The organism is Mesorhizobium sp. (assembly GCF_004963255.1).
Classification (GTDB): domain Bacteria; phylum Pseudomonadota; class Alphaproteobacteria; order Rhizobiales; family Rhizobiaceae; genus Mesorhizobium.
Genome location: NZ_SUGA01000038.1, coordinates 1 through 57,073 on the forward strand (window position 1 = coordinate 1; position 57,073 = coordinate 57,073).

General features: G+C 58.8%; 38 protein-coding genes and 13 pseudogenes. 27 read left to right on the forward strand and 24 right to left on the reverse strand.

Going from position 1 to position 57,073, the window contains the following annotated elements:
* Positions 1–287 precede the first annotated feature (287 nt).
* Positions 288–1,091 (forward strand): hypothetical protein, encoded by an 804-nt coding sequence (locus E5X34_RS27275; protein ID WP_024505378.1) that lies wholly within the window; start codon positions 288–290, stop codon positions 1,089–1,091.
* Positions 1,092–1,616: 525 nt separating this feature from the next.
* Here the strand turns inward: E5X34_RS27275 and E5X34_RS27280 are convergent.
* A complete protein-coding gene (locus tag E5X34_RS27280) occupies positions 1,617–3,722 on the reverse strand; it encodes a hypothetical protein (protein ID WP_292571379.1) in 2,106 nt (701 codons plus the stop codon).
* Between the two features lie 1,348 nt (positions 3,723–5,070).
* On the opposite strand from E5X34_RS27280, the gene E5X34_RS27285 reads away from it, so the two are divergent.
* The 6 genes from E5X34_RS27285 (at position 5,071) to E5X34_RS27310 (ending at position 10,979) form a co-directional block, all read left to right on the forward strand.
* A complete protein-coding gene (locus E5X34_RS27285) occupies positions 5,071–5,400 on the forward strand; it encodes a hypothetical protein (protein WP_081714433.1) in 330 nt (109 codons plus the stop codon).
* Positions 5,401–5,471: 71 nt separating this feature from the next.
* Entirely contained in the window at positions 5,472–5,714 is a 243-nt protein-coding gene (locus tag E5X34_RS27290) for a nodulation protein NopA (protein WP_224570034.1), read from the forward strand.
* A gap of 117 nt (positions 5,715–5,831) precedes the next feature.
* Entirely contained in the window at positions 5,832–6,722 is an 891-nt protein-coding gene (locus tag E5X34_RS27295) for a hypothetical protein (protein ID WP_024505382.1), read from the forward strand.
* A gap of 232 nt (positions 6,723–6,954) precedes the next feature.
* Positions 6,955–9,018, forward strand: coding sequence for a type III secretion system export apparatus subunit SctV (gene sctV / locus E5X34_RS27300; RefSeq protein WP_063169272.1), 2,064 nt, complete (start codon positions 6,955–6,957; stop codon positions 9,016–9,018).
* A gap of 53 nt (positions 9,019–9,071) precedes the next feature.
* Positions 9,072–9,614 (forward strand): tetratricopeptide repeat protein, encoded by a 543-nt coding sequence (locus E5X34_RS27305; protein WP_082826568.1) that lies wholly within the window; start codon positions 9,072–9,074, stop codon positions 9,612–9,614.
* An 894-nt stretch (positions 9,615–10,508) separates the two neighbouring features.
* Positions 10,509–10,979: a MucR family transcriptional regulator gene (locus E5X34_RS27310; RefSeq protein ID WP_024505385.1), complete on the forward strand. Its 471-nt coding sequence runs from the start codon at positions 10,509–10,511 to the stop codon at positions 10,977–10,979.
* Between the two features lie 228 nt (positions 10,980–11,207).
* Here the strand turns inward: E5X34_RS27310 and E5X34_RS27315 are convergent, their stop codons facing one another.
* Positions 11,208–11,420 (reverse strand): cold-shock protein, encoded by a 213-nt coding sequence (locus E5X34_RS27315; protein ID WP_008874821.1) that lies wholly within the window; start codon positions 11,418–11,420, stop codon positions 11,208–11,210.
* A 1,543-nt stretch (positions 11,421–12,963) separates the two neighbouring features.
* Complete coding sequence (locus E5X34_RS27320) at positions 12,964–13,710, reverse strand: DUF418 domain-containing protein (RefSeq protein ID WP_292176030.1); 747 nt, start codon at positions 13,708–13,710, stop codon at positions 12,964–12,966.
* A gap of 1,125 nt (positions 13,711–14,835) precedes the next feature.
* Here E5X34_RS27320 and E5X34_RS27325 point away from each other — a divergent pair.
* The 7 genes and pseudogenes from E5X34_RS27325 to E5X34_RS27355 all read left to right on the forward strand — a co-directional run bounded on the left by E5X34_RS27325 (position 14,836) and on the right by E5X34_RS27355 (position 24,996).
* Positions 14,836–15,294 (forward strand): response regulator transcription factor, encoded by a 459-nt coding sequence (locus E5X34_RS27325; RefSeq protein ID WP_224570033.1) that lies wholly within the window; start codon positions 14,836–14,838, stop codon positions 15,292–15,294.
* 244 nt (positions 15,295–15,538) lie between these two features.
* Positions 15,539–15,971 (forward strand): annotated as a pseudogene (locus tag E5X34_RS27330) (helix-turn-helix domain-containing protein); the annotation flags it as partial.
* Between the two features lie 619 nt (positions 15,972–16,590).
* Positions 16,591–17,250 (forward strand): response regulator transcription factor, encoded by a 660-nt coding sequence (locus E5X34_RS27335; protein WP_024505389.1) that lies wholly within the window; start codon positions 16,591–16,593, stop codon positions 17,248–17,250.
* Positions 17,251–17,264: 14 nt separating this feature from the next.
* Entirely contained in the window at positions 17,265–18,575 is a 1,311-nt protein-coding gene (locus tag E5X34_RS27340) for a HAMP domain-containing sensor histidine kinase (RefSeq protein WP_292571383.1), read from the forward strand.
* Between the two features lie 1,950 nt (positions 18,576–20,525).
* Positions 20,526–21,830, forward strand: a pseudogene (locus E5X34_RS27345) (pitrilysin family protein); the annotation flags it as partial.
* Between the two features lie 549 nt (positions 21,831–22,379).
* A pseudogene (locus E5X34_RS32925) lies at positions 22,380–23,105 on the forward strand (pitrilysin family protein); the annotation flags it as partial.
* Positions 23,106–23,520: 415 nt separating this feature from the next.
* On the forward strand, positions 23,521–24,996 hold the full coding sequence (locus E5X34_RS27355) for an NAD-dependent succinate-semialdehyde dehydrogenase (RefSeq protein ID WP_128292703.1): 1,476 nt from the start codon (positions 23,521–23,523) through the stop codon (positions 24,994–24,996).
* A gap of 784 nt (positions 24,997–25,780) precedes the next feature.
* Here E5X34_RS27355 and E5X34_RS27360 read toward each other — a convergent pair.
* On the reverse strand, positions 25,781–26,296 hold the full coding sequence (locus E5X34_RS27360; protein ID WP_224570032.1) for a DUF2285 domain-containing protein: 516 nt from the start codon (positions 26,294–26,296) through the stop codon (positions 25,781–25,783).
* A 115-nt stretch (positions 26,297–26,411) separates the two neighbouring features.
* A pseudogene (locus tag E5X34_RS32930) lies at positions 26,412–26,591 on the reverse strand (DUF6499 domain-containing protein); the annotation flags it as partial.
* Between the two features lie 498 nt (positions 26,592–27,089).
* On the opposite strand from E5X34_RS32930, the gene E5X34_RS27365 reads away from it, so the two are divergent.
* The 3 genes and pseudogenes from E5X34_RS27365 to E5X34_RS27370 all read left to right on the forward strand — a co-directional run bounded on the left by E5X34_RS27365 (position 27,090) and on the right by E5X34_RS27370 (position 28,554).
* Positions 27,090–27,545 (forward strand): transposase, encoded by a 456-nt coding sequence (locus tag E5X34_RS27365; protein ID WP_256748481.1) that lies wholly within the window; start codon positions 27,090–27,092, stop codon positions 27,543–27,545.
* Between the two features lie 763 nt (positions 27,546–28,308).
* Positions 28,309–28,422 (forward strand): annotated as a pseudogene (locus E5X34_RS32935) (hypothetical protein); the annotation flags it as partial.
* Positions 28,423–28,425: 3 nt separating this feature from the next.
* Positions 28,426–28,554: a hypothetical protein gene (locus E5X34_RS27370; protein ID WP_135907184.1), complete on the forward strand. Its 129-nt coding sequence runs from the start codon at positions 28,426–28,428 to the stop codon at positions 28,552–28,554.
* Here E5X34_RS27370 and E5X34_RS27375 read toward each other — a convergent pair.
* The 3 genes and pseudogenes from E5X34_RS27375 to E5X34_RS27385 all read right to left on the reverse strand — a co-directional run.
* Positions 28,520–29,149: a hypothetical protein gene (locus E5X34_RS27375; RefSeq protein ID WP_095486042.1), complete on the reverse strand. Its 630-nt coding sequence runs from the start codon at positions 29,147–29,149 to the stop codon at positions 28,520–28,522. The two genes, E5X34_RS27370 and E5X34_RS27375, sit on opposite strands and share 35 nt — an antisense overlap.
* Positions 29,150–29,341: 192 nt before the next feature.
* Positions 29,342–29,655: pseudogene (locus tag E5X34_RS27380) on the reverse strand (ATP-binding protein); the annotation flags it as partial.
* A gap of 10 nt (positions 29,656–29,665) precedes the next feature.
* Positions 29,666–30,199: pseudogene (locus E5X34_RS27385) on the reverse strand (IS21 family transposase); the annotation flags it as partial.
* Between the two features lie 516 nt (positions 30,200–30,715).
* Here E5X34_RS27385 and E5X34_RS27390 point away from each other — a divergent pair.
* Entirely contained in the window at positions 30,716–31,075 is a 360-nt protein-coding gene (locus E5X34_RS27390; protein WP_126066776.1) for a hypothetical protein, read from the forward strand.
* A 569-nt stretch (positions 31,076–31,644) separates the two neighbouring features.
* Here E5X34_RS27390 and E5X34_RS27395 read toward each other — a convergent pair.
* On the reverse strand, positions 31,645–32,961 hold the full coding sequence (locus tag E5X34_RS27395; protein ID WP_063169281.1) for a type II toxin-antitoxin system HipA family toxin: 1,317 nt from the start codon (positions 32,959–32,961) through the stop codon (positions 31,645–31,647).
* On the reverse strand, positions 32,951–33,289 hold the full coding sequence (locus E5X34_RS27400; RefSeq protein WP_063169282.1) for a helix-turn-helix transcriptional regulator: 339 nt from the start codon (positions 33,287–33,289) through the stop codon (positions 32,951–32,953). Before E5X34_RS27400 ends, E5X34_RS27395 begins: the two co-directional genes overlap by 11 nt.
* Before the next feature lie 611 nt (positions 33,290–33,900).
* Here E5X34_RS27400 and E5X34_RS27405 point away from each other — a divergent pair.
* Positions 33,901–34,397, forward strand: a pseudogene (locus tag E5X34_RS27405) (aldehyde dehydrogenase family protein); the annotation flags it as partial.
* A 512-nt stretch (positions 34,398–34,909) separates the two neighbouring features.
* On the opposite strand, the pseudogene E5X34_RS27410 reads toward E5X34_RS27405, so the two are convergent.
* A pseudogene (locus E5X34_RS27410) lies at positions 34,910–35,370 on the reverse strand (OB-fold nucleic acid binding domain-containing protein); the annotation flags it as partial.
* A 307-nt stretch (positions 35,371–35,677) separates the two neighbouring features.
* Positions 35,678–37,609, reverse strand: coding sequence for a potassium transporter Kup (locus E5X34_RS27415; protein WP_063169287.1), 1,932 nt, complete (start codon positions 37,607–37,609; stop codon positions 35,678–35,680).
* Positions 37,610–38,585: 976 nt separating this feature from the next.
* Between E5X34_RS27415 and E5X34_RS27420 the strand changes: the two genes are divergently transcribed.
* From E5X34_RS27420 to E5X34_RS27440, 5 genes and pseudogenes are all read left to right on the forward strand, one after another.
* On the forward strand, positions 38,586–38,864 hold the full coding sequence (locus tag E5X34_RS27420) for an AlpA family phage regulatory protein (protein ID WP_063169289.1): 279 nt from the start codon (positions 38,586–38,588) through the stop codon (positions 38,862–38,864).
* Positions 38,861–39,493, forward strand: a complete 633-nt coding sequence (locus E5X34_RS27425; RefSeq protein ID WP_063169290.1) for a hypothetical protein — start codon at positions 38,861–38,863, stop codon at positions 39,491–39,493. Before E5X34_RS27420 ends, E5X34_RS27425 begins: the two co-directional genes overlap by 4 nt.
* Positions 39,494–40,195: 702 nt before the next feature.
* Positions 40,196–43,729 carry an autotransporter domain-containing protein gene (locus E5X34_RS27430; protein ID WP_082826570.1) on the forward strand — a complete coding sequence of 1,178 codons (3,534 nt, stop codon included), beginning with the start codon at positions 40,196–40,198 and terminating at the stop codon, positions 43,727–43,729.
* A 243-nt stretch (positions 43,730–43,972) separates the two neighbouring features.
* A pseudogene (locus tag E5X34_RS27435) lies at positions 43,973–44,656 on the forward strand (integrase); the annotation flags it as partial.
* A 116-nt stretch (positions 44,657–44,772) separates the two neighbouring features.
* Positions 44,773–45,009 (forward strand): hypothetical protein, encoded by a 237-nt coding sequence (locus E5X34_RS27440; protein ID WP_063169293.1) that lies wholly within the window; start codon positions 44,773–44,775, stop codon positions 45,007–45,009.
* Positions 45,010–45,170: 161 nt separating this feature from the next.
* Here E5X34_RS27440 and E5X34_RS27445 read toward each other — a convergent pair.
* Positions 45,171–45,371 (reverse strand): annotated as a pseudogene (locus E5X34_RS27445) (SMC-Scp complex subunit ScpB); the annotation flags it as partial.
* Between the two features lie 93 nt (positions 45,372–45,464).
* On the reverse strand, positions 45,465–45,725 hold the full coding sequence (locus E5X34_RS27450) for a hypothetical protein (RefSeq protein ID WP_095769041.1): 261 nt from the start codon (positions 45,723–45,725) through the stop codon (positions 45,465–45,467).
* Between the two features lie 217 nt (positions 45,726–45,942).
* Here E5X34_RS27450 and E5X34_RS27455 point away from each other — a divergent pair, with 217 nt between their 5' ends.
* Together E5X34_RS27455 and E5X34_RS27460 are read left to right on the forward strand one after the other, a co-directional pair.
* The gene (locus tag E5X34_RS27455; RefSeq protein WP_292571386.1) at positions 45,943–48,105 is read left to right on the forward strand and encodes a prolyl oligopeptidase family serine peptidase; all 2,163 of its coding nucleotides are present in this window, start codon (positions 45,943–45,945) and stop codon (positions 48,103–48,105) included.
* 38 nt (positions 48,106–48,143) lie between these two features.
* Positions 48,144–48,842, forward strand: coding sequence for an OmpW family protein (locus E5X34_RS27460; RefSeq protein WP_128187358.1), 699 nt, complete (start codon positions 48,144–48,146; stop codon positions 48,840–48,842).
* A gap of 282 nt (positions 48,843–49,124) precedes the next feature.
* On the opposite strand, the gene E5X34_RS27465 is transcribed toward E5X34_RS27460, so the two are convergent.
* The 9 genes and pseudogenes from E5X34_RS27465 to E5X34_RS27505 form a co-directional block, all read right to left on the reverse strand.
* Positions 49,125–49,352 carry a hypothetical protein gene (locus tag E5X34_RS27465; RefSeq protein WP_245469373.1) on the reverse strand — a complete coding sequence of 76 codons (228 nt, stop codon included), beginning with the start codon at positions 49,350–49,352 and terminating at the stop codon, positions 49,125–49,127.
* Positions 49,353–49,762: 410 nt separating this feature from the next.
* The gene (locus tag E5X34_RS27470) at positions 49,763–50,188 is read right to left on the reverse strand and encodes a hypothetical protein (protein WP_091597902.1); all 426 of its coding nucleotides are present in this window, start codon (positions 50,186–50,188) and stop codon (positions 49,763–49,765) included.
* 89 nt (positions 50,189–50,277) lie between these two features.
* Positions 50,278–50,934 (reverse strand): annotated as a pseudogene (locus E5X34_RS27475) (IS630 family transposase); the annotation flags it as partial.
* A 68-nt stretch (positions 50,935–51,002) separates the two neighbouring features.
* Positions 51,003–51,237 (reverse strand): annotated as a pseudogene (locus tag E5X34_RS27480) (aldehyde dehydrogenase family protein); the annotation flags it as partial.
* A 110-nt stretch (positions 51,238–51,347) separates the two neighbouring features.
* On the reverse strand, positions 51,348–51,503 hold the full coding sequence (locus E5X34_RS27485) for a hypothetical protein (RefSeq protein ID WP_292571390.1): 156 nt from the start codon (positions 51,501–51,503) through the stop codon (positions 51,348–51,350).
* 41 nt (positions 51,504–51,544) lie between these two features.
* Entirely contained in the window at positions 51,545–51,982 is a 438-nt protein-coding gene (locus tag E5X34_RS27490; RefSeq protein ID WP_236387739.1) for an aminotransferase class III-fold pyridoxal phosphate-dependent enzyme, read from the reverse strand.
* A gap of 217 nt (positions 51,983–52,199) precedes the next feature.
* A complete protein-coding gene (locus E5X34_RS27495) occupies positions 52,200–54,182 on the reverse strand; it encodes an argininosuccinate synthase-related protein (RefSeq protein ID WP_128240721.1) in 1,983 nt (660 codons plus the stop codon).
* The gene (locus E5X34_RS27500) at positions 54,179–55,096 is read right to left on the reverse strand and encodes a DMT family transporter (RefSeq protein WP_246687125.1); all 918 of its coding nucleotides are present in this window, start codon (positions 55,094–55,096) and stop codon (positions 54,179–54,181) included. Before E5X34_RS27500 ends, E5X34_RS27495 begins: the two co-directional genes overlap by 4 nt.
* A gap of 681 nt (positions 55,097–55,777) precedes the next feature.
* Positions 55,778–55,996 (reverse strand): helix-turn-helix transcriptional regulator, encoded by a 219-nt coding sequence (locus tag E5X34_RS27505; RefSeq protein WP_029354714.1) that lies wholly within the window; start codon positions 55,994–55,996, stop codon positions 55,778–55,780.
* A 109-nt stretch (positions 55,997–56,105) separates the two neighbouring features.
* Here E5X34_RS27505 and E5X34_RS27510 point away from each other — a divergent pair, with 109 nt between their 5' ends.
* Positions 56,106–56,372, forward strand: coding sequence for a DUF2285 domain-containing protein (locus tag E5X34_RS27510; protein WP_029354712.1), 267 nt, complete (start codon positions 56,106–56,108; stop codon positions 56,370–56,372).
* Between the two features lie 481 nt (positions 56,373–56,853).
* Here E5X34_RS27510 and E5X34_RS27515 read toward each other — a convergent pair whose 3' ends face one another.
* Positions 56,854–57,060 (reverse strand): helix-turn-helix transcriptional regulator, encoded by a 207-nt coding sequence (locus E5X34_RS27515; RefSeq protein WP_292571392.1) that lies wholly within the window; start codon positions 57,058–57,060, stop codon positions 56,854–56,856.
* Positions 57,061–57,073 lie beyond the last annotated feature (13 nt).

Consider the following 57,073-nt stretch of genomic DNA (forward strand, 5'->3'; position numbering starts at 1 on the left):
TGGGTCTACATCAACAAGCTCGAGCTCAAGGCCGTGGCCTGAGAACACCGCTTACAATCACTCCCCTCGGATCTGCCACCCAGCAACTACGGCAAGTCCTCCGGGCATGACCTTGCAGCCTCTGCTGGCCGGTGCGTGGCGCAGTCCGAGGTTTTGAGGCCGGCAGTGCGGATTTGATTGGTGCAGCCGTTGGAATGCCCTCGTCAGCTAGTCGTCAACTAAGCGCCCTATGTGGAACAGCCGTGCTAACTTGAGCTCGGTTGCGAAACATAGGAGTACGAATCGTCATGTATGGTCGAATTGGTGGCTCATCCGATAGTTACCGCGCGCATAATGCCGGCGAGCAATCGGATGCAGGAAGCGAAGGGTTCGCGGACACATTTGCCCGAATGCACTTATCCGGATCGGAAGGTAGCGGCGCCTCATCATCGGCGGCTCCCCAAGCATACTCCCTCAATTCCCGACCTCCTGTGGTGGAGATCAACAGGACTTCCTTCAGGAGACAGGTGAGGCAATTTCATGGTGATGAAATCACGCACATCGCCGACAATCCTCAAGAGTATTCGGAGTTCGTATCGTCACGAGCCAGGCGCACCGCGGACGTTGCTCAGCAATATGGCATCCGTCGAGATACGGAGCACGCGCGATATTTCAGTTACCAATTGGGAGACCGGAGTGCCGGACTGCTGAGAATGGAAGGCGGATTCAGCATGAACGAGTTCGAATCGGAAAGTTGGCGGGAACAATTTCCTGGTCGAACTGAGGTCACTTCCATAGTGGATCTTCAAGTCGCCCATCCGCTCGTCGAAAATGCGGGCGATATTCTGCTGGAGCATCAACTTCGGATAGACGGCGACCGACCGTTGCTGAATTGGCGTGCGGCTAATCCGGAAGCACAAGCGCGCGCGCAGACGATGGGGTTTGTTGAAGTGGATCATGGCGACCTGGTGCTTGACCCTACGCAGCATCCCGACAAATGGACGAAGAACAGTGCCGGTGAGTGGCAGCGTGCAGGCAAACCTCCACTCTATCTCCACAAAACCGAGGATAGCGACAGCAGCGATAGCGGGTCCGACGACGATTTCATGTGATTTGTCGACCCGCCGCCGAGCCTTGCAACTGGTGACGGTTGCAAGGCTGTTGGCAGTGAATGCTAATTGTCCGGCGACAGCCCCGCCTTAGCGCCAGCGCCGCCGAGCAATCCAGCCCATCTCCCAGACAATAAACTGCGGATGCGCATCGTGGGTGCTTGCGAGCGGATTGTATTCGGGCCGGAACTCCGCCTCTTGGAACCGAGCTCTCCCGAATCCAATTTTCTCCACCACACCGTTGGGTCGTTGCGATGCGCCGATCCCGATCGGATCGGCTATGCCTGCTCCGCGCTCGCAGGAAGACCTTCCGCCTCGATCTTGGCGGCGCGATCTCGGCGATAAGTTGGATGGGAGGCAAGATACGCCGCCACGTCAACAGCCGGTAACGCGACATCGCAAATCGGCCCTGACGGTAGCCGATCGACTCCAATCGCCGGACCGCAACTCGCGCAGCGGCATTCGCGGTTTGGCCAGGAGAAATGCTCGCTGACTCACAGCGTGGCCGGCCGCATTCTGAGTGCCCTGTCATGCAGCCTGCGCCGACGGGAGCTCGGCACGCGAATGGCGTGGTTGGCGGCCAAGCCCTGAGGTCAACAAGGACTTACAGAAAGCGGGGGTGAGTTTGCCGCGATGAATTATGACCTTCTCGCGACCGGACCTAGCATCGGCTTCCTCTCGCTCTCGATTGTAGCCGCGCTGTTCGTTGGATTTAACGTGGCAAGCGGTGAATTCGGAATCAGCCAGCCCTTCCAAGTTTCTGGCCATGACGGGGCGACTCGTGTGGATGTGCACCCACATCGGGCTCGGCATCGCACCATTGACCAGCATCTTGGGCTGCAGCTTCATCTCAAACAGCTTTCCTGGCTCGCCACGCAGCGCGACCGGTGCCTCCGGCGGCATCAATTCGTCGGCATTGCACAAATGTTCCAGGTATTTTTGCGCCGGAAATGCGTAGGTCTTCATGCAATCAGTCGTAATGCCGGCTTTTCCTTCATTCAATGCGTTGGCCTGTCCCAGCACCATGTTCAGCAACCCTTTGAGCTGGTCTGTGCGTTCGTGCACTTTGGGTAGCTGGGTGGAGGTGAGTAGCAGGCGTACATTACGCCCCTGCAACCCGGCGAGACAGGTTTGCATCTCAATGGCCTGGGCTCGCAGGTACTGGGCCACATCGTCCACGACCTTACCGGCCTCCTCAGGCTTCATCTGGCGCACTTGGGAGACGACGCTTTGCTGACCGGCCAGATCGAACTGCAAAAGTTCGTCCAATCGTTTGAGCCGCTCCGTCAATACCTCCATTGACAACGCGGCGCCCCCGATTGTCGAGCCTGCCCCCGACGAACTCGCAGCCACCTCTTGCGCTCTCACCTGTGTACTCGCAACTTGATCCGAGCGCGCGAGAACCTTGGCTGCTGGCACTGTGCCGGCGTTCGCAGCGACTGGTGTTGATGGCTGCCCGGCGGCAGAAAGTCCCGGCGCGAGCTGCCGACTTATGCTTTGACTTCCCTTTCCTTCGCGCTGTAGTGCCTTCTGACACTGCAGCCGTACCAGCAGTGTCAGCCGGTATCGCAGCGCCTGCCCTGGCCGGCATCGCAGCGCCCGCCTGGGCCTGTGGCGCCAGGGCGGAGACTGCAGGTTCAACAAGTGCATGGCATCGTGCGCAGTGATCCATGCATCGTCCACGATCCGTTCGAACAGTTTCAATGGGAGGCCGGCATCTGGGTAGGTATGGCTTAGCTTGGTATGCACCTCGTGCAACGCCAATCCAAAATCCGAAAGCCGCTCCATGATTTTTTCTACAACCGCGCAATCATGAGCGTTGAGTGTTTTGCCATCATCCATTATGCCCTTCGCCAAAGAGAGGGCGCGAAGAGCTTCTTGAGCGGCGCTTGCCATCAGCTGCACCACTCCATTTCGACCGACGAGGAGTTCCTTCAAATCTGGCTCGAACCTGCTCGCCCGCAGTTCAATCTTGGCCCGCGCAAGACCGATCCGCTCACGGACCAGCCAGATCCTGACACTCAGTACCGAGCCGGCACGCAGCCGCAGTGCGCACCGCTCGGCTTCCCGCATCACGGGCGTTCCACTGGATAGGCTAGCGGTGGCAGCGCAGGCGGATCGCTGCCGTTCGGAGCGCCATGCCTTTTTTTCCCACCACTTAATTGCCGCCGTATGGTGGTTCTCCACATTTAAAATCAACAGCTCCTGCCGGTCCGCCTGGGAGTAGGAGTAGAGTTTATCGACCATACCTGCCGCTTTCTTGGTCTTTTTGTCCAATTTCGTGATCGTCGACAGGCCAAGTTTGTCTACTTCATTCGCGGCGTCGCACACGATCTGGCAACATCTACGCACCTTGTCGTCTGGCATAATTGTCTGCGCCTCAGCCGCAGGCAGGCTAGCGCGGTACTCCAGAATTGCTGAGGCTGCATCGACGACCCCACTGATCAGCTCCACCGCCTCCTCGGGGACGTCGGTTTTCCTGGCCGCAGCCTCGCAATCAGTCAGTTGTTGAACAAGACTGTTCATTCTGAGCTGTGTCGGACTGATATCTTCATTTGACGATGAGCTGGTGCCTTCCACCTGCGCGGTTGATAGTTGGCTACCGACCGGCGCCATGGCTTCGCCCTCAGACATGGAGGGAGAACCGCGCCGCCTTGCGGCTGCGCCACGTGGCGCTACGGTTCCGCGTGGTGGCGCAGCGGCTCCACGTGGCGGTGTGTTCAGGATTTGATCTTCGCCAATCGAGGCGCCTGGCAGACTTTCGCGGGCATCGCCTGGACCGCGCGCAACTGGAAGGGAGGAGGGCCTCCTATCGGCGTCCCCAGAGCGCATCTGCTCCACAACGGAATCGAATGACTGTCCACCTTCTCCCGCAGCAAGACTTGATTGCGAAAGGGAACTGCTCGCCCGCCCCGCGCGGCTGGCTCCAGTTTCAGCCTGCGATTTCCGTGGTCGGCCAATGCCCTTCATATTGCGTCTCCGTAGTAGGCGAGAATGTGCTGCTATTGTGCTGGCGGCTGACGAGACCAGCGGCATCTTTCGGTTAACGTCACGGTCAGCCAGACCCGCGACGGCGTAATGTTCCCGCCAAAGTGCTTCTCAGTAGCAGGCCAAGATTGGCCCGAGCTCACAGGACTTTCGCAACGTTGCCATCGATGTCCTGAGATTATCAGCGCTTCAGTCCGCCGATTTCCAGGAACAGCGAATGAAATCAGACCAACTCGGCTAGCTCCCCTTCCTAGACACGTGCCTGACGATTTTATTGATGCGTCACTCCTCTCGTTCGCCACCGACAAAGTCACACATTTGCTTCAGAGAAGCGTGTGCGTTGCGTATCACGCGGACCATTTCGATCTATAGTTACAAAAAGTGTCGAGACGGGACCTTTGGATCCGAAGGTCAGGCACGGCCGGCCTAGATAGACCGCTTGGCTGACGATTAGCTGACGATGGGAGTTCTCACGAACAGGGCAAGAAAATCCGACCGCTTCAAGCTTTCGATATGGTGAGAAGAGGATCCGCACCGGCCTCCCAAAGCCGGCAGACCATCCCATGTTCGTACGGTCGCCGACCTTCTCGAAGCCAATGAGCTCACCGCGCCGGGCCGTGATGTGCAGGCGAGAGAATGGTGATGCAAAGACCGAGTTCCTGCTCGTTGCGTGCGCCCGTGGAGCCAGCAAGAATACGGTCATTGCGGTCATGCAGCACGTGGACCGTGTCTCCTGTTCGACACCACAGCATCGAGGATGCAAACGAGCTGCTGCGGCTGCCATTCGGTCGCGGCATGCGTGGACGGCGGGATTGGCCGAACAGCCGAGATCGTGGTCGACTGTTCGATGCGAGAGCAACATCCTGCAGAGCATACGTTTTTGCGCTGGCCGGTTTTTGTCAAAAGCCGTCAGGTTCTCGAAAGCTCCCGCCCTTAGCTTGATCGAGGCTAACCTTTAACACGTCGCCGCCAATGGCAAATGCCGGAGTACCTGATGATAGCAGCAATTGGGAGTGGAGTTGGCAACCTCGGGACTTCCTTGATCCGAAAGGGCCATGGGGATTCGAAATCCGAGCATTCTGGTGATGGCAAGCCGGCTGATGGCAATGATGGCAAGCCAGCTGGTGGGAATGATGGCAAGGCAGCTGGCGGGAACGATCGGGCGGATAACCGGACCGTTTCAAATGATCAACTTCAAGACAACTCACAGTCTGCAGCACAAAGTGAAGCCTTCCAAAGTATCCTGCGATCGTTCGCGTTCCAATTCGCGAACGATGCGATGGCTGAGGCCGATGAAGCTTTGGATGACACAGAAGATGCCTGACGCGGGAAATCCGGCGTGAGGTCATACAGGCCGTTATTGACGGCACAACTCCAACAGAAAAAGGAATGATCATGGCTGCAGTTGATAATAATAAAAAATCAGGCAATACCAATACCAGTAGCGCCGGCAATACCGATAAAACTAACAGTGGCACTCCCGGCAATACAAGCGGAGCTGATGCTACTGCTTTTCAGGCGCAAGTGCAGGAACTAACCAATGTTAGCTTGGAGGCGACGAAAAGGAGTGTCCAGTTGCGCACTCTAACGACCAATCTCCAGACCATCAAGAAGGCCGCCGACGAACGCGTTTCGTAATGTCGGAAGCGGGTTTTAGACTGCCCCCTAGCGCGTCTCCTTATTGACGCGACGTAGTCCCGAAATGAGCCGCATGGCAATTGCCATGCGGCTTCTATCCTGTTTGAGAGATGCTCTGTGGATGACGCCGTTTCCCTCCGTTTCGAAGTGCGTTCGGGGCACTATTGCGGTCTGACCGGCAAGACGGATCTTCAAAAGTGTTTAATCGGCAGCGGCTTCGATGCCGATTTGGTCTTTGTCGAGCAGGGACTGGCACCGCATCACCTTCGTGTAACTCTTCTTGGCAAGTCGATCGAACTGGAGGCGCTTGCACCCGGACTCAGTATCGAGGGCAACCGGAATATCGCCGCAGGCCAGTCCGTTGTTGTGCCCCTTCCTGTCGTCCTGCTCGTAGGCGAGATGTCCATTGCTTTGTCCGTGCAGGATGCAGAGCCGCCTGGTTCGACCGGCATACCGCGCCTACCGATCGGTGTGCTCGCCATGGTCATAATCAGCTCACTCGGGATCGGCGCGCTTTCAGGCACGATCTCCTATCTTGGCAATGCAAGTGGATCGAGCCCCAATTCACTTCGGGCTGAAGTCGCGTCCAGAACGATCAGTCACCGCGCTGACAATGAACTTACGGAGGCAGCGGCCCAAGAGCTGCAGGAGGAAGTCGATCGAGCGGGTCTTCTCGACGTCAAGATTGGGTCGGCAAAGGGTGTTGTGACCGCCGAAGGCACCGTCACGTCTGAATCGGTCATCAGTTGGCAGAAGCTTCAGCAATCGTTCGATCGTCGCACCAAGGGTACTCTAACACTGGTGAACGGAGTGCTCATCAAAGAGGAGAAGGCGCCATCCGCAATCGCGGTCGAAGCTGTGTGGCATGGGGTCCAACCATATATTGTCATCGACAGCGAGAAGTATTTTGTCGGCGCCATTTTGGCTGATGGATGGGTGGTCGAACGTATTGAGGACAGCCGTGTGCTGCTGAGCAGGAATGGCCGCATTGCTGCTCTCCAATATTGAAAGCTCGCAGGCCCCATCAAGCAGCACTCTATGGCCAGCCAAACATCCTGTCGCGCTCGGTGCTGACAAGCTGGCTGCGTTGGAAACATTTGCTGCCCAGCCATTTCGCGCCTGCTTGTGGCTCTCATGCAGGGTCACGCGCTGGCCAAGGCTGAGGCGCCTTCGGAGTTCGAAAGCCACGTTTCATGGCGTAACAGCAGAGTAAGTCTCAACCGATTGCAAAGGTGTCTCGATGGCCAACGTCCTGCGTGACTTCATCAAGCGTGCGCCGGCCAGCCCGGATTTAATGGTTGCGTTGATGCTGCTTCTGGCTGTCGCGATGATGGTCATGCCTATCCCGGTCGTGGTGGTCGACGCCCTGATAGGATTCAATATGGGGTTGGCCATACTGCTGATGATGGTTGCCCTGTATGTCAGTACTCCACTTGATTTTTCCTCTTTGCCCGGCGTTATTTTGATTTCCACTGTATTCCGTCTCGCGCTCACGGTCGCAACGACGCGACTGATCCTGGCCGAGGGGGAGGCCGGCAGCATTATTCATACTTTTGGCGATTTCGTCATTTCAGGCAATATCGTGGTGGGTTTCGTCATATTTCTGGTCGTCACCATGGTGCAATTCATGGTCCTCGCGAAGGGTGCCGAACGGGTGGCAGAAGTGGCGGCGCGTTTCACGCTGGATGCTCTGCCGGGCAAGCAAATGGCGGTCGACGCAGAGCTACGCAACGGCCACATCGATGCCAACGAATCCCGCCGGCGGCGCGCCGAATTGGAGAAGGAAAGCCAACTCTATGGCGCGATGGACGGCGCGATGAAATTTGTGAAGGGCGATTCCATCGCCGGGCTGGTGGTTATCTGCATCAACATGCTGGGTGGAATTTCGATCGGCCTGCTCTCCAAGGGCATGTCCTTCGGCGAGGTACTGCATCACTACACTCTGCTGACGATAGGCGATGCATTGATATCGCAGATTCCGGCCCTTCTGCTCTCCATTACTGCGGCGACCATCGTCACCCGTGTGACTGGGACGGCGAGGATCAACCTCGGTACAGAAATGGTCAGTCAGCTCACGGCCAGCACTCGAGCCTTGCGACTGGCGGCCGGCGTCCTGGTTGTAATGGGGTTCGTTCCTGGGTTTCCCCTCCCCGTCTTTCTGATGCTGGCCGCAGTGTTCGCTGCGGTAAGCATTGTCAAGGCTGATGTGCTGGGCGCCGGCACTGCCGATGCGAAAGGTGGAACTGCAGCGGAGCCTAAGCAAGCCGCGCCTGCGAAGGAATTCCCGATCGCATTTTTTCTAGCGCCAGATCTTATGCAGGCGGTCGATCAAGCCGAATTGCAAAAACATATTGGGCGCGTTTCGCTCCTGGTCACAGCCGATCTGGGCATTATCGTTCCTCGCATCCCTGTCTTGGTTGACGAGCAGCTGCCTGAATCGCAATTCCGAATTGATGTCGAGGGCGTGCCAGTCGAACAGGACGCCTTAGATCCAAACCAGATGGCGCTCCGAGCCGATGTAGCGCACGTCGACTCGAGCGGTGTCCCCCTTAGACGTGAGCCGAAAACGGACAGACTCCCGGTTGAACATACCCCTGCAAAGGCCCTTACGGGCGCCGGCACGGAGCATAGGGCTCCCGGCGAACTCCTCGCCTTGCGCGTCCATGCAGCGTTGACCCGCTACGCACCGCGATTGGTGGGCATCCAAGAGACCCGACATTTCCTGGGCCGAATGGAGCAGGAATATTCTGAGCTTGTGAAAGAGGTGCTACGCACGACGCCGATTCCTCGGATTGCCGATGTTCTGCGCCGCCTCCTGGAGGAAGGTATCCCAATCCGCCACACCCGTCTCGTGTTGGAGGCATTGGCCGAATGGAGCGAGCGTGAGCAGAACGTTGCCCTGCTGACGGAATATGTCCGTTCTGGTTTGAAGCGACAGATCTGCCACCGCCATGCCAACACGGAGGGCATCGTGTCCGCCCTGGTCGTCGAGCGCGAGAGCGAGGATGTGATGCGTGGCGCGGTTCGAGATTCGGATGCAGGCCCCTATCTCGCACTGGAGGATCGGCAAAGCGAAGCGATGCTATCACAGATACGTCAGGTCCTTTCGAACGCAGAACCGGGTCAAACCCGCCCTATTCTGTTGACGTCGATGGATGTCCGACGTTTCGTCCGCGGCTTTCTGACGCGAAACGGGGTTGATCTCGCCGTGCTGTCTTATCAAGACCTCGCCTCCGACTTTACAATTCGCCCCGCAGGATCCGTCACACTCCCGCACGGATCGAACAGCGGATTGTTAGAGTAGTCCCACCTTTCCTAACTGAACGCCACGCGCCTCCCCGATAACTGAGAGATAACATGAATAGTAATACAGTTTCTCCATCGCCTATGTTTCTGCGCCGGAACTCACTTCTTTTTGCCGTACTCGCCATTCTGCCTTTGGGCGGTTGCGCCAGCTGGCAAAAGCCGGCTCTTTCCGTGCAGGAGACATCTTCCCCCGAGTTGCTCAGCGCCGATCAAATCGATCCGGCTATGCGCGAACGCATTTTGCGCGAAGTTGGTCAGGATGTTCAAGAGCGGGCTTTGCGGGATGAGGTGAAGCAGCACCCGGACAATGTTGATGCGGCGATACGACTTACAAATGCCTTGGTGGGCCAGAAGCGCCCGCACGAAGCGGTTGAGGTGCTCGACAGCGTCTTGGTTGCAGCCCCAGGAAACGTACGTGCATTGAATGCGAAGGGCGTGATTTTGGACATTGAGGGGCGGCATGACGCGGCACAGGCCCTGTATCGGCGAGCTCTCGAAAACGAGCCAGGCAATCAGATGGTGCAGCATAACTTCAATCTGTCGCTTGCCTTTAACGGCAAGTCCGAACAACCAAGGTTAGCACGATCGCAATAGGTGGGCACAGTGCATGCGCAGCCTGTTCCCCGGCTCGAACACGCGCTCGGCTCCCATCATAGATGGCCCCCTGAAGAGAGCCATATCTATGCAAAACAGTTGCTCCAGATCTGGCCGGCAGAGATCGGCAGGAGAGCCGGATGACATCACGCGGCCACCCGCAAGGCCACCCGCCTCGCTTCGTTGCCAGAGCGCCCTCTCCCTCGCCGGTCACCGTCTCGCAATGCGGCGACCTGGCTTAAGGCGGTCGACCGAGCGCCCGATGCAGTAGCCATGAATACGTAACGCAGCGATGGACCCGCCGGATCGTGTCGCGCTTGTGCTGGCCGTCCCTGCCATTACAGCACGGTGATTGTAGCTGGATCATATTCTAGAGGCATCGATGGTGTGGATGCCTTCGATCCAAACAATCGATTTGTTGAATTCGTCCGCCTGAGGAAATTAGCTGCGGCGATCCGACTTCCGACGCCTGCAGGCGCAAAACCAACAGCGTGAGCGCTGCGGGTCCGGAGGCAGGCTGCAAAGTGCAATCACCAGCGCTGATAAGCGGCAAGTGAAGAATGTATCGCTCGGGCAACTCCTGTGTTGTGCACGGTTGCCCCGCGAGGTGAACTGTAGCAGCTTGGCAGCTCAGCGTTCACGAAAGGAGAAAAGATTTGGGGCCAAGCAAAGACCGGCTTTTTTGATTGTCTTGCTGTATCGCTATGGTGGGGCGGGCGCGACCGCTCCCATAATTCAATACGCTGCCTTTAGCGATGGACGATGACGGGATGCGTCGCCGAGACTTCAATGGTGGAGGAGCAGCGCACCCGTCGATCCATTTGCTTTCAGCGGCAACCGCCACTATGAAGCGACACTTCGCCCAACTGTGTTTCAAGCTGCCCGGAGAAGTTTATGACAGAAGAACCCCACAAGACCGACATCCTCATCGAGCTCACTGCCGATGTTGTATCAGCCTACGTCTCCAACAACCCCGTCCCGGCGGGGGAGCTTCCTGCCCTGATCGCCCAAGTGCACGGGGCTCTAAACGGCACGGCTGGACTCATACCGGCAGAAGAGCCTGTGCCTGTAAAAAAACCTGCTGTCCCGATCAAAAAGTCGATCGAACCGGACTACATCATTAGCCTTGAAGACGGCAAGAAATTCAAATCGCTAAAGCGCCATCTGGCGACGCACTATGGTCTGACCCCAGACGAATATCGCGCCAAATGGGGTCTGCCGTCGGATTATCCCATGGTGGCGCCGAATTACGCCGCTGCGCGCTCCGCCTTGGCCAAGACCATGGGACTCGGCCGCAAACCGAAAGAGCCGGAAGCCCCAGCCACGGCGCCGGCGAAACGGACCCGCAAGAAGGTCGCAGCCTAAATCCGTATCAACAGTCGTTCGGACGCGCAGCAGCCGTTGGCCCAATCTGCGCGGAATCAAAGGGCGGGGATGAGCCCCGCCTTTCCCGTCCAAGAGCCTCATTTCCAGAGTAATTCATGATGGCTCCAGCAATCCCTGCCGCGGCATTAACTTGCATGCTCCGGCCCGGGTTTCGAGCCGTCAATGCGTTCCGGCGATGACGAACCTTGCCAAGGCTTTCCCGGACCGTTAGCCAGCCTTGCTGAGGCTGCCTGCAGAGGACTTTCCCGTGCGGCGATCCTGTTCCACCTCGTAGTTGATCTTCTGGCCCTCATTAAGGGTCGACAGGCCCGCTCGTTCAACAGCGGAAATGTGGACAAAGACATCCTGACCGCCGTTGTCAGGCTGAATAAAACCAAAACCCTTCGTGCTGTTGAACCACTTCACCGTTCCAGTCGCCATATCCATTCCTTTGTAATAAGTCGCAACTTAGGCAGGCCATTCACGCCAGCCTGATTTGTACACGAGACTTTAGGCGCATCAAAATCGGAAAATTGCAAGGCCCACTCGATCGCCTGATCTCCAGCAGCAACTGCAACATATGCGAGGCGCGTGCCAGACGAGGCGTATGCCAGACGTTTCGTCGTGCGCTGTCGCTCGAACGTTGACAGAAACAATGACACACCTTGCAAACTCGGCACATCTTGTGGACGTGCTCGGGTCGCTTCTCGACTGCGATACCCGCTCCTGACCGGGTATCGTCGGCCAAAATGAGAGTTTTTGTCATGTGCCGCCAGACCGAAAGATCAGGCGCGCAGCGACCTGCACATTCAAACCGGAACCCGCGAACCTCGATTAGCTTCTGCCTGCTCCGAAGGGCGGTAGCCTGCTCTGAGGCGGGCCACTGTCGGGTTGAAAACCAACTGTCGGGTTCGGAACCCCAGATTGTCGGCAAGGTACGCGCCGCCCACTGGTTGGCCAAAGGGGCACTGGCTCCTGATCCTGCCGCCATGCTCGCCCGATCTCAACCCGATCAAGACAGGTCTGCTCAAAACTCAAGGCGCGGCTGCGGAAGAAGGCGGCCAAAACTTTCGACGCTCTCTGCGGAACTCTCGGCGATATCTGCCAGCTGTAGGAGCCAAATCAAAAACCATTAATTGCGACAGGTGATTTTATGACATTCATTGCGAAGAGGCCAGAATGAACAGCGGAAGAGAGTAGCAGCTCTCTGGTCGCGGCGAGGTGGATCGTCGACACGATCGGCACCTGGCCCGTGCGGGGATCGCACCGCAGCCAGCACCAGAGCCAGACCTTGACCGCTTGCCTTGCTCAGGCGCCACAACAACGAGTGGCTGGAAGCAGATCCACGTGAACTCAGCGATATCGATCAGACGATGCTTACCCTCATGAAAGCCGATCCCGACGCTGTCCAGCGCCGCGAAATCCTGACCAGCATATGGCGCATCGGATGCCACCGCCTGCACACTCACCATCGACATGCCGGAACTCGGAACCAAAGGCCGCAAGCCTCGCCGGCCTCGGCAAAATGGAGCGGCCGCGCCTTCATCCGGGGCGGCCGGGCCAATGTTCGCCAGGCCCTCTACATGCCCGGCCCTTCGCCCTGCGCTTCAACCCCGACCTCAAGGCAAAATACCAGGCGCTAAAGGCGGCAGGCAAACCCGCAAAGGTCATCATCTTGTTGCGAAAGCTCCTCATCCTAGCAAACGCTCTCCTCAAGGCGCAGCGAAAATGGCCCCTAAAACCCTTGACCGAAACGGATACCTTAGCCTTTCAGGTGAGGCGGGCCGAGATAGACCAACCGCGGGTTTAACTTCGCGAGTTTAAGCTGATTATGCCGATGCAACTCTAGCGCCTGCGCGACCGTTTTAGCTTCCATCAACAAGGCGGCAGGCTGGGAGGAAGTACCCTCCCCTGCCGCGAACAAGCTTTGGACAAAGCCCCACCTTGTCCGTAATGTGATCGGGAGGCCGGGGCGCGGCGGTGCTCAGCGGATGTGACGCGCGAGATCTGCGACCCTACCCATCAGCACTTCCATCGGTCCTCGCTGGAAGATGCGCAGCCAAAGCACCGCAAAAGTGCTGATAACCACAACGAAGCCAAAGAGCGTGGACAGGCTCTCGTCTTTGAAAATGTTTATCTTCATAAGATAGGCTATTCCCGCAATGTGCAGCACATAGGCCGTCAAAGACATCGAGCCGACTGCGATTATTGGCCAGACCAGCTTTCGCAGACGCGGGAGCGCATCCACAGCGAGCATGCAAGCCGCCAAGATGATCATTGCGCAACCGGTGCTGCCCACGATCGAAAGCGTCGTTTCGCTATGAGGTGCGGCTATCCATGACGACTTGACTATAAATGACGACTTGGAAGGCTCAAAAGCGCCGTCAACGTCAGACCACCACAAGGAGGTTTCAGTCAAAGCGCGGGAACTCAGCGCGAGCAAGGATCCCCCATGGCCCAACACGGCCAGCGCGACCCCCGCCAGACCAAGGCGCCAATGCGCTGCTAGCGTATTAAGATTAAGGCGCGCGATGGCCATGCCAGCGATGAGGAAAGGAACCCAGGTCACCGCGGGATAGTAGCCGTTGACCATGAGGTTGAAGACCGGGTCGAGGAGGTTGGGGGCAACCGACAGAAGGGAGGAACGGACTTGCGGGAGAACTAATGCCGTAGCGGCAGCGATCAAGCCCAGCTGATATGCGCTGAGCCGATGGAGCGGCAATACCAACAAGAAGCAAATTCCGTAGTATTCTAGGATGACTTCGACCTGGGTACCGAGGCAGCCCAGGATTGAGCCAAGCGCGAGCAAAACAAGGGCACGAATTGCGACTCTGGCGATGGCCTGTCTACCGGCTATCCCCGACTTCGGCGCCTTGCGACCTGTAATCAGGAGGATTGAAAAACGGCCAATACGGCAAACAGGGCCGACGGCCGCCCATGGGTTAGTTCCATCAGAAACCCGACTAGTCCTCCTTCGCCGGGGTCGGGACCGAGATGGGCGGCATACATCCCGAAGACAGCCAGGCCCCGAGCGAGGTCGATGCCGACCAGCCGATCTACTACCGACCCATTCCTAGCGTCGGCAACCGGTGCCTTCATTACCATGGTAGATTCCCTTGTTGGGTGTGTGGATCGCGGGAGCCGCGATAGGAGAGCCGGTCGGCTGCTGCCGTCGCCTCGTGAAAGGGTTCAAAACATCGCGCCATCTGGCGCATCGAGCCGGCGACAGAGCTGTTCAGCCATTAGCCTGGGGTAAGAACAACAGATCGGCTCACAAAGCCTGTGTCACGGACCTGAAAAGTGGTGTCGCGGAACCGTCGTTTTTTGCATGATGGCTAAGCCGAGAGATCCACTGCACCGACGAGAGACTCAGCGACGTTAGATATCCGATCAGTACGCCGCGGCTCCGCCGGTGACGATCACCCCGGGTGTCAAGGCCAGGGCGTAAACCTGCCATAATCTGTGGTAGTGCGCCCGCGACCAATCCGTTCGACAAAGCTCGGCGCATGGTCGAGCCAATCATATTCTTCCATGTGGCTGTTGCCTGAAAAACCGAAGACGCCGTTCGCTGGTCCAGCTCCAGACCTCGGCCTGCGTCGGTCATTAGAACCGGCGCGCCTGTTTCCCAAATCAATTTGCTGATGCAGCCGCCGGGGGTCACATTGAGCAAAAGTGCCGAGTTCAGGACGGGTTTCATAGGGGCTCTTCGTTTGGCTTTGTTAACGACCCCTTTCTTGCAAGTTGTAGCTGACAGCAGCCTGAAAGCTCCCCAAATAATTCGCTGCCGCCGGTTCAGCCTATTGTCAGCTTCGACCAATAAGATGGGAGCCTTGCCCTCATACCGGAGCTCGGCAGCATGATGCGAATACTGCTCACTGAAGACGATAAGGACCTTGGAAGTGCTATGCACGATCATTTGGTGGCTGGTGGCCACGCGGTCGACTGGGCCAAGAACCTGTCCGAAGCGCGCGATTATGCAGCTGTGGTCGGCTACGACCTTATTTTGCTCGACGTTCACCTGCCGGACGGCAATGGGATCGACTATCTGCGGGAGCTGATCAAGGAACTTGAATCGGCACCGGTCATCATTCTGACAGCCTGCGATCGGATTTCGCATCGCATCGAGGGCTTCAACGCTGGAGCCGACGACTATTTGGTCAAGCCGTTCGATCTGGGGGAACTCTCAGCGCGTATCCATGCAGTGGCACGTCGCCATGGGCATTTTCCGGAGCCGCAATTTTCGGTTGGGACGCTTTCCATACAGGCAGCCGAGCGACGCCTCTTCCGCGACGGGCAGGAGGTCTACCTGACTTGACGCGGATGGGCGGTGCTCGACTACCGTCTGCCCCAGCCCTGCACGGTCGTTTCAAAAGGGAAGATCGTGGACGCGCTTTTCGGCAGACGGCGCTGATTCATACTCTAAAAGAAAATTCGGCTTCCAGTTGCCTTGGCCATGACTTTCCTTCCCGAGAGATGGGTGACAGTTCATTCCGGATAGATGGGTTACACTTTCGGCCCTTTGCAAGGAGAGCAAGGTGCCTTGGAAGGAGTGTAACGTCATGGAAGAGCGGCTGAAGTTCGTCGCCCGGCTGCTGGACGCGAGAAGATGGCGGTGCTTTGCCGGGAGTTCGATATCTCGCGCAAGACCGGCTACAAGATCCTCACGCGCTACAACGACAGCGGCCTGGAGGGCTGACGGACCGATCGCGGCGGCCCTATCGCCACGCCAATCAGCTTCCGTTTCAAATCGAGAAGCTGATTGTGCGCCTCAAGCAAGACAAGCCGACATGGGGTGCGCCGAAGATACGCGAGCGGCTGGCCCGGCTGTATCCGGATGTGCACCGGCCCGCGATCTCGGCCGTGCATGCCGTGCTCGACCGCCACGGCATGGTCGAGCGCCGCAAGCGCAGGCGCAACAGGGCGACGGGGACACCACTTTCAAACGGCTGTCGCCCTAACGATCTTTGGTGTGCCGACTACAAGGGCGAGTTCGGCAGAGAACACGGCCGGGACAGGGGATCACAAACACTTGACCGTTCCAGACCCTGGCAGTGGCGCATCGATTGACCGTTGGCTCTGTTCGTGGGCACCGAAAATAGGGCCTTCTTGGTCCTCGGCAGAGAATATGGCCCGGACGGGGGATAACAAACACTTGACCGTTCCAGACTCTGGCAGTGGCGCATCGATTGACCGTCGACTCTGTTCGCGAGCGCCGAAAATACGGACGACCCCTATGGTCAAAGTGCACTTCTGACCTGCTAGGCACTGTTCGATAACTGGAGGCACCCGCTACGGTGCCCTCGTATTTAAGACACCTGTCAGTTTCAAGCCTGGACATTGACGCGTGGCGCGGCTGCCATTCGTTGACCGCCACGTCGAATTGCCCGCCAACCAGTGTACAGCCGCCGGTGGTCACATTGAGCAAAAGTGCCGAGATCAGGAGGGGTTTCATAAGGCCTCTTCGTTTGGCTTTGTTAACGACCCCTTTCTTGCAATTGTAGCTGACAGCAGCCTGAAAGCCCCCAGATATTCGCTGGCGCCGGTTCAGCCTACTGTCAGCTTCGATCAATAAGGCAGGAGCCTTGCCCTCATACCGGAGCTCGGCAGCCTGATGCGAATACTGCTCATTGAAGACGACGACGACCTTAGAAGTGCTGTGCACGATCATTTGGTGGCTGGTGGCCACGCGGTCGACTGGGCCGAGGGCCTGTCCGGAGCGCGCGGTCATGCAGCTGTGGCCGGCTACGACGTTATTTTGCTCGACGTTCACCTGCCGGACGGCAATGGCATCGACTATCTGCGGGAGCTGATCAAGGGGCTTGATACAACGCCGGTCATCATTCTGACAGCCCGCGATCGGATTTCGCATCGCATCGAGGGGCTCAACGCTGGCGCCGACGACTATTTGGTCAAGCCGTTCGATCTGGGGGAACTCTCGGCACGCATCCGTGCAGTGGCACGTCGCCAAGGGCATTTTCCGGAGCCGCAATTTTCGGTTGGGACGCTTTCCATACAGGCAGCCGAGCGACGCCTCTTCCGCGACGGGCAGGAGGTCCACCTGTCTGGACGCGAATGGGCGGTGCTCGACTGCCTTCTACGCCGGCCCGGTTCGGTCGTTTCAAAGGGGAGGATCGAGCACGCGCTTTATTCATTCAATTCGGAGTTCGAGAGCAACACAGTGGAGGTTTATGTCAGCCGGCTCCGCAAGAAGATCGGCGGGGATAGAATAGCAACCGTGCGTGGCTCCGGATACAGGCTCGTGGTCACATGACGAACTCGAACAGCATGACGAGAAAGCTGATATCGTGGTTAGGCGGGGCAACGCTCCCGGTTTGGATCGCCGCCCCAACCATTGCTGCGTTCATTTTTTGCAATAATGTAAACGAAAGTTCGGATGACTTGCTCCAGGGGAGCGCAGAGTACAGAGAACCAGAGCTGATCAAGGTCTTGAATGGAAAACACGTTGATCAATACAATAACCACTTGCCAACTTATGAAAAGCACTGGACCTATCGTGAGCAGGTTATTAATAAGTACGGGGTAGTGCTTATTTCTGAACCGGAAGAGGGTCAGCAGCCCTTCCCTGATGCTCCCCTGAGTAACGGCTTTTGGCGAAACGCTGATTACCGCGTCTACACAGAGGAGATCCAAGACGGCGTGTATCATCAGTTGGCCGAACCGCTTGATGGCCGCCGTACCACAATCGCGAAGGGCGCACTTTTTGTCTTCCTTCCGACACTCGTGCTCCTGCCCTTTAGCTTAGCTGTTTGGTGGATCGTGATCCGGCGCTCGCTGCGGCCAATCGAGGTACTGCGACAGCAGATCGGATCGCGCGACGGCGGCAATCTGTCACCAATGGACTTGGGCGATTTCCCGGCAGAGTTGGCTCCAATCGCGGCATCCGTCAATCGGCTTCTCGATCGTCTGCGGGCGGCTCTCGAGGCCGAACGCGAGTTCGCCGCAAACAGTGCGCATGAACTGCGCACGCCGATCGCAGGTTCAATCGCTCAGATGCAGAGATTAGTGGCCGAGCTTCCCAATGGGTCGGCCAAAATGCGTGCGCGCGGCATCGAGCAAGCGCTGTCGAGCCTTGGCCGCCTTGTCGAAAAAGTGCTTCAGCTCGCTCAAGCCGAATCGGGGGTTGGCATGGCGGATCACGCGATCGATCTTGTCCGATCGGTTCGGCTGGAAATCGATGACCTGAGGAAAAAGCCGCAATATGCCGGACGCCTGCATCTTAACGTCGACGGCTGCCCCACTTTGATGCGCAAAGTGGATGTCGATGCGTTTGGGATCCTCCTTCGTAACCTGATCGAGAATGCGCTGATACATGGACTGCCCACTGTTCCGACAACAGTTTCCGTCCAAACTGATGGAACCATCGCTATTGCAAACGCCGGACCGGTGGTGCCCCTCCCCGACCTCGAAGGGCTTACAAAGCGATTTAGTCGTGGTGCTACTCCTGCTGCGGGCTCAGGCCTTGGTCTACATATCGCTAACATGGTTATCCAGCGGATCGGTGGCAGTCTAGAGCTTGCGTCGCCCGCCCGCGGTCGCAATGATGGTTTCGAGGCGATCATACGAATTCCTCAATGACACCGGTGAATTCGACGACAGTTGGACACAGGGCGGATTGCTGGCAAGGCTGCTGACAGGGCGAACTGTACGGCAGTATGTATACGGCGTAGAAATCGTACTTCACACAACGCATTTCGGCCGCGGCAATCAATGCCGCTATCATCGTCTGAGCAGTTCGATCGAAGCGACACGACATGATCGGCAAAATCGAAGGCTCCGCCTCACCGCTCGCTCGATTTCGCCCGGGGAGAAAAAAGGCCATCCGAGAAAGTGCAAGCCGCCGCGCAAAGGCGACGTGTCCAATTGTCTGGGTGCCCCTGTGCGCCGGCCCGATCGGGTTGGCGCAGGTCCAGTAAGGACCCGGACCAACCATTCCATTTAGACGACCGGCAGGTTTTAATCGGCGTCCGGATCGCCGTCCCAAAATGCCCCAAGTATACGGCTAGAAAGGCTGCCAACGATCGAGCTTTGGTCGGAGGCGTGCTTGTCAGCGTCTTGGGTGCTTGACCGGCCTTTGCAATGGCCATCGCCATCGCAAGTATCGTGCGTGGCCAGTGAGACCGCAATTTCATCAGCCTGGAGCCGACCGTATCGGTGCTTTTTTATGATTTAGGGATTTTTCGTTTTCCTCTTGGATCATCACGGGTTTGGAGAGGATCTGGTGTTAAGTGCCATTCGGAGCGCCGGCGAACGGCCCGAAATTAATGTGGTCGAGTGATGAAGCCTCCCGAATGCGTTAAACGAGACCCTTTATGGCGGCCCTGGCTGACAACAGTCTGAAAGCTGCAAGCGGCATGCGAAAATGGGGCGATCCTGAATGACGACAGATGCTATCAACATGAAAGAGGCTCGCCCTGAAAGCTGAGCACGCTTTATGCTCAGGCTGCTGACAAGGCCAAAGCAGCGTAAGTGCGTAGTGAAATCCAAGGTCCACATGGGTCGTCGCGCGTCCCATGCGCCTGGGAAGGCGCCGGCCCGGCCAAGCTTTCCCAGCTCGTCCGCATGATGCTTCGCTGAGCGTCAATGGACGTTGGCGCGAGACCAAGGCGTCGTGCGTTGCAATCCGGACGGTCCAGGGTATCAGGAGTTTCACGGCCTCGGCCCGCTTGGCTGGCCACAGTTGAAGCTCCAACGTACCGGCTGGCACCGGGAAATTGGGCTCTGCGCTGCCTCAACGCTGATGGCACGGTCAATGCTTGCCTACCGATGGGGCCGCCCATGCCGTGATGCTGTCGGTCGACGTTCGCAAACCAGACCCTCGCGAGACCCAGCGAAGGGGCTCGCCGGTACGACGAGGGACCTTACCTCTTTATGCGCGGCATCATTATCGAGGATGACATGTTGCCTTACACGTCGTCCCTCGCGCTCGGGTCTTTGTGGGGCGGATGAAGTCCTGATCGCGGTGGCACTGCTGCATGTTTGCGTAAGACCCATCCAGTCACGATCGCGCTGTCCTTCGATGTCGCGGTGCTGATAGGCGGGCAGATCGGTGTGCGCGGCGCCCGCCAAAGGATCGTCGTCACGCCGGAGGAGGCGAGCGTCATAGCCGGCGCGCCGGCGAAAGGCGCTTTCTGTCGGATGCCCGACAATGTCGGATATCGCAAGTATCAAGGTTGGATCAAACCTTGCGAATCGGGGCTTTCTTACTTGGCACGGGGCATGCTCAGGTATCCGCAAACACCCAATGGATAACGAGCAGACTTCCCATGGCCTCACCATGCCGAAAGTTTCCCGGACGCATCCAAAGATGAGGCTCGCGTCAGGCCCAGCAACACGCTGACGGCTCATGTGGCTCGGCGTCGCGTGCCGATCCACTTTCTCCCAATAGGCGTTCGGGAGACATAGATCCTTCAAAATGAGGAACAGATCACTTTGCCAGGAACGCAGCCCATAACCCCACTCTCCCTACCAGAACTACCAAGCAAGCCCCGCACTCATGGGCTTCGCAGGACGTCCGTTGCGTCCGAGTTGGTCGGCGCGGGGCCGGCTCCGATCCCCGTCGCATGGGAGGACGGCAAGGCGAGGGATTTCGTGCTCGACAACGGCATGGAGGTGGTCGTCATTCCCAACCACCGGGCGCCGATCGTCACCCACATGGTGTGGTACAAGATCGGCAGCGCCGACGAGCCGCCGGGCAAATCCGGCATCGCCCATTTCTTCGAGCATCTGATGTTCAAGGCGACGACCAACCATGCGGGCGGCGAATTCGACCGCGCAGTGTTCGAGATCGGCGGCTCCAACAACGCCTTCACCTCCTCCGACTACACCGCCTTCTATCAGACAGTGGCGCCGTCGGCGCTCGAGCTGATGATGAGCTTCGAGGCCGACCGAATGCGAAACCTCATCCTGACCGACGATGTCGTCAAGACCGAGCGCGATGTGGTCATCGAGGAGCGCCGCTCAAGCACCGACACCAACCCGCAGGACGTTCTCCATGAGGAGATCGACGCGACGCTGTGGCAGAACCACCCCTATCGCATCCCGATCATCGGCTGGATGCAGGAGATCGAGCAGCTGAACCGCGTCGACGCCACCGTCTTCTATGAAAAGTACTACTGGCCCAACAACTCCGTGCTGATCGTGGCCGGCGATGTCGAACCGGACACGGTGCGGGCGCTGGCCGAAAAGACCTATGGCAAGGTGGCGCGCGGACCTGACCTGCCGCCGCGCATCCGGCCGGTTGAGCCCGAGCAGAACACCAGGCGCACCGTCACGCTCTCAGACGCCCGCGTCAGCGTGCCCAGTTTTTCGACGCAGTGGGTGGTGCCGTCCTACCACACCGCCAAGCCGGGCGAGGCCGAAGCGCTCGACCTGCTGGCCGAAATTCTCGGCGGCGGTAACCGCGGCCGGCTCTACCAGGCGCTCGCTGTCCAGCAAGGTATCGCTTCCAGCGCCCGCGTCTATTTCCAGGGCACTATGCTCGACGACACCAAGTTCGCCATCTATGGCGCACCGCGCGGCGATGCCAAGCTGGCTGATCTCGAAGCGGCGGCCGCTGCCGAAGTTGCCCGCATTGCCGAGGATGGTGTCAGCAACGAGGAACTAGGCAAGGCCAAGGACCACTATTTGCTCAATATGATCTTTGCGGAAGACAACCTGGACTGGCTCGCCAGCATCTACGGCTCGACGCTGGCCACCGGCGGTACCGTGAAGGATGTCGAGGAACGGCCGAATCGCATCCGCAAGGTTACCCCCGAGCAAATCAAAGCAGTTGCCGCCCGCTATCTCGCGTTCGACCGTTCGACCACGGGCTATCTCTTGCCCAAGACGGAGAATCAAGAGATGACGCTCGGCGCTCGGCCCCATGCTGCGATGAACATCCAGGAGGTGAAGTCCGAAAAGGGCATCATCGCCTGGCTGGTGGAGGACCACACAGTGGAAATCGTCAACATCGGCTTTGCCTTCAAGGGCGGCACCAAGCAGGACCCGGTCGGGAAGGAGGGGATGGCCAAACTGATGGCCGGCCTGTTCATCGAAGGCGCTGGCCATTACGACAGCGGTGCCTTCCAGGTGAAGCTCGACCATGCCGGCGCCGAAATGAGTTTGGACGCGCAAAGCGACGACATCTACGGATCGATGTGCATGCTTTCCAAAAAGCAGGACGCGGCGTTCGGCCTGCTTCGGCTCGCGCTGAACGCGCCGCGCTTCGAGCAGGGGCCGATCGATCGCGTCCGCGCCGAGATTGTCTCCCGCATCGTCGGCAGCGAGCGAGACCCTAACGCCATCGCTCAGCGCAAATGGCTGCGCGCGATCTATGGCGCGCATCCTTGTTCAAGGCTGGGAGAAGGCACAAAAGAGAGCCTGCCCGGCATCACGCCGTCCGACCTCCGCGCCTTCCACCAGGCCATTTTCGCTCGCGACGGGCTCCATATTGCCGTGGTGGGTGACATTGACGCGAACACGTTGAGGGAAAGGCTTGACCAGCTGTTTGGTGATTTGCCTGAGCAACAAACCCTCGTCCCCGTCTACGATGTCGCGCCGAAACTCGGTCAACTGGTGGAGGAGAACTACGACCTGCCGCAGACTTCGCTGACGTTGGCCTGGCCTGGCGTGAAGCCTAGCGCGCCGGATTTCTACGCGGCCGTGCTGCTGAACGACATCCTTGGCGGCTCATACTTGACTTCCCGCCTTTACGAGGAGGTACGTCAAAAACGCGGCCTTGCCTATCACGTCAGCTCTGAACTAACCCTTGACTCGCTTCTGGTTACGACAGAGACACGCTCGGACTGCGCTGCCCAAACACTGAGCATCGTGCGAGATGTGGTAAAGCAGATGGCGCAGCAAGGACCGACCGGGGCCGAGCTCAAGGCGTCGAAGAAGCACCTGATCGGCGCCTATGCCATCGACCAACTGGGCTCGACCCGCTCGATTGCAGACCGGCTCCTGGATTTGCAGATTCACAAGGCCGACGTCGACTACAACCAGCGTCGCGCCCGCAGCATCGGTCGGGTGACGCTCAAACAGGTCAAGGCGGCGGCCAAAAAGCTGCTTTCGGCCGAGCCCGCCATTTTGGTGGTCGGCCCGCCGCTGGGCGGCAAGGATGAGTAAAGAAACTCATCTCACCTTCCTTCTTCATCGGGGCTTCTCGTGGGAAGAGCGAATGTGGAGGCCCGTGGGCCAAGCAGATCATGCAGACGCGCGGAGTCGTTTTCGCCGACCTTGCGCGGCATTGGCGGTCCGGCGGCCTCTCGCCGAAATGGCGCTCCTCAGCATGTATGCCGCCTTTTTGCAGAATTCAGTCGCATGCCACCAGCAGGCATGGTGGATGAAGCAAACATCCGACTGCTTAATCCATCAATTGATGAACCGCGGGCACTCAAACTAACGAAACTGCTGTCTTTTCATCGGGCTAGCGTGGTCTACCAGCTGCTTTGCCGAGGCCCTACGACGAACCCACTGGTGCAGAATACACACTGACGGCCTGTCGACCTGGATGTTCGCTGCGTTGAGGAGGAATCCGGTATTGCCCCTGTGCCTGCCGATGATCCGCCGTCTGAAATCCCCGCACCTGTTTGGAGCCATCGACCGCCTGCCGGCACTCGGCAGACCAGTTGGCAATAAGACGTTCGAGGTCGTCAATCCGTCGACCGGCGAAGTTTTGGCAGAGCTTCCCGATATGGGCGTGGAGGAGACACGTGCTGCGGTAGACAAGGCCTATGTTGCGCAGTCGGGATGGGCCGCGTTGACGGCCCGAGAACGTAGCGACGTTCTTTGGCGATGGCATCAGCTGATCATCGACCATGCAGGCGATCTCGCCGCGATTCTGACTGCGGAAATGGGCAAGCCGCTTGCCGAAGCCATTTCAGAGGTATCGCATGCGGCGGCGTATCTGCAATGGTATGCCGAGGAGGCCAATCGCGTCTATGGCGAGACGATCTCGGCACCCTCGACAGACCGCCGAATGCTAGTGATCAAGCAGCCCATCGGCGTTGTTGGCACGATCACGCCATGGAATTTCCCGGCCTCCATGGTGGCGCGCAAAATCTCGCCGGCCTTGGCTGCGGGCTGCACAATCGTGCTCAAGCCCGCTGAACAGACGCCGCTCGTGGCTGGCGCAATGTTCGCCCTCGCCCATCAGGCCGGCTTTCCCGATGGCGTGGTCAACCTGATCTATGCGTCCGAAGGTGATCGCGTGGGCCGTGAACTCTGCACCAATTCCAAGATTCGAAAGATCAGCTTCACCGGTTCGACCGAGGTCGGACGGCTGCTGATGCGTCAGTGCTCTGACCAGATCAAGAAGGTCAGCCTTGAACTCGGCGGCAATGCACCTTTCATCATCTTCGATGATGCCGACATTGACGGTGCTGTTGACGGTGCGGTCCAGGCGAAGTTCCGCAATGCCGGCCAGACCTGCGTTTCCGCGAACCGCATTTACGTCCAATCGAGCGTTCACGATGAGTTCGTCAAGAAATTCGTGGAAAGAATCCGGCACTTGTCGGTTGGCGACGGATTCTATGCCGGAGTGGACATCGGACCGCTCATCGACAAGCATGCTCTGGCCAAGATCGAGTCTCACGTCGCAGATGCCATTGCGAAAGGCGGCACAATACGATGCGGGGGCCAGCGTATCGGCAAGAATGGCACGTTTTTCGAACCCACGGTCCTCACCGAGATTTCCAGCGTCATGGCAGTCGCGCAAGAGGAGACATTCGGGCCGCTCGCGCCGATCATTCGCTTCAACGATGCGGATCAGGTCGTGCGCGAGGCCAATGACACGATATACGGCCTCGCCGCATACTTCTATGCCTCAAACCTGAAGCGGGTCTGGCGTGTGGCAGAGGCTCTGGAATATGGCATGGTTGGCATCAACACGGGACGCATGTCCTCGGAGGCGGCACCGTTTGGCGGGATCAAACAATCCGGCATCGGGCGGGAGGGTTCCCGTCATGGCCTCGAGGACTATCTGGAAATGAAATATCTTTGCATGGGCGGGATTTGAAACCTGCTGCACTGTCTCTCCGCCCCACCGGGGGGCGGCCTGCGGTCAATGCCGCCACCTAATTGGAAGTTCCAAACGCCGTTGACCTGAAACACGGATGCCCGGCAGGAGACTGAGCTCGCTGTCGGGCCGGACATGCCTTGGGAGGGCATAAGTCAGCGCTCCTAGGGCCGATGGGCCACTCAGTTCGTGCGCCTTTTGCCGATTGCGTTGCATGTGCCGTGCCAAGCCAAAAAGCATTGATAAACCGCCGATGGATCAGCTTTTGCCCTGTTGCGCATTCTACATTGTGGGATATGCGACAATGCCCAAGCGGTTGAATCGTCGTGTTGCAGAACCCCAGACGGGTCATGACTGCTATTCTTAGGACAGTGCGCAGCAAGCCGCTACTCGCTGCACTCCAGGCACACCATTTCCATAATCAAGCGGTGGGTGCTATGTTGACCGAGCTGTCGACCAGGGAACGGTGTGAGGCCTCAGATCCCTCCATATTGTTGCACCCGCCGGTCCAACAGGACTGCAGGTCCGGCCTCAAAGGATCTTGGCTGCTATGGCGACATTGCGGTGCACGCCGCTTTCCGACCAATGATGTGCGTCCAGGTCGAGGCCGGCCCTAATGAACCACCGCCTTGGCACCCTCGCCCATCTCATTTCGGCATCGACAAGCTAGACCAGAGCGCACTTGCAAGGCGCCATGCAGTCCTGTCGGCGGGCGAACTGTTGGTGACGGGTACAGCTGCGAGCGAACGTTCATCCACCGACGCACAGCGCGGACTGTCGCTTTTCAAATTAGGAAATCTCTGTAGCCACCATTCATGAGCGCGCGGCCACGCGAGACGGCCCGACGGATGCGGTCGCGCAGATGATCGCGAGGATCCGCCCAGTCGGCATGGACGCGCCGTTGACCGATGAGAACTTCGGCGAGCTCGCGATGAGGTGCTCCGGCGAGCGAACCGTCGAGCGCACGAAGAACGAAGGACAAACGAACGCCGCGCTTTTCCGGCGCAAACAAGCGGGGGGGCAACTGTTGCCCTAGACTGAGAGCATTGAGGCACTCCAGTCCCCTCAGTCGATGCTTTAAAAGCACCGCGGGCCAGATGGCTTGCGTATGCAGGCAAACAGGGTGGAGGATATTCGCGCCCGAGACGGCGAGCTGCAGCGCGTGGTCCGCATTGCGAAGAAGAACATGCTGGCTCTTGTCGGGCGCCAGCAGGACGATTGCACGACAGGGCAATGCCGAGAGTTCGAACGGCGGTGTCGGCGACGAGGCAGGCAACCGTTCCGCAATGACCGGCAGCACATGGACGCACCAGAGCGGACACCAGAATACGACCGAAGCGCGGCCACAAGACTCCGCGAAACAGAACACCCCAGCGTGACAGGTCGCCGGCCGACGCGACCATATCGAGAAAGGATTGGAGAGACCAAGTCTTGCAATGCTGGCGCGCAGCGGTCAGATCGCGCTGGAACGCTGGATTGCGGCGTAAGAACTCCCAAGCCCACTCCCGCAGCGTCAGGCCAGCGGTGTAGTCGTATGATCTTTCATCCCGCCAATCGGCCTGATCCGCGCCAGTCAGGAGATTCATGACTGACATCCCCTGCCCGCGCCTGCGTGCGTCGAAACATTATGCCACTTCGCAAAGCATCGGCGAAGGCAGCAGACGTCGAAGACCCCGTTTCGTTGAAGCGTCAGCCATCGCCACTGTCGGCGACAGAAGATGTGCCCAAATTGCCACCAGACCGTCGAACTGGCACAGCGACGGCCAGCGCGACCTGGAATTGATCCCGTAACGGTCATCGGCTCCTGCGTCGCGATCCAGACGTCCCTTGAAGGCGCAGTAGCGCGGCAGTGGATCGCACGCTGCTTGTCGGCAAGTTGTCGTAGCGGCGGCGCCATAGGCACGGTCATCGGAGGGTCTCCTGCGGCAAGCTTTCGCCATTGGAGGCCAATCTCCCCGCTAGGGCAGCCTGTGCAGTTGCACAGGTGAAGCGGATCAATCAGGGGGAGCCATGGCGGAAACTGGATGATGGCGGCTTGAGGAGAGCGGCGTATCGAGGCGGGTGATGAAGCCTGCCAGTACCTCTCAAGGAGAGTGATACGCCATGAACGAGACTATCAACACATTGTTCGCCTTCGTCAGCCCGACGAAATCGATGATACCCTGACGGATGTACTTCGCAGCGGCGCGCGCAAATTGCTTGCGCATGCGATCGAGATGGAGGCCGAGGCGTATGCCAAGGCGGTCGACTGCCTGACGAAAGATCATATTGCGTCGCTGGCGCTCTACGATTTCCCCGCCCAACACTGGGATCATCTGCGAACGTCCAATCCCATCGAAAGCGTCTTTGCAACCGTTCGCTATCGCACGGTGCGTACCAAGGGCTCGCTATCCTCGAAAACCGCCCAGCTGATGGTCTTCAAGCTGTTGGCCGCGGCCAGGAAGTGGCGACGATTGAAAGGACAAAATCAGTTGCCGAAACTCATCGCAGGTGCCAGGTTCCTGGACGGAATCCAGGTCATCGAAACGAAGCCGCAGAGCGCCGCTTGATCAGCCTCGTCACCCAAATTCCAGCATAGCTCCATCGGAACTGCCAGCCTTCCTTGCCGATCAGGCGCATATCAGCGCTGACGATACCGAGGACGGCGATGGCGGTCACCTCCAGGCCGCCGAGTAACGACCCTCAAAACACCGCACTGGTCGAGGCCAGCCTGAACCGGTATCTTGTGCCTGCCCTCGGGAGTCGCTCTATCCACCATGTGATCGACACCGACATTGCTAACATCACCAAGAAGATCGTCGCCGGGGGTCACCCGCAAGCGGCTAACACGGCCTTCTGGTGTATGCGGGCATTTTTCAACTGGTGTCGCAAACCGCCGCAACGGCTCATCCGCGGTTTCCCCGCGAGGGATTGGAAAATCCGGATCCGGCCCCGATCGTCAAGCGCAAGCGAGTGGTGAACGATGCCGAACTGGCGGCTATATGAACGGGCTGTGAGCCCGAACCGGGCGATATCGGCTATTCGTTCGGCTCCATCGTCAAGCTGCTCATTCTGACCGGACAGAGGCGTACGGAAGTTGCCGCGATGCGTTGGTCCTCAACCTTGAAGCCGGAACATGGAACTATCGGGTGACCGCACGAAGAACGAAGAGCCTACGCTTATTCCGCTGTCCACACTGGCGGTGTCGGTCCCCCAGACGGTACCGAAGACCAATGACACGTTTTTTTCCCTGCGAGGGGCAACGAAAGAAGCCACTTCTCAGGCTACGCGAAGGGCAAGAAGGCTCTAGACGGCAAGGTCAATACTGACGGGGTGGCTTTGGAGAACTGGACCCTTCACGATCTGCGCAGGACGCTCGCGACAAATCTCGGCAGGCGGCAGGTATTGCCACACGTCATCGAGCACATACTGAATCACAAGGCGGCGTCCTTGACAGACATTGGCGAAATCTACAATCTCTATAGCAACGTCAAGGAGAAGCGCGAGGTGTTGCAGATGTGGTCAAATCACATCGAATGGCTGATCAAGCAGGCTGCGGATGACGCTCTGGCGGCGTAGCTGCTGGCATGGGCGGAAGATGCGGCGCAACAATCGTCAGAGCCTCATCGAATTGGAGATCATGCTTGACCAGCAAATGCGCGGCCAATGCTTCGATGGCCGACCAGTGATCGAGTACTAGCCGGGCCGTGCAATCTTCGATCCGCCCCCAATCGGGGCGGCGCGGCATCAGGAACCGCAACTCACCATAGATTCGCTTGGCATCCGCGTAGTCGCTGCTCCCCTCATTCCCATCGGACGCATTCATCGCCATATCGCGCGGGTCCAGATAGCCTTCGAATGCGGATTCTGCAAAAGGACCTGCCAGACACGCAACTATCTCCCGGATCGCATCATCGCGTTCCAAACATCGATCCATATCGTCCTCGAAAATCGGCTTTCGCTTCGAGGTGAATCCTTGCGCTGAATAAAAACCCGCGCCTTCGACAACACCACCGCACTCTCCGTCACCGACGTCGGGGTAAATACTAACACTTGAGAAAGCAGGGAGTTCACGGTCGTCGTCGAACGTCTGACGGTGCAAAACGATGGCGGCCACCGCGTGCCCGGCTTCGTGATGCGCCACAAGCGGCAGATATTGGGAGGCTACATTCATGCGGTGCGGCTCTCAGGTCTAGTTTGCTTTTGCGCATAGGACCGCAATTGTCGTGCCAACTGGGAAAATCGTTTCGGGCAATGCGATCGCTCCGATAGCGTTGCGTCTCCTGTCTGACATTGTTGGGAAGTCGACACGCGCCCGTCGCAATGCGGTCGACCTTCCGCGCGAGTTGGGTGACCCGTGAAGGCGGCCGACCAGGACGATGTTGCGCTGATCGGCGACGAAGGCGCGGCCGGGCGAGATCGCGCATCAGGGGGTGACCGGCGTGTCGGCGAAGTCGAAGTCGTCGATGTCCTTGGCCAGCGGCAACTTGGCGACAGCGAACTGGTATTTGATGGAGCGGGCCTGCTTCTCCGATATCTCGGCCTGCAAGAGATCACCGACAATCCTGGGCGGCTCGTGCCGTCGCTTGATGGCGACGCGCCCATGATCTCGTCATAGGCTCTGCGCATTCCGTAGAGCTTCAGCGCTCCCATCAGTTCCAGTACCTCGGTGCGTTCCATGGCTGTTTGTCCTCCTGAGACTGTCATAGCGGGTGCAGTCGGCGACCGCTCGTGAGCTAGCTTCAGCGCTTGGGGAATGGAAAGGATCGTGCCCGGCGCCGGATCGCGGCTGCGGGCCAGGATGTTGAGGATCACCGGCGCCGACGATGCACCGTGCTCGATGGCTTCCTGACAGGCGGCCTCGACCGCGCTCAATCCGTCGGTCAGCACCCAGGTGAGGATCAACACCATCTGCCGGTCGACGTCATCAACCGCCTTGAGCTGCGCCGCACCTTCTCCATTGCCGACCGCACGACCCAGCCAAGGAACGGCGCGCGCCGTGTGCCAGGGATCGTAGGCGACCTCGTTGCGGCCAAAGGAGCGAACGTGTTCTCCCACGACCACGCCATCCTCTGGCGGATGCGATCCGATCGACATAAGCATGGATCTCGATGGGCCGACCGACGGCACTCGACAGCACCGAGTATTTGTTGTTGTCGAAGCGCACCGTGCAGGTCTTCGACACCGACGGGGGAATGCAATGGAAGCCGTCGAAGCGACCGGCAGCCGCTCCCGCTGCGGCTTGGCCGCATTCGCCGACAGCAGCCGGTCCCGCGTCTCACGCCGAGCTCCCATGCGGGGATAGGGCTGGTGCTTGCGCTCGTAGCGGAACTGCGTCTCCTCAGAACGCAGGACCTTGCGCACCACCTTGCGCGAGATCTTCAGCTCACGGCAGATCGCTTTGATCGACTTCCCCTGGACCAGCGACAGCCGACGTATCTTTGCAATCGTCTCTAAAACCAACATCCAAAACACAAATGCCTCCGATCAAGCCGGAGGCATCTTGATGACCCCATCGTTAAGGGGTCCCGTTTGGACGAAAATCACCCTTTAAACAGGGTCCCCATTCCACGAAAAATCAATGCACTACCTTCCAAAGCTGCGAGAGATCGCCACCGACCGCTTTGAAGGGGCTTTCGGCGGTCTCGTCAGCGAGGTTGTGGCATGAAGAAACATCAATCCACAGCATTGGGCCGAAGCATGCCACGGGCTCATGCCGCGGGAGAGCGGGAAGATATTCTTGAAAGAAGAAGCGGTCTCCGACATCAATACCGACAGGATGGGCAGCTTTCTCACATCACTTGAGGTCGAGCGTGGCAGTTGCGACCCGCAATGCAAGGCTGGCGGCGATGCATGCCTTTGCGCGGTTCCTGATTTCGGAGCACCCCGAATATTAGGATACGCTGCAACTGGTGGTGACACTTCCCTTCAAGAGGGCGCGTGGGTGGCACCTGTCGAATATCTCGATGAGCCCGGAAATCAAGAGCGTCCTGGCGCGTATCGTCCGCCGCACGCCTTCTGGACAGCGGGATTACGCTCTGTTTTCGCTGATGTTCAATACGGATGCACGAGTTCAGGGATCCTGAATCTTCGATTGTGACCTTCGTCTGGTATCGCCCTGTCCCGCCGAGCAAAGCAACGACCGCCCCACACTGCTCACCCGGTTCGGTGTTCCATACTTGCTGCGCACACATGGCTGCGGGCGAAGGAACCACCATGGCGGAAAAAAGCATCCATCATCGCCCTTTGCGGGACACGACGGCCATCCACCTCGTCAAGGCGGGTGTTGACATCGCCACCATCAGTCGATGGCCAGGCCACTCGGGCTGAACTAACGATGCGCTACGCCCAGGCCGGTATCGATATGAAGCGGCAAGCGCTCGAACAAGGCTTCCCCGACGTGATGTCATCGGCAAAAGATCAGACGATCATCGCTTTGATGGCTGGATGTTTGGCTGGCTGCACCGCTTGTAGACGCTCAGTTATGTGGAGTTGTATCGCGGGAAGTCGCGCGTCTTGGGCTTTTGCGGTGTCAGCTCCACATCTCTCCGCAGTGCACGTTGTCACTGTTGAAGAGCCGTTTGTTCAATCTTCGTCCTGGCACGGCAAGGGTTGTCGATATTGTGGGCGTCTTGCGCTTGCCGAGCTTGTCCGAAATCCAGCGCCGGATCAGGCGTGAACACTGTTGCGTAGTTCGTCAGCCAGAGCGCGGAGAACGTCGGCGCTTCCTTCCAGCGCCGTAAAAGCGTAGGGATTGAGGAACTGTCGGCCCCAGAACAGATTGCGATCTGTGCCGGATAGCGTAGCTTCCTCGCTGACACGCGGCCAATTCTCCGCAATGCATCGGAGCTGGCCTTCAACAATCGCAAGAGCTTCCGGCGCGCTGAGCAGGAAGTGATGCGCCGCTTCAAGGCAGGACGCTATCCGGCTCATGCGGTTATTGCCGCTGATGAGCATGGCCTGGCTGGCCTCCTGGCCACTGCGGGCCTGCGGACAAATATCGTACGCAGGCGTGAGGGTGAGCTTAGCGCCGTCCCAGAATGCCGCATGGTTGCGGGCATGATCGTCGGTGTTGCCGCAAAGTATGTTGAAGACAATGCGGCTGAACAACTCGCGCAGAGTTTCCGACGGCGCGGTGAATCGGTGGCGAATGATCTCCGCCAAATCCTGGTAGCTGGCGTAACGCGCCATCATCTCATCGAGCGCGAGCATCGTCAGCGCTGAGACCATGGATTTGCGTTGCCAGCCGCCCGTGACCTTGATCCGGTCGAATCGCTCGACGAGCAACACGTCGTTGCCTGCGGCGCGAACGAGCGAGACGGATGCCGCTCTGATGCCGCACAAGGCGGCAAGCCGCATGGCTATGAATTCTCCTTTGACGACGCTGTAAAGGTCGGCAGACGAGGAAAATTTCGCGACATGCTTGACGGCGTCACCCTCGATCAGCGCCTTTGGCCTTGCGCCGCCGATCGAGCTGCCGTGATGCAGCGCCTGATCTAATTCGGGGGTGAGCGGAATACCTTTCTCTACCCGCTCCGCCGATTGGACAAGCTCTTCGAGAGTGGCATTGGCCAGTGCGCGCGGCTCGTAATGCATTGGCGAAAACTGAAAATCGAGCGCGCCGATGCGGTCCGAGCCTGATTCCAGCAAGAACGTCAGTTCTGAAATATCGAGCCGCGCGATTTCATCGCCCTTCACACCGAATTTGCGGTTTAGGATAACCCGTCGTCCCCAGGCATCAGGGGCAGCATCGCGGATGCATCCCGGCATGGTTAGGCCAGGAAGCAAAGGCAATTCGCCTGCCTTCAGGGGCAGTTCCGGGAGATAAAGCGGGATCGCGCTTCCCAGTTCACGAAAGCTCCTGCCATAGTTGAAGCTGACGAGTCCGTCATGGGCATATAGCCGCCCGGCGACAACCGGCGCGGTCTCGCCCGGCAGCCAGACCCAGACATAGGCTTCGTCGTACTTGGGGACCTTAGAACTCATCGACGATCTGCTTGCCGGCCTTGTAGACGTGCTTCGGCAGCAGCGCGATGCGATCGTCCATGCGGCCTGTGAGGGCTGTGATGCCATTGCCGTCGGCATCGAACAGCTTCACACCGACAATGGCAGCAGCTTCGAACATCAGTCCGATTTCGACTTTGGGATCGCCCTTCTCGATGCGCTGCAGGGTGCTGCGTGAAACACCGATTCTCTCGGCTAACTCCTGTGCGGTTAACCGGTGCTGCATCCGGCCAAGCCGGATGGTCTTACCGAAAAGGCCAAGCGCTTCCATCGCGTAGCGCGAATAGGTGCGTTTATACGTTGCCTTCATTCGGGTCTCTGTGACCTATGCATGATCCATATCGCCTTCTTTCGAACTTTATATAGGTAATGTCACAGAGCGACTGCCAAAGTCAAGACTCCGTATCGCAAGCGTTACCCATCCGAACGAGGAAGGCGGATATTGCCGACGGCTCCTGCACAACCGGCCAGCTCTGCGCGTCTCGGGCGAGGCGGAGATCTGGCGCTGGATCGCGGACAGCCTTGAGACGCCTCGCATGAGTCATTCATGGGCGGTCCCTGGTGCGGGGCCGCGGCGCTCGACTGCTGGCCGACATTCTCGGCGGCGGGACCCGCATCCGGCTACACCAGCACTTTTCGACCGCATACGCGCCCAGCTTCTCTCCGAAATCATTGCCAATGAGCGCGAACCTCATGCGATCGCCGAGCTGGCCTGGCGGCGCGGAATCTACGCACGCATCCGTATTCGAGACCGCCCAAGGGAGGCTGACTAGCGTAACGCCCTCCGATCTAAGCGCCTTCCACAAAGCCGCTTTCGCACGCGACGGGCTGCATGTGGCGGTCGTAGGCGACATAGATGCCAAGCCCTGAGAGTAAGGCTCTACCAGCTGTTCGGCGATTTGCCTCAGAAACTGGCGCTTGCCGGCGCGAACCAGTGGTATCGCGAGGGCGAGCACGCCGAGCGCTTTTCCTCCGCCCTCCACTGACCACAGACCCGCACGCAACGAAGCCGCGCTCGATCTTATCGTGGCGTGGCTAGGTGCAATGTTTGCTCTCGCCATCAGGCCGGCTTTCCCGATGGCGTGGTCAACCTGATCTATGCGTCCGAAGGTGATCGCGTGGGCCGTGAACTCTGCACCAATTCCAAAGATCAGCTTTACCGGTTCGAACGAGGTCGGACGGCTGCTGATGCGTCAGTGCTCTGACCAGATCAAGAAGGTCAGCCTTGAAACCGGCGGCAATGCACCTTTCATCATCTTCGATGATGCCGACATTGACGGTGCTGTTGACGGTGCGGTCCAGGCGAAGTTCCGCAATGCCGGCCAGACCTGCGTTTCCGCGAACCGCATTTACGTCCAATCGAGCGTTCACGATGAGTCCGCCGAGAAATTGTGGAGAAGGTCCGGCACTTATCAGTGGTCCGACGTCTACTCCCGGAGCGAAGCCGTCGCCAACCCAAGATCGAGTCCCACATCGCAGATGATAATTCGATGCGGGGCCGAACGATAAATATGCATGCTTTGGCCACCCCGAGGCAGGGCTCATTGAGATGATCCGACCGCCTTGGAACAAAGATGGGGTAGAGCAGATGAAGCGTTGGCAGCGTGTCTCCATTCGACGCGAGCGCTTAGGATGGGATCACGATCATTCGCATCACGCGCAGCCGCAAGGGCGATGCCATGGCTACTTTGGAATCGTTGAAGTGGTTTGAGCCGGACAGTCACAAATACACCCGTTACGCCGCGGCTCAGGAAACGGGGCGGCGTCCGGCGGTGGAGGTGCTCGCTGACTTAAAAAGGGTGCGGGCAGTCGTTGCGCTTGAGAGCGACGACATTTGGGATCCGGCACGGGGTGACCTGCTGCCAATCGGCAGTTAACAGGGTCCGACAAAAGTGTGCACAACATGCTGCTGAAGTGGCCTCCGGAAGCGCTACCGGAAGTTACGCGTCTTGAACTTGATAGGGTCGATATGGTCATACTGCATCGACGATGTCGCGCCCCTTCGGCATGCCGCGCGGATCGATGCCCGATCCGCCGTGATGAGCCTCGTCCCTCGGCCGTGCGGCAACGGAAACGGCGTCTTGCGGTTTCCCACGCTGGCCAGCCCGGCCGACAGATCGGTCAGCTCGTGGGCGACGAGGTGCACCACCTCCTCTTCCGTCGGATGCGTCCGCGGACGCCGAGCATGGCCGAAGCAAGAAGCACGCGCCGGAATTTCTCGAGAGATCTTGACCCAGACGACGACGTTTGCCGCACCCGTCTCATCCTCCAGAGGAACATGAAGCCTTTGGCCGAGCCCGGCCGCTGCCGGACCAGCACCAGGCCGGCGGCCTCGAGCCAGCTTCTGCCTCGCGCCTGCATAGCATCCTGACAGGTCACGGTGCGGCGCCGGTTAGGCGGCACGCCGATTTTGGCAACGCTAGCCTGTGAACTGAAGAATGAAGGTCGGACTTGCGGCACATCGATTAGGTTCAAATGATAAGTTGCTGCCCGGCGAGGTCGTTTCAGCGCATCTCGACTGGTGGGTCGGCAAGACAATGCGGAACGGAAATGATCGCAGGCGTAAAGGACGGCTTTCGGGGCCGGAAGCTTCAGGCCTGGAACCGGACCCCAGTTTGGCGCAAGCATCGTGGCCTCCGCCCGGTCAGGCATTCACCGGCTCGCGAAATGCCAATTGATTCTGCTTAACCGGGCATACCTAAACGGCCACTTGCGTTCCGATCTCGACCACACGTCCGGTCGGGATCTGGAAATACTCCGTCGCGTCGGCGGCCGTGCGCGCCAAGCCGATGAACAGCTTGTCCTGCCACACCGGCATGCCGGAGTTGGGTGACGCCTTGAGCGAGCGACGCGACAGGAAGAAGGACGTCGTCATGATGTCGAACTTCCAACCCTGCTTGCGGCAGATCGCCAGCGCACGCGGGATGTTAGGCTGTTCCATGTAGCCGAAGGTCAGTGTCACCCGCATGAACAGCTCATTGATCGTTTCCATCTTGATCCGCTCGCTGTCGGGCACCACGGGCTGCTGCGCCGTCACCACAGAGAGGATGACGTTCTGTTCGTGCAGCGCCTTGTAGTGCTTCAGGCTGTGCATCAACGCGGTCGGCGCACTGGCGGGATCGCTGGTCAGGAACACGGCCGTACCGGACACCAGCTGCGGTTTCTTCTTCAACAGATTGCCCGCAAGGAAATCGAGCGGAATCTGGTTCCTGCGCGTCTTGTCAAATAGATACCTGCTGCCTCTTATCCAAGTCCACATGGTCATCACGATCACTGCGGCAATGGCAAGCGAGGCCCAGCCGCCTTCGAATACCTTGACGATGTTAGCTGCAAAGAAGCCGGTATCGATGAAGACGAACACCGCCATTAAGGCTATCGCGACGCCGAGCGGCCATTTCCAGATGCGCGTCATCACAACAAAAAGCAGTATGTTCGTCACCAGCATATTGCCGGTCACCGAAATACCGTAGGCCGAGGCCAGCCGGCTGGATTCGCCGAAGCCGACCACCAGCAGCATCACCACCAGCGCCAGCATCAGGTTGATGCGCGGCAGATAGATCTGGCCCGACTGTTTTTCCGACGTGTGCTGGATGACGAAACGCGGCAGCATGTTGAGCTGTACCGCTTGCCTGGTCAGCGAAAAGGCGCCGGAGATCACCGCCTGGCAGGCGATCACGGTCGCCGCCGTGGCAAGCACGACCATCGGAATAAGCGTCCAGCCCTGGTTCATCTCGAAGAACGGATGACCGACAACGCCGCCATTTGCCAGCACGAAGGCGCCTTGCCCGACATAATTGAGCAACAGACAAGGGAACACGATCGCCAGCCAGGCGAGCACGATCGGCTTGCGGCCGAAATGGCCGAGGTCGGCGTAGAGCGCCTCGGCTCCGGTGACGGCGAGGAAGACTGCACCAACCGTAACGAAGGCGACGTCAGGCGAGTTGACCAGGAACGACACGATGTAATGCGGGCTGATTGCCAGCAGGATTTCCGGGTCGTCCATGATGTGGTTGAGCCCGGAAAGGCCGATGGCCAGGAACCACAGCGCGGTAACGGGTCCGAACACCAATCCTACGCCGCCGGTGCCAAACCGCTGTACCGCAAACACGATCGCCAGGATGGCCAGTGTCAGCGGCACCACATAGGGCTGGAACGTCGGCGTGACGACATTCATACCTTCGACCGCCGACAGTACCGAGATTGCCGGCGTAATGACGGCGTCGCCAAAAAAAAGCGCCGCGCCGACGATGCCGATGCCGATGCCGATGCCGAGGATCACCGCAGAGCAGGTCGGGAAACTGTTGCGCGCCAGCGCCATAAGCGACAGCACTCCGCCCTCGCCTCGATTGTCGGCGCGGAGCACGAACATGATGTATTTGATCGTCACGGTGATCGTCAGGGACCAGATGATCAGCGAGAGTACGCCGAGGATGTCGCCACGGCTGGCGACGTTGCCACCCGCTGATGCATGCAACGCCTCGCGAAATGCATAGATCGGGCTGGTGCCTATATCGCCATAAACGACACCTAGTGCGCCCAACATCAGCGCCTTGGTGCTGTGCTGCTCGACCTCAGAATGGCTCGATTGTTCGACAGGTTCTGCCTCGTTACCAGCATTGGTAAGGGCCATGGACGACACTCCGATAAGCGCGCGGTGCTCTACGCTTGCTGCACTGCAATATCAAGTTCCGTCACGTAATGTCTGCCGTCTCGCCTGTCGTTGCTCGCCTTGGTAGACTCGCCAGCCCGCAGCCCTACCGAGCAGCAATAGCGCCCCGGCAGAACCCTCAATCGCCCAGATCAATGAATGGTTATCGCCCACAGTGCCCCCCCCGCGATGCGGCCGATGGCGACCAGGGTGTCGTGGGCGCACAAGGATGGCGCTTTCCTGATGACGCCGTGCTCCAGGTGTGATCGCACCGTTGCTGCGCAAGCCATTTACTTGCTCGTCCCAGCGAGGACCGTGGCCAACTGGAACGCAGGGCCACGCCGCTCACCGGCCGCACTTTGCGGCGCAGATAACGATTCGATCTCCGCGGCGAGATTCTGGTTGAAGAAGCCACCAAGCTTGTCGAAGGACACACGGTCGTAATATCGACATGCCAGTATCCGCAACCCAGAAAAGCTCCTTGGGCTCCGCTGCGCGCGCCACGAACAACCCGATCTTCTCTGCGAAGAGGACGCCGTAATCCTTCAGGTTGAAGCCAAACCGGGGGGCGGCCGTGACGTATGGGCGAAGGGCTAGGAGGCGGGTTCGGTGAGGAACGGCATTGATGTCCACGCCGTCTCCTGGAAAGACAGAGGAATGCGGTGTCACCGACTGGCGCCGGAGGTTGATCCGGTGATTAGGAGGAGCACTCGTTGTCGGATTCTCGACGATGTCGGACATCTGACACAACGCTGCCAGAGCGATCACGTTGTTCCGAAACGATTTTCCCAGTTGGCACGACAATTGCGGTCCTATGCGCAAAAGCACTGCGATGCCGCACCGACTGGAAGAACTCATCAATGATCACGCTTTTCGAACATGTGGGCGCCGCTACCAACACTAAGCGTTCCCGATCAAACGGAAGCCTCTATCCCTTCTTTCTGAAGGCTGTCCGGACATGAACGCATTTGATGTCCGTCCAACGCTGGATGCTCCCGACGACGATCTCTATCTTTGGCTTGAAGATGTGGAAGGCGAGCGGGCACTTGCCTGGGCCGCCGGCCAGTCGGCAAAGACCCTGAAGCACTTCAGTGGAACGCAGTTCGAGCGCGACCGCGCGACTCTGAAGGCAGGCCTGTTCCCTAAGCGGCGTCGCATCTCCCCCGGCCGAGTCGCATGGCTTGAATCCGATATCAGGGCTTGGATGGAAACTAGATCTGAGAGCCGCACCGCATGAATGTAGCCTCCCAATATCTTCTCCCGTCTGTGGCGCATCACGAAGCCGGGCACGCGGTGGCCGCCATCGTTTTGCACCGTCAGATGTTCGACGACGACCGTGAACTCCCTGCTTTCTCAAGTGTTAGTATTTACCCCGACGCCGGTGACGGAGAGTGCGGTGGTTTTGTCGAAGGCACGGTTTTCTATTCAGCGCAAGGATTCACCTCGGAGCTAAAGCCGATTTTCGAGAACGATATGGATCGACATTTCCAACGCGATGAAGCGATCCAAGAGATAGTTGCGTGTCTGGCAGGTCCTTTTGCAGAATCCGCATTCGAAGGCTATCTGGACCCGCGCGATATGGCGATGAATGCGTCCGATGGGAATGAGGGGAGCAGCGACTACGCGGATGCCAAGCGAATCTATGGTGAGTTGCGGTTCCTGATGCCGCGCCGCCCCCGTTGGAGGCGGATCGAAGATCGCACGGCCCGGCTAGTACTCGATCACTGGTCAGCCATCGAAGCATTGGCCGCGCATTTGCTGGTCAAGCATGATCTCCAATTCGATGAGGCTCTGACGATTGTTGCGCCGCATCTTCCGCCCATGCCAGCAGCTACGCCGCCAGAGCGTCATCCGCAGCCTGCTTGATCAGCCATTCGATGTGATTTGACCACATCTGCAACACCTCGCGCTTCTCCTTGACGTTGCTATAGAGATCGTAGATTTCGCCAATGTCTCCGGTGCGGGCTCACAGCCCGTCCATATAGCCGCCAGTCTGCTGCCTTCGAGTGGCCCATGTTGGCCGCGGCCAGGAAGTGGCGACGATTGAAAGGACAAAATCAGTTGCCGAAACTCATCGCAGGTGACGGTCTGGTGGCAATTTGGGCACATCTTGTGTCTCGTCGCCAGTAAACACGGATGCCCGGCAGGAGCTGAGCTCGCTGCCGGCGGAAATCGTAGAGCGCCAGCGACGCATTCTGATCTTTCGTCAGGCAGTCGACCGCCTTGGCATACGCCTCGGCCTCCATCTCGATCGACCTGAACCGGTATCTTGTGCGCCATCCGGACGATCTGGGAAAGCTTGGCCGGGCCGGCGCCTTCCCAGGCGCACGGGAAGCGCGACGACCCATGTGGACCTTGGATTTCACTCCGCACTTACGCTGCTTTGGCCTTGTCAGCAGCCTGAGCATAAAGCGTGCTCAGCTTTCAGGCCGAGCACTCATCCATTGTTGACAGCACCTGTCGTCATTCAGGATCGCCCCATTCTCGCAGGCCGCTTGCAGCTTTCAGGCTGTTGTCAGCCAGGGCCGCCATAAAGGGTCTCGTTAAACAATTCAGGAGGCCGTTCCAATGAACAATCAGTTTGCGAGACTTTTTCGAGGACCAGGTATGCAGGCTTGTTTCAGGACAAAGAACTTTCTGGCGGCAACCACCGCGATGACGACGGTATTCCTGCCGGCTGTGTCTCTCGGGGTGGGTCTGGTAGCATTTCCAACTGGAGAAGCGTTGGCCGACGACCCGATTTCGATCCCGCTGGAGTATGTCGGGGAAGGCCATGACCGCCTGGGCATCTGGGCCAAGATCAACAATGGCAACGCGCAGCGATACGTATTCGACACGGGCTCGGACCAGCTCAACACGCAGATCGGGTCAGAGGTGACCGGGGTCCGCCCGATTGCCGACACGCCTTACGTATATACGTACGGGGACGGAACGTATGGTAATAAGCTTCAGAACGTGGAAATTGATAAATTTACATATGTCGATCCAGATCAAAAGATAACAATCGACGGGCCGTCTGTAAGCGATAAGAAATACCGGGCTGCTCGCATTCTCGATTTTGTCTATACCCATGCGTATTGCAAGGACAACAATCTTAAGTGCACGCCGGGATCCGTGACGGATGGACTTAAAGATATGTATGGTCAGGATCTCCAAGAACCTTATCACGCCGATAAGGAGCAGCGGGCGAAAATGACCGCTGGCAAGATGGCAGACGAAGGCGGCGATTTCGCAGGTACATTCGGGGCCGGCGATTTTCTTGGCAAGACAAGTGTCTGGGGCATGATGGGCAGTGTCACCAGGTCTGGCTACGTGGTCTCCGCCAATGTGAATCCGGATTCCGAGAGCGACCAAACGCCTGGCTGTTCCCCCTGCACGATTGTCAACCTCAATCCAAGCCTCCGGGCCCAATATACTAATGCCATGCCATGGGGAGAACCCGAGGAAAAAGATCAGGATTCTTATCAGAATTTTCCTGGCTCTGGCGCCAATGCCTCGACCGAATACGAAGGCAGCTACAATCTGCAGTACACGGTTAAGGATGGAGCCCCACCAATCACCGACCCCAACAAGACCGCGGTATTGCTCGACACCGGCACACCGGGCGGTGGCAGTCTGGAGATCAGTGATGCGATGCTGAAGCAATTTCAGGATGCGGGCGTCAAACTTAAAAATGTTCGGAGAAATGAGCAACGCGAGATCGTAAGCGCATCGGGCAACATCCCGAGCGTTACAATCGCAGGAACGGATGGCGATCCGGTAAGGCTGGACAATATCGACTTCACCTACACCAGCGGCACGACGGAACAACCCAATGACCAGACCAGTTTTGTTGCCGGTCTTGACTTCTTCAAAAACAGATCGGTCATTTTCGATCTGGAGAAGAAGTATACCGCTTATACGTCACATTTCGTCACTGCCAGCAACTTCTCTACCGATTCATCCGCACCCGAAGGGACCGGTCTGAGCAGGATCACGACGAGCATGGGGAATGAGGGCGGGTTCGGCATAGCGGGTGTCGTCTCCGGCTCCGGATCGCTGACGCTTGATACAAAGACGGTGGTCCGGATGACGAATGTCAACACCTACACCGGCGAGACGAATATTGCTCAGGATGCCTATCTCTCGCTTGCGGGGCTCGGCAACATCCAACGGTCAGCGAAAGTCGTTGCAGACGGCACGTTCGATATCTCCGAACATGGAAATGGCAGCGACTATTGGGGAATCTCCGACGCCTACAACGATGCCCGTATTCGTAGCCTGAGTGGCAGCGGAACGGTCGAACTGGGCAAGCGTACCCTGGTGCTAACGGATTCGAACGACACGTTCGCCGGCAGCATCAACGACCTCGACGTTGATAACAATAATATGGGCGGCAAACTATTCGTTGCCGGTGGCGTGCAAACGCTGAGCGGAAAGAACAATTTTTCCGGCATGACGACGGTCGGTTCCGGCGCGGGATTGCTGCTTGCCGATACAGGTGTGCTTTCCCATGATGCGACCACGTCCGGCTTTCTCGGGAATGACGGGCAGATCGGGGGCACGGCTATCGCAAACAGCGGCGGTGTCGTCGCAGGCGGCGGCACCTACGGTGCGGTCACCATTTCCGAGGGCGGCACGGTCGCTCCTGGCAGTGCGACCGATCCGAGCAGGATCGTCACCACACTGACTGTCACGGGCGATTTCGCGCAGCAGTCCGGATCGATCTATCAGGTCGACCTCGCAAGGTCGTCCGATCTCATCGATGTTGGCGGAGCAGCGGCGATCGACAGCGGCGCGCAGATCGAGCTGCTGCGGCAGGGAACGCTATCGGTCGATGCCCGATATACTCTGCTCTCCGCAGCAGGCGGCGTAAGCGGCACCTATGGCGGGCTGACGGGGGCTCTGGCGACAGACGCGACGCCCTTCGTCGATTTCCAGCTCGTCTACGATGCCAACAATGTCTATCTCGATATCAGCCGCACATCGACGGCGTTTGCCGATGTAGCCAGCACCTTCAATCAACGCTCGGTCGCCGCAGCGGCTCAGGCGCTTGGAAGCGGTAATCCGATCCAGGACAACATCCTGTTCCTGACGGCGCCGGAAGCCCGCAACGCTTTCGATATGCTATCAGGCGAGGTTCATGCTTCCATTCATAGCGGCCTCATCGAGGACAGTCATTCTGTACGCGATGCCGCGAGCGAACGGATCCGTGCGGCGTTCGACGGCGTCGGTGCCTCCAGCGTTCCGGTGATGACTTATGGGCTGGGTGGTCTGGAACTGGCCCCGGCAACGAGTGAGAATTTCGCCGTATGGGGCCGTGGCTTCGGCGCCTGGGGTCATCTCGACAGCGACGGCAATGCCGCCGGTCTCGATCACTCGACAGGCGGCTTTCTGGCTGGCGGTGACGCGGCTGTCGGCGAAAGCTGGCGGCTCGGCCTCATCAGCGGCTACAGCCATACCTCCTTGGAGGCGGACGATCGCGCGTCGTCGGGCTCGAGCGAGAATTACCATCTCGGTCTTTTTGCCGGCACGCAGAACGGCAATCTCGGTTTTCGTTCCGGCCTTGCCTATACCTGGCACAGCATCGAGACCGGCAGGTCCGTGGTCTTTCCAGGCTTCGCCGACAGCCTTTCGGCCGATTACGACGCCGGCACGTTCCAGGCCTTTGGCGAGCTCGGCTACCGTATCAATACGGCTTCGGCTTCCTTCGAGCCCTACGCTAATCTCGCTTATGTGAATTTTGACGCCGATGGCTTCACCGAGAATGGCGGCGCAGCCGCCTTGTCGAGCGGGGATCGCTCGAGCGACACGGCGTTTACCACGCTAGGTCTGCGTGCGTCGACGGTACTGACCCTCGGCACCGTGACTGCTACCGCGCGCGGCGGTCTTGGCTGGCGCCACGCCTTCGGCGACGTCAGGCCGGATACCGCTCTTGCCTTTGCTGGCGGTTCCTCCTTCGCCATCAAGGGCGTGCCGATCGCAAAGAACGCAGCTCTGCTCGAAGCTGGGCTTGACGTAAACATCACCGAGAACGCGACGTTCGGCATCGCCTATCAGGGACAGATCGCCTCGGATGCCCAGACACACGGGTTCAGCGCCAAGCTCGGCGTCCGTTTCTAAATCACCCGCAAAAGAGATTGGTTATGAAGTCAGTGAGTGCATTTTCTTTTACCGTCGTTCTCGGCTCAGCGACGGTGATGTCTGTGTCCGCCGCGCGAACGGACGATGCCTGCTACAACAAGGCACAAAGCCTATGATGACGCAATGTTCAATCGACGACCTGAAGCCAGTCGATGGCGAGCTTGACAAGCTCTACAAGGAGATGGAGACCCGGCTCAAAGAGTCCCGGCGCATGTCCAGGAACTGGTCGAGACCGCGAGGGGCTACAACGCCACCTCGGAGAACACGCGCGACGCCTACCCCAAGGATTGGCGGCATTTTTCCTCCTGGTGCCGGCGCGCTGGCTTCGATCCCCTGCCTCCGGGCTCGAAGGTGATCAGGCTCAATATCAGCGCCTGTGCCTCGGGCACCGCCGCCGGCGATCCGAAGCGTGGCGCCCCTGCCCTTTAGTTTGCGACCATCGAGCGGCGGCTTTCCGGCCTCGCCTGGAACTTTACCCAGCGCGGCCGGCCGTTGGACCGCGCGGAGCGGCATATCTATAAGGTTCTTGCCGGCATTCGCCGCAAGCACGCAAAGCCACCGCGGCAGAAAGAGGCGGTCCTGGCGACGATCTGCTGGCGATGATCGCCACGCTCGGCCACGACCTCAGGGCCTGCGCGACCGCGCTATTTTGCTCCTGGGCTGTGGCGGCGGCCTGCGGCGCTCCGAGATCGTCGGTCTCGACGTCATGCGCGACGACAACAGCGATGGCGCCAGCTGGATCGAGATTTTTGACGGCAAGGGCTGCTGGTCACCCTGCGCGGCAAGACCGGCTGGCGCGAGGTCGAGGTCGGCCGCGGCTCCAGCGACCACACCTACCCCGTAGTCGCGCTCGAGAGCTGGATCCGCTTTGGCCGCATCGCACGTGGACCCCTGTTCCGCCGCATCTTGTCGATCAGGTCGATATAATACGAAAAAGCCGCCGCCATTCGGGACGGGCGTCGGCTATCATGTCCAGCCATTATGCGGCGAGCGGATAGCTTTCGCCGGACCAGGCAGAGAACTTGGCGGCAAAAGCCTTCATCTCGTCGACCGCGAATGTGGTGCGCGGTTGCGAACTCGACTTGCTGGGCGAGAGGGACCTCGCCGAGAAAGGCGCTGACATGAGCGGGATGCTGCTTGGCCAAATCGAGATCCGCAAAGCAATCGGCCAGCGCCGCGTCGTCCAGCTGTACGCTGCAGGGCGCGTTCACGTCGTCAAGACGGATGCCAAATGCTTGCTCATAATGGCCGCAAGGTAATCGTTTCGGGTCGGAGACACAAGTTGCCGCCTCCTTCGCCGTAGAGTGGCCCGATACAATCACGATCGATATTGCCACCTCTTATCGATAGTGATCGCATAGTTCCCTGATTCGACTCTCAACCGCTCATATCAAGCGATTACTTCCATGTATCTGCTGCGCTAGCCCGTCCTGGCCTTGGAGTGTCGCTCCTCACCTCCTCCACCACTCACCAGCCCGATGGGAGTATCGCCCGCCAGCAGCTTCTCCTTGCTGAGCAGCGCGGCAACCTCAATCGCCTCGAAATCGGGCAAATCCCGCAGTGTGTCGAGGCCGAAGTGCAACAGGAAGGTCTTGGTCGTGACGTAGGTGTAAGGCGTGCCAAATTCAGCGGGCAGGCAGACGTTGACCCACAACAATCAAGGGGACGGTGCAGGCCAAGATTGCGGCAGGGCTTGGGCCCCCCACCCTTCTCCTCAGAACTCCGCTGCTTCCAGCTGGCGGCTGAAACTCACAGGCGCAGCCAGCTTGGTCTCTAACAGCATCGATCGCATCATGGTGTCTGCCATGAATCCGTGTGCGTGAAGCGCTCCAGAGCGAAGATGTTGGGCGTCAACCAGGTTCACTCCAATGAGCTTCACTTCTCGAGTTCTGCACAGTGTCCACGACTGGCGCCGGAGGTTGATCCGGTGATTAGGAGGAGCACTCGTTGTCGGATTCTCGACGATGTCGGACATGTGACACAACGCTTCCAGAGCGATCGCATTGTTCCGAAACGATTTTCCCAGTTGGCACGAAGGTTGCGGCCCTATGCGCAAAAGCACTGCGATGCCGCACCGACTGGAAGAACTCATCAATGATCACGCTTTTCGAACATGTGGGCGCCGCTACCGACACTGAGCGTTCCCGAGCCGACGGAAGCCTCTATCCCTTCTTTCTGAAGGCTGTCCGGACATGAACGCATTTGATGTCCGTCCAACGCTTGATGCTCCCGACGACGATCCCTATGTCTGGCTTGAAGATGTAGAGGGCGAGCGGGCACTTGCCTGGGCCGCCGGCCAATCGGCAAGGACTCTGAAGCACTTCGGTGGAACGCAGTTCGAGCGCGACCGCGCGGCTCTGACAGCCATTTTCGACAATCGCGACAATCTTCCCCTGATCGCGCGCCGTAGTCAGTACCTCTACAATTACTGGCGAGATGACGGTAATCCACGCGGACTGTGGCGCCGGACCACCCTTGCCGCCTACATGAAGGCGGATCCCCAATGGGAGCTACTGCTCGATCTGGATGCTCTCGCGGCTAGCGACGGAGAGGACTGGATCTGGGACGGCGCGTCCATCGAGCCGGAGAGACGGGAAAGAGCCGTTCTGCGCCTGTCGCGCGGCGGCAGCGACGCGGTCGTGCATCGCGAATTCGACCTGATTTCTCTGAGCTTTGTCGCCGACGGCTTCAACCTCCCCGAGGCCAAAGGCTACGTTAATTGGCTGGACCCTGACACGCTTCTGCTTTCCAGTGCGCTTGGTAATGGCATGGCCACCCACTCCGGCTATGCGCGCACAGTTCGACTGTGGAAGCGTGACGCGGATCCCCTCACCACGCCGGCAATCTTCGAGGCCGGGTTCGAAAGCTTCCAAGTGTCTGGTCATTCGGACCGCACCGGCCGCAGCGAGCGCCTTTGGTTCATCGAGCAGCCGGCCTTCTTCGAGAAGATCAGCTGGATCGGCGATAGGAGCGGGCCGAGGAGGCAGATCGATCTTCCTCGCGACGCGTCGTGGCGGGTCTTCGGCGACTGGCTGGCGGTAAGGCCGCGCAAGCCCTGGACGGTGGGAGGCACCACCCATCCCGCCGACGCGCTGATCGTCATCTCGCTTTCCACTTTCCTCGCCGGCGGACGCCGTTTTGAGACCCTGTTTCAACCAGGGGAAAGGCGCTCCATGCAGTCATTCTTCTGGAATGACGGGAAGCTCATTATCTCTTACCTCGTCAATCTCGCACCGCGTTTCGAGATGTTCACTCCCGGCCACCAGGAATGGACGCGCCGAGTCCTGAACACCCTGCCCGCCGAAGGTACTGTCGACGTCTGGTCATTCGATGCGGCAGTTCACGAGACCAATGGAGAGGTCCTGATCTGTGCTCAGGATCCGATCACGCCGCCGCAGCTCTTGCTGTTCGATCTGAATGCCGCGCCGTCTCTCAGCGCTTCAGCAATCCTGAAGCGCAGCCCGGAGAATTTCGATGCATCCGGACTGGTGGTCACGCGCCACGAGGCAGTCTCTATCGATCATGAGCTGATCCCCTATACGCAGGTTGGTCCGGCGAACGGGAACGGAGATGCTCCGATTCACCTTTCCGCTTATGGCGGGTTCGGCGTATCATTCCTGCCCTACTACAACTCCCCGCTGGGCAAGCTGTGGCTCGAGCGCGGCGGCACGTGTGTCGAGGCGAACATCCGCGGCGGCGGCGAGTTCGGCACCCGCTGGCACGAAGCCGGGCGCAGGGAGGGCAAGCGTCTCGCCCACGACGATTTCGCCGCCGTTGCCTCCGACCTCGTGCGAAGGGGCATCACCCTGCCGAGGCGGATTGCCGCCGAGGGTGGCTCAAATGGCGGCCTGCTGATCGCAAACATGCTGACCCGCTATCCTGAGCATTTCGGGGCTCTGTTCTGCACAGCACCGCTTATCGACATGCGTCGCTACACCAAGCTCTTGGCGGGCGCGAGCTGGATCGACGAATATGGCGATCCGGACAAGGTTCACGATTGGGCTTTCCTGAAGGAAATCTCCGCCTATCACGCCGCAGCGCCGGGACAGCCCTATCCGCCTATCCTGATCGCCACCACGAAACGCGACGACCGCGTCCATCCGGGCCATGCGCGCAAGATGGCCGCAAAACTGCAGGCTCTTGGCTATCCCGCTTACTTCTACGAGGCCAGCGCAGGCGGGCACGGCTGCGGCGAGGACAATCGGGAGCAAGCCGCATTCATCAGTCTAGGCACCAATTTTCTCCGCAGCGCAATCGGCTTCAACGATCACCCTCCGGAGACGGCGGAACGCGTTGCAACGCAAGAGGGGCATTTGAGGTCCATCAACAATTCATTCGAGCAGGAGACGAAATAGTGCAGTGCATCCTTTCTGAACATCAAGGAGTGAATATCATGGCGAGAACGCGAATGGGCGTAGCGCGGGCAATAGCAGCGGCGGTGGCCCTGATCATCGTGGGACAGCAGGCCGTCGCCGCGGAGCCTGCGCAAGCAGAGACCGTCCTGGCGGAGACGGGAGCCTCGGTCACCGAAGCGCCAAGCCCTTGGCAGGTCCGCCTGCGGGGGTTGGGCGTCGTTACGAAAGATCTGGGCTACGTTGATACGCTTCCCGGCTCCGGTCTTTCCTATTCGAACACGGTGACGCCGGAACTCGATATCTCGTATTTCTTCACCGACAACATCGCCGCCGAACTCATACTCGGTACCACCTATGCCAACATCGCGGGCCAAGGGACGATCGGTGGGTTGGGCAGCATCGGCAAAGTTTGGCTGCTGCCGCCGACGCTCACGTTGCGGTACCATTTTACCGATTTCGGCGCGTTCAAGCCCTATGTCGGCGCCGGCGTGAACTACACGGTTTTCTATAACCAGGACACCGGCAGCGCCGACGCTCTCAAGGTGAAGAATACGTTCGGCACGGCGCTGCAGGTCGGTTTCGACTACATGGTGGATGAGCACTGGGGCGTCAACTTCGACGTGAAGAAGCTTTTCCTGAAGCCGGACTTCGACGTCACGGTGGCCGGCGCGAAGCTGACGGGGAAGGCGGAGCTCGATCCCTGGCTGATAGGCGCAGGTGTCACCTACCGCTTTTGAATATCAGAGTGAAGTCTGCTTCCCGACTGCCGGTTTAAAGTGAAGGGCGCCTCGCGCGCCCTTTTTACGGTCGACACTGCAGGGCAAGACCTCATGAAGCTATTCTCGGGCGGGGTTCTCTTCTGGCGGACCAAGAAGGTGCACTGGCCAACCGGCCTTGCGCCTGAGATGGAGTGCTTAGAAGCGCTTTGGATCGGGACGGGCTTTGGTATTATGGGTGGAATGCTTCAGCCAGACCATTTGCCAGCATCGTCTCCCGGACGTCATGTGTGAGCTTCTTTGTCAGCGCAAGGCGAACACGGATCTCCTAGCAGGCCGTTGAAGAAGTGTCCCGTTTGGCCTTGAGGATTGCCTCGTCGCCATTGTGATAACGAAGGTGATCTCGATGGAGCCGTCGTCGAGCAGTTCAGCATGGCCGTCGCCTGTGACCTCGTCCATTTCGTCGAATCCGACCCATGTGAAGAAGACCGTCGACGGGCCGTAGCCGAGTTCGAGGGTCAGATGAGCCAAACGCCAGTGGGGCGTCCTGGGGACGACGCGCGCGAGATTCTGGTCGTGGTGGCCAGCCCAATACAAAAACCGAAGAAATGTCCGGATGTGAGAAGTTGCTGCGGTGCGGGTACCGGAGGTCGCCGATAGTGACAGCCGATGTTCGACAGCGGCAAGGACATGCTCAGCCGTCAACGCGCCGAGGTCTTGGCCGGGAATGGTGGTGATGGAACCAATCCAGAAAGCGGCGGCTGCCTAGGAGAACGCCTTCGCGGGACTTTGACTCCAGTCCGCACACCCTGCTCAGATAGTCCGAAAAAGAGGTCAGAAGCGGAGCATCCGGATTATTATCTACACTGGGAACAGAAGCAAGGAAGCGTTCTGGAGCCACTCGCCGCGCGTGTCCCAGTGCCGACACTGCTCCAAGCTGACTATCTGCCATGACCACCTGCCGAACGTAGTCCGTTGACGCCACCGGTACCCTTCGCGGTCTGCTCCAGCGGGAAAGATCGGGTCTGAACGATCCTGCTGACCTGTGCGGCGGCCTCTCTCGCTAGGGCGTCCCCCTTCCTGTCGTCCTCCTCCGCCGCTTTCGGCTGCTTTCGGCCCGCCGCCCTCGCCAAGGCGTCGTAGTCGGTAAGCGCGTCCTCCGTCTCCTTTAGGGGCTTCATCGCGTGACTAGAGTTTAGCGCGTGTTTGTAGGCGGCGGACCGAATGGTCGTCGAAATGCCACCCAGCGCCACCGCAAGATGCCTTAGGGCTTCCGCCTCATAATCTGACAGCGGCACGTCACGATTAGAGCCGGTTGCCCTGCCTTCTTCCACTTTCACAATGTCTGTAGTTATTTCCTGCTCCATCGCGTTGACTGAGATACGATGGAGACAGAAGTGGAGAACAAATTGTTACAAGCAACTAAGATGATATTCTCGTCAACGGGACAATAGTGGACGTTAAGGGCGGCGGACAGGGTGGTGGTGCCGTTGCGCTTGTAGTCGTGCCTCATCGTACCGAGCCGCCCCTTCTTCATCGGCAGGCCGGGTTGGGTGCGGTCGAGCGCCTGGATCTGGCTCTTTTCATCGACCGACAGAACGATGGCATGGGCCGGCGCATCGAGATAGAGGCCGACGACGTCGCGCAACTTGTCGACGAACTTCGGATCATTGGAGAGCTTGAACTGGCGCCAGCGGTGGGGTGCGAGACCATGCGCCTTCCAGATGCGCCTGACGGCGCTGGCGCTGATTGCGGCGGCTTGCGCCATCATGTCGGCGGTCCAGTGGGTCCTCTCGCCCGGCGGATCGGCAAGCGTCAGTGCCACGACGCGCTCGCCGACATCGGGACCGAGCGGCGGAATGCGCGACTGTCGCGTCTTGTCGCGCAGCGGCCCGTCACAGCCTTCCGCGGCAAAGCGCTCCTGCCAGCGCCAGACGTCGGTCTTCGACTTGCCGATGCGGCGCATGACCTCGCCGGTGCCGACGCCGTCGGCGGGCAAAAGCACGATCTCGGCGCGCCAGACATGCTTTTGCGGGGCGTTGCGATCCCTGATCAGCGCCGTCAGACAGACGCGATCGGCCGACGAAACGGTGAACGATCTTCCTGTGCGCATGCGCCAGACTCGCACGCGCAGGCCAGAAAGGGAATCTCTGATTGGACTCCTATGTCAGGCGGGAACCACTAGAGGCCGAGACCGCCGATGCAGACATATTTGGTGTCGAGATAATCCACGATGCCCTGGAGGCCGCCTTCCTTGCCGAGGCCCGATTCCTTGACGCCGCGGAACGGCACCTCCGGCGTGGTGATCAGGCCTTCATTGACGCCGGTACTTCAGTCCTTCCATCACGCGGAAGGCGCGACCGAGATCGCCGGTGTAGAAGTAGGCCGCGAGGCCGAACTCGGTGTCGTTGGCGAGCGGCGTGCCCGACCTGAGACATGGGTGACGTTTTGTACCGGACACGGATGAAGTGCACCCCTCGGGTGAGCGTTTGCTCGATAATATCCACTGAAGTGAAGCAGTCGGTCTTAATGCTGGAACTCATGCCACCCGCCGACCCGGGAATTCGCAGCAGCGGCGCCGTCGAGTGCAGAACGAATGCCGTCAACCAAGGCGTCGATCTCGCTTTCGGTGATTACATAGGGCGGACAGATTGCAAGCACGTCTCCCATATTGCGGATCATGACGCCGTGCTCGCGGCACCGCCGCTCGACATCGCCGATCCTCAGCTCGGGCGCGAAGACGCGACGGGCGCACGATCCTCGACGATCTGAACCCCCGCGATGAAGCCGCGGCCGCGGGCTTCACCGACAAGCGGATGGTCGCCGAGCGCGTCCGCGAGGGCTCCATGCAAGTGATCGCCGAGACGACGCGCCTGGGTCACGAAATCGATCTCGCGGTAGATCCTGATCGCCTCGGCGGCGACGGCCGCTATCACCGGATGACCGGAGTAGGTGAAACCGTGACCGAACACGCCGACCTTGTGGGCCTCGTCAGCGACGCATTGATAAATCTTGTCGGAGATAATGACGCCGCCAATGGGCAGGTGACCGGATGAAAGCCCCTTGGCGATCGAGAGCATGTCCGGTTCCATGCCAAATGTCTGGCTACCAAACCAGTTCCCGGTGCCTCCGAAGCCGCAGACCACCTCGTCGGACAGCATGAGGATAATTTCTCACTTTCTTGCGAAGATCGGGGGTGACCACGGTCATTCGTATTACGCGAGATAGGCCAAAAACCATCATACCAGAGGAGGCGAAACTGCTATCTAGGTGTTTAGATGCAAGAAATTAATCCTGCATTGTTCCCGCACCAGGAACACCCGAGAGGATACCAAGCCGTATTGAACCTTGTTGAAAATGCTCTCGGCGCGCTGGGCGTTATAATTTCTCGAAGGCGATCACAAGGACGTCGCGATAAGCGTACGGCATTTTCAGGTTTTCGGCCACAATCGACGATACATCGTGAAAGGTTTCGCGGTCGTTGCAGATCACAAAATCATTCGGGGAGTTCATTTCGACCTCGCCGAGGAACTCCTTTGAGGCGTCGGTGATCATGCTCATGCCGCCGGTGACGTTGACCCGCCCAATCATATAGCAAGCAATGAAGTCCACCCCGTCCTGGTGAAGGCCCTCGGGTGCCGGTTTGCCGTTTACACCATCGCGCGCGACAATCCGGTAGGGATGGATCTTGATATTCCAACGATCATGTCGGGCGGCTTCACATAGAATTCTGCAGAAACCTGTCAGAATCTTTTCTAAGACGGGATGGTCTATAAAGGAGTTTTCAAGGGGCTCGAAGTGGCGCTTGAAGCCGCCATTCAGATGATTGACACTTTTTGATTGTTCGTAGGGGGCGTGGGGTAGGAGCCTAAAGATTCCGTCAGTGGCGTCATATTCAAAAGCGCTATAGCGCCGGTAACGATATGTTCCGCCGTCACGCATGTATTCATCGAGAAGAAGTCGATTCCAATGGTCAGCAAAGTTCTTCCAGGCTGCATCAATTTCGATGCCAAAGCAGGCTTCGGCGCGCTCGCCTTTTGAAAACCACCATCCATTTGTCACCAGACCGTCAGTGCATTGTTGACTGAGGTTGGCCGGCGCCTGGGGTGCGTTGTTTTCCACGGGTGTCTCCCTTTTGGCGACTTGGCGAGGACGGAACGCTTTGGACGACGCTATGTGGGTTGCGGCTTGGTATTCCCAAAGGTGGCGGTCCCTAATGTATCTCGGCGTCCTGGCTCGGATCGACCGAGGTAAAAAGCGTGTGTGATCGACTATGTAGCTGACGCTCCCGCTAACGCCCTCGAGGGCGGATGCAATGGCCCGTTCGCACATCTGGTGAATAGTACTGCCCCATGCACCTGAAACCGCCTCTTGGGACCAGGCTTGCTCAAGCCCTTGCTTCAAAACGATTGATGCCACGTCAAGAGAAGCGGTTTCGAGGTGACGCAGCGCGTCGAAGATAATGGCCGCCGCAGGGGCCTCGCGGACTTCGAGAACCTTTTGGCCGGTTGTGATGTGTTCAAGCCCGACAAAGCGGCCGTGCCCGAATTTGCCGACCGTGTTATTCAGGAACGGGATTGCGTCGACCAATGCAACATCACGGTCATCAATTGACACGAGACTTCCGTCTGCAAACCCGAGTTTGATCTCTACCGGCTGCTCTGCGGGAATGTTGCGCGTCCAAGCAAATGCCTCCTCGGGGATGGAAAAGTTCTCGGGATCTTCCAAAGGCCCCGACTCGAATTCCCGACACCAGAGGTTTTCGTCCGCGCTCCACGTACGGTCCGCCACAAAAGTCGCTCCACACTTGGACAGGTCGGAGGTCTTCTGTTGTCGGGATATCACAGAGCATTCATACGGACTGCCGAAGTTGCCGGAAAATCCTGAGCGCTTAATGCTATTGTTAAGGCGCGGAAGACTGTTTTGAGAAAGGTTTGCTGTATGAAGAACCAGCCGTGAGCCGATTGACCTTGCATGATTAACAACCAAAGATGCGATTATGGGACGGCTCAACGAACTGCTCAACGGATAGATGCCAAGGTACTTGGCGTGGGCTCGAATGGCTGATTTCACGCCTTGTTCGACAAAGGCATCCCGCCCTTCGAGGCAGACAAAGCGCGCGCCGAACATGGCTGCCGTCCGTTCCAACAAAGGCTGATCGATGCGCGTTCCGACATCCGCTGCGACAGCTTCAATGTTCGCAAAGCCAAGGCTTTGCAGCTTGTAGAGAAGATAGGTGCTGTCGAGACCGCCGCTGAACATGGTTGCAACTGGTGCGGTTCGGTCCGGAAAAGCCTCCAGATCTTCAAAACTCGAAATGCCGCCGATGGCGGGTTTGGTGGAAGCCAAGATGGGGTTCATTTGGATGTCCTGCTCTCAAACCAGATGCCAGCAAACGTCCCAGCGAGGACGAGGCCTGCGCCTATCAAGCTCGGTACTGTCAAAGGCTCATTCAGAAGAAGGTGCGCTAGAACGAAACCAAAAAAAGGTTCTGTTCCCATCAAGAAGCCAACCCGTGTCGGTGTGGATTTTCTCACTGCGGCATTTTGAATGTAGAATGCAGCGAGGGTGCAGAAGAGTGCAAGGAAGGCAACAGCGCCCCAAAACTGAAGGGTGGCCCTCACAACAAGGCCTGAAATTCGGAACTGAGCGACGGCCAAAACGAAAGTAAGTGTTGCCACCGTCGATCCCTGGATGGCCGTCAGGGCTGCAGATGAAATCTGCCGGCCGGCCAGAAGGCGTTTGGTGGAAACGACCATAACCGCTCGCAGAATCGCGGCCCCCAAGACAAGCGCGTCACCCGGGCTGAACCTGCTGATCCCGCCAGTGAGAATGCCGACACCGATGCACGCTATGGCAGCACTTGCCAAAATGCCCGTAGGTGGAAGTCGCCGTGATAGCCCATAGTCGATGATCGGCGTGAAAATCACACAAAGCGATATGATCAAGGCCGTGTTCATTGAGCTTGTCGATGCAACGCCGTAAGTTTCAGCAATAAAGATGCAAAAAAGTATTGTTCCCAATGCGAAGCCGCGGATGAAATCGCCCCAGGAGACCAATGCGATCTCATGTCTTGCAGCCACTGCCATAATGATCGTAGTAATCAGGAAGCGATAAAGAACAAGTATCGAAACCGGCGCGTAGAACAGTGCGCCTTTCCCGACCGGATAGCTCGCCCCCCAAACGAATGCGACTCCCAGCAAGGCTAGATCCACCGAGAAAGATGGCGTCCGTGTTTTCCTGACAGGTATTGGAGAACTTTCGAAAACGTCCACCTTCAAAGTTTCCTTTGTGTTAGCCATCCACCCTGCTGCGAGGGTCAAACAGATCAGGTCGTTCAGCCTCTTGGGCGATCCGTGCCGCGGCGTACTTGTTTTTGGTAACGCAAGTGCCGTGCCGATTCGGAAAACCATTGCTAGACAACAACCTGGTCGCCTTAGTTCGGCGGTTCATGTCCATCGTTGTCAGAATGCCGACAATGACTTCAACTGCAGGGATCCTACCGGCAGGGCCTCAAGGCGAACACGCGGCTCCTAGATGCCGACAAGATGGCTGGTTCAGCCATGCTGCGACAGTTGCCTGTTTTTTTCAGTTCCTTTGCTGTTCGTGCGCTAACCGCAACGCTCCATACTAGTCTCGCGTGCCTGTCCCCGTGGGGTGGGCGGCAGAAAGCGATTAGGCCCGCTGAAAGAGGCGAACCGCATCCGAAGGACCGTAACCAAGAGAAGGACCTGAAGCGAGAGCGAAGGTTGCGGGAGGCCGCGGCGGGCCTAAAAGGCAATGCCGACCGCCCCAGGAAAGGCTGACAAAAACCGCAGCGGTCGACTGTCCAATAGGGTGCGCCGCGCCAGGGCGAGCCAAATGGCAGGGGCTGCCGGGGGGCCCTAAGAAAAGCGTGGGTTCACGAGCACCCGGCGCGCGCCATCAGGCCGCCAGCTACTTGGAGGGCGGGTGTATCAGGCCTGTTTGTCGGGCCGAACCAGATCCATGTGGCTGACGCCGAGGGCCAATGCCAGTTCATAGATCGTGATAATTGTCGGATTTCTTCGGCCTTTCTCCAAGCCGCTGATGTACTGCTGACTGAACCCGGAAATCTCCGCAAGCTGCTCCTGCGTCAGACGCTTCCTTTGCCTGATCCTCTGCACATTCCGTCCGACCAACTTGCGCATATCCATGCACGCAAGCCAGCGGATCAGGCGGCTTGAGTTTATCAACTATAATATGTAATCCACATTTAGCAGCCAGAGGGCTTCGCCGGTCCATTCTCCGGAGATAGAATTAGCGATGTTACAGCCCAAATCGAACACGCCGTTTGCCGACGAGGTCCCCTGGTCGGACCGCATTACAGCCTACGACAAGGACCACTTTACAACCTATATGAGGCTCCTGGACGCCTCAGCCGACAACGCCACTGAAGAGGAAATGGCCCATGTGATCCTCGGCATTGATCCGGCACGCGAACCGGAGCGCGCACGGAACGTCCTTCGCAGTCATCTCGACCGTGCAAACTGGGTGGTGACGAGCGGCTACAAGGATTTGTTCGCCAGTTGACGAAATGGGCGGTGCGGTCGCTTCGCTTGAAGCAACGAAGTCGCATAACCACCATGCATCGACGCATCACCACAGCGCGAATGCGCTCGAAGATGATCGCGAGGACTTCCAGTCGGCGCGGATGGCCCAGCCCTTCGCTGTCTCATCGTTTTGTCCTCCGCTCGCCAATGGCTGCTTCCCAGGAAGCGGTGCGGCGGCGAGTCATGACAGGAACGGGCCCGCCGTCTGAGCCGCACCGCATCCGAAGGACCGGATGGACAACCTACTGAAAGCTCACACCTAGCTAAGGGTTGCGGGACGCCGCGGCGGGCCTAGAAGGATGCGGCGCCACCTGCTGGGAAGGGCACAACAGAGAGAATTGCGAGAGTCTAACGACGCGCTAGGAGGAGGCGCAGCGGAATGGTCGAGACGCCCTGAGCCAAGAAAAGCAGGGATCGACCCACCGGCACCCGGCACGCGCGGTGATGGGCGCGGGCGCCCACTACGTCCGCAGGCTCAACAGAATCTCACACGGATCAGCGTCGAGGGCCGCAGTTACGTCGAGAAACTCAATGATATCGAGACGCCGCTCTCCACCCTCATATTTCGCCACGAAAGATTGCGGACGGCCAAGCATCTCAGCCACCTGCGCCTGCGTCAGCCCTTTGGAGGGTTTTGCACGGGAGCCGATATTTAGCGCACGAGGCAGATGGGCGTTTTTT

Excerpts from the sequence above, each read along its gene's own strand:
- E5X34_RS27275 (WP_024505378.1), top strand. The coding sequence starts at position 288 with ATGTATGGTCGAATTGGTGGCTCATCCGATAGTTACCGCGCGCATAAT.
- E5X34_RS27280 (WP_292571379.1), bottom strand. The coding sequence starts at position 3,722 with ATGTCTGAGGGCGAAGCCATGGCGCCGGTCGGTAGCCAACTATCAACC.
- E5X34_RS27285 (WP_081714433.1), top strand. The coding sequence starts at position 5,071 with ATGATAGCAGCAATTGGGAGTGGAGTTGGCAACCTCGGGACTTCCTTG.
- E5X34_RS27290 (WP_224570034.1), top strand. The coding sequence starts at position 5,472 with ATGGCTGCAGTTGATAATAATAAAAAATCAGGCAATACCAATACCAGT.
- sctV (WP_063169272.1), top strand. The coding sequence starts at position 6,955 with ATGGCCAACGTCCTGCGTGACTTCATCAAGCGTGCGCCGGCCAGCCCG.
- E5X34_RS27305 (WP_082826568.1), top strand. The coding sequence starts at position 9,072 with ATGAATAGTAATACAGTTTCTCCATCGCCTATGTTTCTGCGCCGGAAC.
- E5X34_RS27310 (WP_024505385.1), top strand. The coding sequence starts at position 10,509 with ATGACAGAAGAACCCCACAAGACCGACATCCTCATCGAGCTCACTGCC.
- E5X34_RS27315 (WP_008874821.1), bottom strand. The coding sequence starts at position 11,420 with ATGGCGACTGGAACGGTGAAGTGGTTCAACAGCACGAAGGGTTTTGGT.
- E5X34_RS27325 (WP_224570033.1), top strand. The coding sequence starts at position 14,836 with ATGATGCGAATACTGCTCACTGAAGACGATAAGGACCTTGGAAGTGCT.
- E5X34_RS27335 (WP_024505389.1), top strand. The coding sequence starts at position 16,591 with ATGCGAATACTGCTCATTGAAGACGACGACGACCTTAGAAGTGCTGTG.
- E5X34_RS27340 (WP_292571383.1), top strand. The coding sequence starts at position 17,265 with ATGACGAGAAAGCTGATATCGTGGTTAGGCGGGGCAACGCTCCCGGTT.
- E5X34_RS27375 (WP_095486042.1), bottom strand. The coding sequence starts at position 29,149 with ATGAATGTAGCCTCCCAATATCTGCCGCTTGTGGCGCATCACGAAGCC.
- E5X34_RS27395 (WP_063169281.1), bottom strand. The coding sequence starts at position 32,961 with ATGAGTTCTAAGGTCCCCAAGTACGACGAAGCCTATGTCTGGGTCTGG.
- E5X34_RS27400 (WP_063169282.1), bottom strand. The coding sequence starts at position 33,289 with ATGAAGGCAACGTATAAACGCACCTATTCGCGCTACGCGATGGAAGCG.
- E5X34_RS27415 (WP_063169287.1), bottom strand. The coding sequence starts at position 37,609 with ATGGCCCTTACCAATGCTGGTAACGAGGCAGAACCTGTCGAACAATCG.
- E5X34_RS27420 (WP_063169289.1), top strand. The coding sequence starts at position 38,586 with ATGAACGCATTTGATGTCCGTCCAACGCTGGATGCTCCCGACGACGAT.
- E5X34_RS27425 (WP_063169290.1), top strand. The coding sequence starts at position 38,861 with ATGAATGTAGCCTCCCAATATCTTCTCCCGTCTGTGGCGCATCACGAA.
- E5X34_RS27430 (WP_082826570.1), top strand. The coding sequence starts at position 40,196 with ATGAACAATCAGTTTGCGAGACTTTTTCGAGGACCAGGTATGCAGGCT.
- E5X34_RS27450 (WP_095769041.1), bottom strand. The coding sequence starts at position 45,725 with ATGTCCGACATCGTCGAGAATCCGACAACGAGTGCTCCTCCTAATCAC.
- E5X34_RS27455 (WP_292571386.1), top strand. The coding sequence starts at position 45,943 with ATGAACGCATTTGATGTCCGTCCAACGCTTGATGCTCCCGACGACGAT.
- E5X34_RS27460 (WP_128187358.1), top strand. The coding sequence starts at position 48,144 with ATGGCGAGAACGCGAATGGGCGTAGCGCGGGCAATAGCAGCGGCGGTG.
- E5X34_RS27470 (WP_091597902.1), bottom strand. The coding sequence starts at position 50,188 with ATGGAGCAGGAAATAACTACAGACATTGTGAAAGTGGAAGAAGGCAGG.
- E5X34_RS27485 (WP_292571390.1), bottom strand. The coding sequence starts at position 51,503 with ATGATCCGCAATATGGGAGACGTGCTTGCAATCTGTCCGCCCTATGTA.
- E5X34_RS27490 (WP_236387739.1), bottom strand. The coding sequence starts at position 51,982 with ATGCTGTCCGACGAGGTGGTCTGCGGCTTCGGAGGCACCGGGAACTGG.
- E5X34_RS27495 (WP_128240721.1), bottom strand. The coding sequence starts at position 54,182 with ATGAACCCCATCTTGGCTTCCACCAAACCCGCCATCGGCGGCATTTCG.
- E5X34_RS27505 (WP_029354714.1), bottom strand. The coding sequence starts at position 55,996 with ATGGATATGCGCAAGTTGGTCGGACGGAATGTGCAGAGGATCAGGCAA.
- E5X34_RS27510 (WP_029354712.1), top strand. The coding sequence starts at position 56,106 with ATGTTACAGCCCAAATCGAACACGCCGTTTGCCGACGAGGTCCCCTGG.